The organism is Streptomyces sp. CC228A, from assembly GCF_021390935.1.
Lineage (GTDB): Bacteria > Actinomycetota > Actinomycetes > Streptomycetales > Streptomycetaceae > Streptomyces.
Genome location: NZ_JAJPUI010000008.1, coordinates 228862 through 286301 on the forward strand (window position 1 = coordinate 228862; position 57440 = coordinate 286301).

49 protein-coding genes and 6 pseudogenes (2 of these 55 only partly in view) are annotated in these 57440 nt (G+C 75.3%); 31 read left to right on the forward strand and 24 right to left on the reverse strand.

All coding sequences use genetic code 11. The features are described 5' to 3' along the window. Positions 1-750, reverse strand: partial view of an ATP-dependent DNA ligase gene (locus tag L6E17_RS22985; RefSeq protein ID WP_236242637.1) — the 5' portion only. The gene continues 315 nt to the left of window position 1, outside the view; the window shows 750 of its 1065 coding nt (coding positions 1-750); it begins with the start codon at positions 748-750; its stop codon lies beyond the left edge, outside the window. A 74-nt stretch (positions 751-824) separates the two neighbouring features. Here L6E17_RS22985 and ligD point away from each other — a divergent pair, with 74 nt between their 5' ends. The 3 genes from ligD (at position 825) to L6E17_RS23000 (ending at position 3767) form a co-directional block, all read left to right on the forward strand. Beyond that, positions 825-1934, forward strand: coding sequence for a non-homologous end-joining DNA ligase (ligD, locus tag L6E17_RS22990; protein ID WP_236242638.1), 1110 nt, complete (start codon positions 825-827; stop codon positions 1932-1934). A 376-nt stretch (positions 1935-2310) separates the two neighbouring features. Further along, entirely contained in the window at positions 2311-3117 is an 807-nt protein-coding gene (locus L6E17_RS22995; protein ID WP_236242639.1) for a VOC family protein, read from the forward strand. Positions 3118-3479: 362 nt separating this feature from the next. Beyond that, a complete protein-coding gene (locus L6E17_RS23000; protein WP_236242640.1) occupies positions 3480-3767 on the forward strand; it encodes a WhiB family transcriptional regulator in 288 nt (95 codons plus the stop codon). 183 nt (positions 3768-3950) lie between these two features. Here L6E17_RS23000 and L6E17_RS23005 read toward each other — a convergent pair whose 3' ends face one another. The 3 genes from L6E17_RS23005 to L6E17_RS23015 form a co-directional block, all read right to left on the reverse strand. After that, positions 3951-4931 carry an acyl-ACP desaturase gene (locus tag L6E17_RS23005; RefSeq protein WP_236242641.1) on the reverse strand — a complete coding sequence of 327 codons (981 nt, stop codon included), beginning with the start codon at positions 4929-4931 and terminating at the stop codon, positions 3951-3953. 109 nt (positions 4932-5040) lie between these two features. Then, positions 5041-6660, reverse strand: a complete 1620-nt coding sequence (locus L6E17_RS23010) for an ABC-F family ATP-binding cassette domain-containing protein (protein ID WP_236242642.1) — start codon at positions 6658-6660, stop codon at positions 5041-5043. 324 nt (positions 6661-6984) lie between these two features. Then, entirely contained in the window at positions 6985-7401 is a 417-nt protein-coding gene (locus tag L6E17_RS23015) for an SsgA family sporulation/cell division regulator (protein WP_236242643.1), read from the reverse strand. 135 nt (positions 7402-7536) lie between these two features. Between L6E17_RS23015 and L6E17_RS23020 the strand changes: the two genes are divergently transcribed. The 6 genes from L6E17_RS23020 to L6E17_RS23045 all read left to right on the forward strand — a co-directional run bounded on the left by L6E17_RS23020 (position 7537) and on the right by L6E17_RS23045 (position 14579). After that, positions 7537-8280: an endonuclease V gene (locus L6E17_RS23020; RefSeq protein ID WP_236242644.1), complete on the forward strand. Its 744-nt coding sequence runs from the start codon at positions 7537-7539 to the stop codon at positions 8278-8280. Beyond that, positions 8277-8657, forward strand: a complete 381-nt coding sequence (locus L6E17_RS23025) for a VOC family protein (protein WP_236242645.1) — start codon at positions 8277-8279, stop codon at positions 8655-8657. The genes L6E17_RS23020 and L6E17_RS23025 overlap by 4 nt, the downstream gene beginning before the upstream one ends. A 139-nt stretch (positions 8658-8796) precedes the next feature. Next, positions 8797-9972 (forward strand): CaiB/BaiF CoA-transferase family protein, encoded by a 1176-nt coding sequence (locus L6E17_RS23030; RefSeq protein WP_236242646.1) that lies wholly within the window; start codon positions 8797-8799, stop codon positions 9970-9972. After that, entirely contained in the window at positions 9969-11111 is a 1143-nt protein-coding gene (locus tag L6E17_RS23035; RefSeq protein ID WP_236242647.1) for an acyl-CoA dehydrogenase family protein, read from the forward strand. The genes L6E17_RS23030 and L6E17_RS23035 overlap by 4 nt, the downstream gene beginning before the upstream one ends. 45 nt (positions 11112-11156) lie before the next feature. Next, positions 11157-12371 (forward strand): acetyl-CoA C-acetyltransferase, encoded by a 1215-nt coding sequence (locus L6E17_RS23040; protein ID WP_236242648.1) that lies wholly within the window; start codon positions 11157-11159, stop codon positions 12369-12371. Positions 12372-12407: 36 nt separating this feature from the next. Then, positions 12408-14579, forward strand: a complete 2172-nt coding sequence (locus L6E17_RS23045; RefSeq protein ID WP_236242649.1) for a 3-hydroxyacyl-CoA dehydrogenase NAD-binding domain-containing protein — start codon at positions 12408-12410, stop codon at positions 14577-14579. Here the strand turns inward: L6E17_RS23045 and L6E17_RS23050 are convergent. Together L6E17_RS23050 and L6E17_RS23055 are read right to left on the reverse strand one after the other, a co-directional pair. Then, entirely contained in the window at positions 14569-15333 is a 765-nt protein-coding gene (locus tag L6E17_RS23050; RefSeq protein WP_236242650.1) for a MerR family transcriptional regulator, read from the reverse strand. The two genes, L6E17_RS23045 and L6E17_RS23050, sit on opposite strands and share 11 nt — an antisense overlap. Before the next feature lie 128 nt (positions 15334-15461). Next, positions 15462-16133, reverse strand: coding sequence for a hypothetical protein (locus L6E17_RS23055; protein ID WP_236242651.1), 672 nt, complete (start codon positions 16131-16133; stop codon positions 15462-15464). Positions 16134-16494: 361 nt separating this feature from the next. On the opposite strand from L6E17_RS23055, the gene L6E17_RS23060 reads away from it, so the two are divergent. From L6E17_RS23060 to L6E17_RS23080, 5 genes are all read left to right on the forward strand, one after another. Beyond that, a complete protein-coding gene (locus L6E17_RS23060) occupies positions 16495-17430 on the forward strand; it encodes a hypothetical protein (protein WP_236242652.1) in 936 nt (311 codons plus the stop codon). A 995-nt stretch (positions 17431-18425) separates the two neighbouring features. Then, the gene (locus L6E17_RS23065) at positions 18426-20687 is read left to right on the forward strand and encodes a SpoIIE family protein phosphatase (RefSeq protein ID WP_374109127.1); all 2262 of its coding nucleotides are present in this window, start codon (positions 18426-18428) and stop codon (positions 20685-20687) included. A gap of 567 nt (positions 20688-21254) precedes the next feature. Beyond that, positions 21255-22352, forward strand: a complete 1098-nt coding sequence (locus tag L6E17_RS23070; RefSeq protein ID WP_236242653.1) for a sugar ABC transporter substrate-binding protein — start codon at positions 21255-21257, stop codon at positions 22350-22352. Between the two features lie 6 nt (positions 22353-22358). Then, positions 22359-23147, forward strand: coding sequence for an ATP-binding cassette domain-containing protein (locus L6E17_RS23075; protein WP_236242654.1), 789 nt, complete (start codon positions 22359-22361; stop codon positions 23145-23147). Further along, entirely contained in the window at positions 23144-24370 is a 1227-nt protein-coding gene (locus L6E17_RS23080) for a sugar ABC transporter permease (RefSeq protein ID WP_236242655.1), read from the forward strand. The genes L6E17_RS23075 and L6E17_RS23080 overlap by 4 nt, the downstream gene beginning before the upstream one ends. 48 nt (positions 24371-24418) lie before the next feature. Here the strand turns inward: L6E17_RS23080 and tgmB are convergent. The 6 genes and pseudogenes from tgmB to L6E17_RS23115 form a co-directional block, all read right to left on the reverse strand. Continuing rightward, positions 24419-25341 (reverse strand): annotated as a pseudogene (gene tgmB, locus L6E17_RS23085) (ATP-grasp ribosomal peptide maturase); the annotation flags it as partial. Between the two features lie 8 nt (positions 25342-25349). Further along, entirely contained in the window at positions 25350-25544 is a 195-nt protein-coding gene (gene tgmA / locus L6E17_RS23090) for a putative ATP-grasp-modified RiPP (RefSeq protein ID WP_236242656.1), read from the reverse strand. Positions 25545-25633: 89 nt separating this feature from the next. Further along, positions 25634-26829 (reverse strand): annotated as a pseudogene (locus L6E17_RS23100) (ABC transporter ATP-binding protein). A gap of 39 nt (positions 26830-26868) precedes the next feature. Continuing rightward, the gene (locus tag L6E17_RS23105) at positions 26869-27714 is read right to left on the reverse strand and encodes a carbohydrate ABC transporter permease (RefSeq protein ID WP_308315925.1); all 846 of its coding nucleotides are present in this window, start codon (positions 27712-27714) and stop codon (positions 26869-26871) included. Then, a complete protein-coding gene (locus tag L6E17_RS23110) occupies positions 27714-28595 on the reverse strand; it encodes a carbohydrate ABC transporter permease (protein ID WP_236242744.1) in 882 nt (293 codons plus the stop codon). The genes L6E17_RS23105 and L6E17_RS23110 overlap by 1 nt, the downstream gene beginning before the upstream one ends. Before the next feature lie 89 nt (positions 28596-28684). After that, the gene (locus L6E17_RS23115) at positions 28685-30079 is read right to left on the reverse strand and encodes an ABC transporter substrate-binding protein (protein ID WP_236242659.1); all 1395 of its coding nucleotides are present in this window, start codon (positions 30077-30079) and stop codon (positions 28685-28687) included. A 488-nt stretch (positions 30080-30567) separates the two neighbouring features. Here L6E17_RS23115 and L6E17_RS23120 point away from each other — a divergent pair. The 11 genes and pseudogenes from L6E17_RS23120 to L6E17_RS23165 form a co-directional block, all read left to right on the forward strand. After that, a pseudogene (locus tag L6E17_RS23120) lies at positions 30568-32250 on the forward strand (proton-conducting transporter membrane subunit); the annotation flags it as partial. Between the two features lie 152 nt (positions 32251-32402). Continuing rightward, positions 32403-32528, forward strand: a pseudogene (locus tag L6E17_RS31155) (hypothetical protein); the annotation flags it as partial. Positions 32529-32549: 21 nt separating this feature from the next. Continuing rightward, positions 32550-33161, forward strand: coding sequence for an MnhB domain-containing protein (locus L6E17_RS31160; protein WP_236242661.1), 612 nt, complete (start codon positions 32550-32552; stop codon positions 33159-33161). Then, positions 33158-33613, forward strand: coding sequence for an NADH-quinone oxidoreductase subunit K (locus L6E17_RS23130; protein ID WP_236242662.1), 456 nt, complete (start codon positions 33158-33160; stop codon positions 33611-33613). The genes L6E17_RS31160 and L6E17_RS23130 overlap by 4 nt, the downstream gene beginning before the upstream one ends. A 114-nt stretch (positions 33614-33727) precedes the next feature. Continuing rightward, the gene (locus L6E17_RS23135; protein WP_236242663.1) at positions 33728-35362 is read left to right on the forward strand and encodes a proton-conducting transporter membrane subunit; all 1635 of its coding nucleotides are present in this window, start codon (positions 33728-33730) and stop codon (positions 35360-35362) included. Next, complete coding sequence (locus tag L6E17_RS23140) at positions 35359-35925, forward strand: Na+/H+ antiporter subunit E (protein ID WP_236242664.1); 567 nt, start codon at positions 35359-35361, stop codon at positions 35923-35925. Before L6E17_RS23135 ends, L6E17_RS23140 begins: the two co-directional genes overlap by 4 nt. Beyond that, on the forward strand, positions 35922-36188 hold the full coding sequence (locus L6E17_RS23145) for a monovalent cation/H+ antiporter complex subunit F (RefSeq protein WP_236242665.1): 267 nt from the start codon (positions 35922-35924) through the stop codon (positions 36186-36188). Before L6E17_RS23140 ends, L6E17_RS23145 begins: the two co-directional genes overlap by 4 nt. After that, a complete protein-coding gene (mnhG, locus tag L6E17_RS23150; protein WP_236242666.1) occupies positions 36185-36571 on the forward strand; it encodes a monovalent cation/H(+) antiporter subunit G in 387 nt (128 codons plus the stop codon). Before L6E17_RS23145 ends, mnhG begins: the two co-directional genes overlap by 4 nt. Positions 36572-36577: 6 nt before the next feature. After that, entirely contained in the window at positions 36578-37057 is a 480-nt protein-coding gene (locus L6E17_RS23155; RefSeq protein ID WP_236242667.1) for a hypothetical protein, read from the forward strand. A 175-nt stretch (positions 37058-37232) separates the two neighbouring features. Continuing rightward, a complete protein-coding gene (locus L6E17_RS23160; protein ID WP_236242668.1) occupies positions 37233-38534 on the forward strand; it encodes a glycosyltransferase in 1302 nt (433 codons plus the stop codon). Between the two features lie 4 nt (positions 38535-38538). Beyond that, positions 38539-39390: a DMT family transporter gene (locus tag L6E17_RS23165; RefSeq protein ID WP_236242669.1), complete on the forward strand. Its 852-nt coding sequence runs from the start codon at positions 38539-38541 to the stop codon at positions 39388-39390. Between the two features lie 142 nt (positions 39391-39532). Here the strand turns inward: L6E17_RS23165 and L6E17_RS23170 are convergent, their stop codons facing one another. Next, positions 39533-40369 (reverse strand): LysR substrate-binding domain-containing protein, encoded by an 837-nt coding sequence (locus L6E17_RS23170; protein ID WP_236242670.1) that lies wholly within the window; start codon positions 40367-40369, stop codon positions 39533-39535. Positions 40370-40441: 72 nt separating this feature from the next. On the opposite strand from L6E17_RS23170, the gene L6E17_RS23175 reads away from it, so the two are divergent. After that, entirely contained in the window at positions 40442-40831 is a 390-nt protein-coding gene (locus L6E17_RS23175; RefSeq protein ID WP_236242671.1) for a DUF5997 family protein, read from the forward strand. Between the two features lie 92 nt (positions 40832-40923). On the opposite strand, the gene L6E17_RS23180 is transcribed toward L6E17_RS23175, so the two are convergent. The 4 genes from L6E17_RS23180 to L6E17_RS23195 all read right to left on the reverse strand — a co-directional run bounded on the left by L6E17_RS23180 (position 40924) and on the right by L6E17_RS23195 (position 43819). Then, positions 40924-41598 carry a hypothetical protein gene (locus L6E17_RS23180; protein ID WP_236242672.1) on the reverse strand — a complete coding sequence of 225 codons (675 nt, stop codon included), beginning with the start codon at positions 41596-41598 and terminating at the stop codon, positions 40924-40926. Positions 41599-41725: 127 nt separating this feature from the next. Beyond that, positions 41726-42178 carry a DUF6114 domain-containing protein gene (locus L6E17_RS23185; protein WP_236242673.1) on the reverse strand — a complete coding sequence of 151 codons (453 nt, stop codon included), beginning with the start codon at positions 42176-42178 and terminating at the stop codon, positions 41726-41728. 1 nt (position 42179) lies between these two features. Then, positions 42180-42812 (reverse strand): DUF6230 family protein, encoded by a 633-nt coding sequence (locus L6E17_RS23190; RefSeq protein ID WP_236242674.1) that lies wholly within the window; start codon positions 42810-42812, stop codon positions 42180-42182. 212 nt (positions 42813-43024) lie between these two features. Then, the gene (locus L6E17_RS23195; protein ID WP_236242675.1) at positions 43025-43819 is read right to left on the reverse strand and encodes a MerR family transcriptional regulator; all 795 of its coding nucleotides are present in this window, start codon (positions 43817-43819) and stop codon (positions 43025-43027) included. Between the two features lie 604 nt (positions 43820-44423). On the opposite strand from L6E17_RS23195, the gene L6E17_RS23200 reads away from it, so the two are divergent. Together L6E17_RS23200 and L6E17_RS23205 are read left to right on the forward strand one after the other, a co-directional pair. Next, entirely contained in the window at positions 44424-44828 is a 405-nt protein-coding gene (locus L6E17_RS23200) for a hypothetical protein (RefSeq protein WP_236242676.1), read from the forward strand. A gap of 758 nt (positions 44829-45586) precedes the next feature. Beyond that, on the forward strand, positions 45587-46876 hold the full coding sequence (locus L6E17_RS23205; RefSeq protein ID WP_236242677.1) for a glycoside hydrolase family 71 protein: 1290 nt from the start codon (positions 45587-45589) through the stop codon (positions 46874-46876). Between the two features lie 236 nt (positions 46877-47112). On the opposite strand, the gene L6E17_RS23210 is transcribed toward L6E17_RS23205, so the two are convergent. Together L6E17_RS23210 and L6E17_RS23215 are read right to left on the reverse strand one after the other, a co-directional pair. Further along, the gene (locus L6E17_RS23210; protein WP_236242678.1) at positions 47113-47367 is read right to left on the reverse strand and encodes a response regulator transcription factor; all 255 of its coding nucleotides are present in this window, start codon (positions 47365-47367) and stop codon (positions 47113-47115) included. A gap of 809 nt (positions 47368-48176) precedes the next feature. Continuing rightward, positions 48177-49883, reverse strand: coding sequence for an amidohydrolase (locus L6E17_RS23215; RefSeq protein ID WP_236242679.1), 1707 nt, complete (start codon positions 49881-49883; stop codon positions 48177-48179). A gap of 874 nt (positions 49884-50757) precedes the next feature. Between L6E17_RS23215 and L6E17_RS23220 the strand changes: the two genes are divergently transcribed. Then, entirely contained in the window at positions 50758-52557 is a 1800-nt protein-coding gene (locus L6E17_RS23220) for a serine/threonine-protein kinase (protein ID WP_236242680.1), read from the forward strand. 275 nt (positions 52558-52832) lie between these two features. On the opposite strand, the gene L6E17_RS23225 is transcribed toward L6E17_RS23220, so the two are convergent. From L6E17_RS23225 to L6E17_RS31615, 3 genes and pseudogenes are all read right to left on the reverse strand, one after another. Beyond that, positions 52833-53306, reverse strand: a complete 474-nt coding sequence (locus L6E17_RS23225; protein WP_236242681.1) for a VOC family protein — start codon at positions 53304-53306, stop codon at positions 52833-52835. 84 nt (positions 53307-53390) lie between these two features. After that, positions 53391-53989: pseudogene (locus L6E17_RS23230) on the reverse strand (LysR family transcriptional regulator substrate-binding protein). Between the two features lie 179 nt (positions 53990-54168). Then, positions 54169-54294: pseudogene (locus L6E17_RS31615) on the reverse strand (LysR family transcriptional regulator); the annotation flags it as partial. Positions 54295-54388: 94 nt separating this feature from the next. On the opposite strand from L6E17_RS31615, the gene L6E17_RS23235 reads away from it, so the two are divergent. Together L6E17_RS23235 and L6E17_RS23240 are read left to right on the forward strand one after the other, a co-directional pair. Then, on the forward strand, positions 54389-55282 hold the full coding sequence (locus L6E17_RS23235) for a PhzF family phenazine biosynthesis isomerase (RefSeq protein ID WP_236242682.1): 894 nt from the start codon (positions 54389-54391) through the stop codon (positions 55280-55282). After that, complete coding sequence (locus L6E17_RS23240) at positions 55279-56160, forward strand: alpha/beta fold hydrolase (protein ID WP_236242683.1); 882 nt, start codon at positions 55279-55281, stop codon at positions 56158-56160. The genes L6E17_RS23235 and L6E17_RS23240 overlap by 4 nt, the downstream gene beginning before the upstream one ends. Positions 56161-56174: 14 nt before the next feature. Here L6E17_RS23240 and L6E17_RS23245 read toward each other — a convergent pair whose 3' ends face one another. Both L6E17_RS23245 and L6E17_RS23250 read right to left on the reverse strand, forming a co-directional pair. Continuing rightward, a complete protein-coding gene (locus tag L6E17_RS23245) occupies positions 56175-56585 on the reverse strand; it encodes an ATP-binding protein (RefSeq protein WP_236242684.1) in 411 nt (136 codons plus the stop codon). Between the two features lie 54 nt (positions 56586-56639). Beyond that, a protein-coding gene (locus tag L6E17_RS23250; RefSeq protein ID WP_236242685.1) for an MEDS domain-containing protein crosses the window boundary here: on the reverse strand, positions 56640-57440 show its 3' portion. 93 nt of this gene lie beyond the right edge of the window; only the last 801 of its 894 coding nucleotides appear in the window; its start codon lies beyond the right edge, outside the window — the gene reads right to left on this strand; it ends in the stop codon at positions 56640-56642.

Here is a 57440-nt window from a genome sequence, read left to right on the forward strand (position 1 = left end):
CACCAGCTCCTCGCGGCGGCGTGCGGTGAACGCCGCGCACACCCCCACGTGCTGGAGCGCCCCCTTCGCGTCGTACAGCCCGAGCAGCAGCGAGCCGACCACCGGGCCGCTCTTGTGGAAGCGGTACCCGGCCACCACCACGTCCGCGGTCCGCTCGTGCTTGACCTTGTACATGACCCGGGCGTCCGGGCGGTAGGGCAGGTCGAGCGGCTTGGCGACGATCCCGTCGAGCCCGGCGCCCTCGTACCGCTCGAACCAGTCCCCGGCCACCTCGCGGTCCGTCGTGGCGGGCGCCAGGTGCACCGGGGGGCGCACGCCCGCGAGGACGCGCTCCAGTGCCGCGCGGCGCTCCGCCAGCGGGGCGCCCATGAGCGACACGTCGTCCAGAGCGAGCAGGTCGAAGGCGACGAACCGCGCCGGAGTCCGCTCGGCCAGCGTCCGCACGCGCGAATCCGCGGGATGGATGCGCTCGGTCAGCCGGTCGAAGTCCAGACGCCCTTCGCATGCGATGACGATCTCGCCGTCCACCACGCACCGCTCCGGCAGACGCTCCCGCGCCGCGTCCGCCAGCTCGGGGAAGTAGCGGGTCAGCGGCTTGCCCGTGCGGCTGCCGATCACCACCTCGGCGCCGTCCCGGTGCACGATCGCCCGGAACCCGTCCCACTTGGCCTCGTACTGCATCCCCGGCGGGATCGTCTTCACGCTCTTGGCCAGCATCGGCTTCACGGGCGGCATCACCGGCAGGTCCATGGCGCGATTCTGCCCGAAACGGAAGGAGGTAGCCCGATATGCGCGTCATGTCGGCTCGGCCTACCGTGGCGGCTATGGCAGATGCGGTGGAGTTGGAGGCCGGAGGCCGCAAGGTGCGCCTGAGCAACCCGGACAAGGTCTACTTCCCGGAGCGGGGCTTCACCAAGCTGGACGTCGCCCGCTACTACCTGGCCGTCGGCGACGGCATCACCCGCGCCCTGCGCGACCGGCCGACCACCCTGGAGCGGTTCCCCGACGGCGTCGAGGGCGAGTCCTTCTTCCAGAAGCGGGCCCCCAAGAACCTGCCCGACTGGATCCCCACCGCCCACATCTCCTTCCCCAGCGGCCGTTCGGCCGACGAGATCCGCCCCACCGAGGTCGCCGCCGTCCTGTGGGCCGCCAACCTCGGCACGCTCACCTTCCACCCGTGGCCGGTGCGCGGCGACGCCACCGACCACCCCGACGAACTGCGCATCGACCTGGACCCGCAGCCCGGCACGGGCTTCACCGACGCCGTACGGGCCGCCCACGAGCTGCGCGCCCTGCTCGACGAGTACGGACTGCGGGGCTGGCCCAAGACCTCCGGCGGCCGCGGGCTGCACGTCTACGTGCCGATCGCCCCGCGCTGGACCTTCGCGGGGGTGCGCCGCGCCGCCATCGCGGTCGGCCGCGAGCTGGAGCGCCGGATGCCGGGCCGGGTCACCACGGCCTGGTGGAAGGAGGAGCGGGGGGAGCGGATCTTCGTCGACTACAACCAGACCGCCCGGGACCGGACCATCGCCTCCGCGTACTCCATCCGGCCCAAGCCCCACGCGCCGGTGTCCGCGCCCTTGCGCTGGCAGGAGCTCGACGACGTGGACCCCCGCGACTTCGACCTGGCCACCATGCCCGTGCGGTACCAGGACGAGGGCGACGTCCACGCCGACATGGAGGAGCACGCCTTCGGCCTGGAGGGGCTGCTGGAGCTGGCCGAACGCGACGAGCGCGAGCACGGGCTCGGCGACCTGCCGTATCCGCCGGACCATCCGAAGATGCCGGGCGAACCCACACGGGTGCAGCCCAGCCGTGCGAAGGGGAGCAGCGGGAAGCGCGCCGAGGAGGACCACCCGACAGACGGCGGGAAGCGCGCCGAGGAGGACCCCGGGGCCCGCGAGGAGGCCCGGCGGAGCAGACCGAGCACATAGGCCCCGGGCCCCGAAGCGTCGCAGACCGCGCAGCACGTGCAAGCAGAGGGAGCGGAGGAGGGAGCGGAGGAGGGCGCGGAAGAGGGAGCGGAAGAGGGAGCGGAAGAGGCCCTTCCGCTCGCGGATTTCGCACACGTCGCAGGACCCGCCGGGCGCGGCGCGCCGGGCGGGCAGCGGTGGGAAGGGGTAAACCGGTCACGGGACCCGCACACCGCGCGCCGCACGCCCGGGACCCGTCCGCAGGCGGCCGGGCACGGCACCGGATGGGGTCCGCGGCACCCGCGTGGTGCCGCCCGCCCCGCCGCACCGTCACGTTCGGCCCGCCGCCCCGGCGGCAGCGCCCCCACCACCGGCACCCGAAGGAGCAGCGCACCCCATGCTCACCACCCGCTTCGTCACCGGCGCCCCGAACTGGGTCGACCTCGGCACTCCCGACCTGGACGGCGCCCGGTCCTTCTACCAAGGGCTGTTCGGCTGGACGTTCCAGGACGCCGGACCGGACTCCGGCGGATACGGCATGTTCCAGCGCGGTGGCAGCACCGTCGCAGGCGCCATGGCCATCCCCGCCGAGCACGGCCGTTCCGCGTGGACGGTCTACTTCCAGGCGCCCGACGCCGACGCCGCCGCCGCGGCCGTGCAGCAGGGCGGGGGCGCGGTGGGCCTCGCGCCCATGGACGTGCACGACCTCGGCCGGATGGCGCTGTTCAGCGATCCGACCGGGGCCGGTTTCGGTGTGTGGCAGCCCGGCACGAACAAGGGGCTCGACGCGGTCGGCGAACCGAACGCGCTCTCCTGGACCGAGCTCTACACCCCCGACCCGGTCACCGACCTGTCCTTCTACGACCTGGTCTTCGGCATGGAGGCCCACACGGCCGACCCCGCGGCGGGAGGCTCCGGCTACACCCTCCTTCAGCCGTCCGGGACGGGGCGGTCCTCACTGGAGGACGCCTTCGGCGGTGTCGTCCCGCTGGCGGAGGACCCTTCGGAGGCGGAGAGCGGCCCCTCGTGGACCCCTTACTTCCAGGTGACCGACCTGGACGGGGCCGTCGCGCAGGTCGAGCGGCTGGGCGGCTCCGTGCGGAGGGAGGCGGTGAAGCTCGCGGGTCTCGGCCGCGCGGCGAAGCTCACGGATCCGTACGGCGCCCGCTTCGCGCTGCTGGAACGCGCCGCCCGCACTCCCTGACGGGTCCCCGGAGCCGGGTTCGGCGCGGCTGCCGGAGCGGACGCGTGACTCCGGGCCGGCATGATTCCCGGCTGCGCCGCCGGGCGGCCGTACGCGCAACGAGGCGCCCTACCCCCGTCCGGTGCACCCGCCCGTACCCCCGTCCGGTGCACCCGCCGGGACGCCGTCCGGTACGGCCACCGGGACGCCGTCCGGTACGGCTCCGGGGCCGTGCCGCCCGGAGCCCCGGGTGGCGCCGCGCCGAGTCGGCCGACCCTTTGCGCCGCCGCACCACGCGGGGCCATCCTGGCGGGGCGCGACCGCCGCGTCACCGTTGACCGTTCGTTGACCGGTCGTTTATCGCGTACGGGGAGGGTGGGCCCATGCCGATCAACAGCACCGTGAACAGCGCCGCCCTCCCCGCTCCGCACGACCCCGAGCTCTCCTGGCAGAAGACCGCCCTGTGCGCCCAGACCGGCCCGGAGCTGTTCTTCCCCGAGCCCGGCTCCTCCACCCGGGAGGCGAAGTTCCTCTGCGGGCGCTGCGACGCGCGGGGCGCCTGCCTGGAGTACGCGCTGGCGCACGACGAGCGGTTCGGGGTCTGGGGCGGGCTGTCGGAGCAGGAGCGGCTCGCCCTCAGGCGCGGGCGCCGCGAGCGGCAGGCGGCCTGACGGCGGCGCGCGGGCAGCCTCCGGCGCCGCGCCGCCCACGCTGCCTGCGGCCCGCTGCCGGGTGGCCTGCCGCCTGCGGCCCCCTGCCTGAGGAAGGCTGCCCGCCGGCGTGAAAGGGCCGGCCCGCTGCACGACGAGGCCGGCCCGCTGCGCGGGGCGCCCCGGGGCCCGCGGACGGCCGGGTCAGTCGGTCCGCGCCGCCCGTGCCGCCAGCCGGGCCTGGCGCGTGGCGAGCTTCTCGTCGAACCGCTTCGCCTCCGTGTCCAGCCCGTCCATGTAGAGCCCGAGCTCCTCCTGGGCCTTGCGGCCCTCGGGGCCGAGCCCGTCGATCTCCATGACCTTCAGGAAGCGCAGCACCGGCTGCAGGACGTCGTCGTGGTGGATGCGCAGGTTGTAGATCCCGCCGATCGCCATCTGGGCGGCGGCCCGCTCGAAGCCCGGGATGCCGTGGCCCGGCATCCGGAAGTCGACCACCACGTCCCGCACCGCCTGCATGGTCAGGTCGGGCGCGAGCCCGAACGCCGCCGACAGCAGGTTCCGGTAGAACACCATGTGCAGGTTCTCGTCGGTCGCGATGCGGGACAGCATCCGGTCGCAGACCGGGTCGCCCGAGTGGTGGCCGGTGTTGCGGTGCGAGATGCGCGTCGCCAGCTCCTGGAACGCCACGTACGCCACGGAGTGCAGCATCGAGTGGCGGTTGTCCGACTCGAAGCCCTCGCTCATGTGGGACATGCGGAACTGCTCCAGCTTGTCCGGGTCCACGGCGCGCGACGTCAGCAGGTAGTCGCGCATCACGATGCCGTGCCGCCCCTCCTCGGCGGTCCACCGGTGCACCCAGGTGCCCCAGGCGCCGTCCCGGCCGAAGAGGGTGGCGATCTCGTGGTGGTAGCTCGGCAGGTTGTCCTCCGTCAGCAGGTTCACGATGAGCGCTGTCCTGCCGACGTCGGTGACCTTCGACTGCCCCGGCTCCCACTCCTCGCCGTCCTCGAAGAACCGCGGGAAGTTGCGGCCGTCCGACCACGGGACGTACTCGTGCGGCATCCAGTCCTTGACGACCTTGAGATGACGGTTGAGCTCCGTCTCGACGACCTCTTCCAGTGCGTACAGCAGCCGGGCGTCGGTCCACTCCGCCGAACTGCCGAGGTGGGGAGAGGTGAGGGTCACGGGGCGCTCCTGGAAAAACGGGATCATTACCTACGGGCTCGTAGGTTACGAGACCGTAGGTTAAGCAGGCCGTAAGGGTATGGCCAAGATCTGTCATGAAGTTGTCTGATTACCCGCTGTCACGCTCAGGATTGTTCATGGTCAGTCGTCGAGTGATCCCGATCGATTCCAGGAACGGTTCGTCGTGACTGGCCACGATCAACGCCCCCTCGTACGCCTCCAGCGCCGCCGTCAGACTCCGCACGCTCGCCAGGTCGAGGCTGTTCGTCGGCTCGTCCAGCAGCAGGAGCTGCGGCGCCGGCTCCGCCAGCAGCAGGGCCGCGAGCGCCGCCCGGAAGCGCTCCCCGCCCGACAGCGTCCCGGCCCGCTGGTCCGCCTGCGCGCCGCGGAACAGGAACCGCGCGAGGCGCGCCCTGACGCGGTTCGGCGTCGCCTCCGGGGCGAACCGCGCCACGTTCTCCGCCACCGTCGCCTCGTCGTCCAGCACGTCCAGGCGCTGGGGCAGGAAGCGGAGCGGCACCCGCACCGCGGCCTGCCCCGCCACCGGCTCCACCTCTCCGGCGATCGTCCGCAGCAGTGTCGACTTGCCCGCGCCGTTCCGGCCCACGAGGGCGATGCGCTCCGGTCCGCGCACCGCCGTCTCGCCCTCCAGGCGCGCGCCGTGCCGGAGCGTCAGGTCGCGCAGCAGCAGCACCTCGCGGCCCGGCGGTACGGCGGTGTGGGGCAGCTCGACGCGGATCGCGTCGTCGTCCCGCACCGCCTCCACCGCCTCGCCCAGCCGCTCCCGGGCCTCCGTGAGCCGCTGCGCCTGCAGGGTGCGGTGCTTGCCCGCCGACACCTGGGCGGCGCGCTTGCGCTCCTGCGCGACGATCCGCGGGACGGTGTTGTTGTCGTAGCTCTTCTGCCCGTAGCGCTTGCGCTTGGACAGCTTCTGCTGGGCCTCGGCGAGTTCCCTGCGTTGCCGGCGCACGTCCGCCTCGGCGGTGCGCACCGTGCGCTCGGCCGCCTCCTGCGCGGCGGCGACGATCTCCTCGTACACGGAGTACGGGCCGCCGTACCAGACGATCCCGCCCTCGCGCAGCTCGGCGATGCGGTCCACGCGCTCCAGCAGCTCCCGGTCGTGGCTGACCGCCACGAGGGCGCCCGGCCAGGAGTCCACCGCGGTGTAGAGGCGGCGCCGCGCCTCCAGGTCGAGGTTGTTCGTCGGCTCGTCCAGCAGCAGGATCGCGGGCCGGGCCAGCTGGAGTGCGGCGAGGCGCAGCAGCACGCACTCGCCGCCCGACATCTCGCCGACCGTCCGGTCGAGTCCCAGGTGGCCGAGGCCGAGTCGGTCGAGCGCGGCGCGTGCCCGCTCCTCCACGTCCCAGTCGTCGCCGACCGCGGCGAAGTGCTCCTCGCGTGCGTCGCCCTGCTCGATGGCGTGCAGGGCGGCCCGGGCGGCCGCGACGCCGAGGGCCTCGTCCACGCGCAGCGCGGTGTCGAGGGCGGCGTCCTGCGGGAGGTAGCCGATCTCCCCGGCCGCGCGGACGCTGCCGCCCGACGGGGCGAGTTCGCCGGCGAGCAGGCGCAGCAGCGTCGACTTCCCCGAGCCGTTGCGGCCGACGAGCCCGGTCCTGCCGGGGGACACGGCGAGGTCCAGGCCGTCGAGGACCGCAGAGCCGTCCGGCCAGGCGAAGGACAGCCCGGTGCACGTGAGGGCGGACGGTGTGCGGGAAGAGATGGATGGCATACGGGTCTCCCGGTTGCGTGGGTGCGGCATGGGGGCAACGGGTGGGACACCGGCGCGCGAAGAGGGGCCGCGGTCCGACGGATTCCGGTCGCCTCATACGGCTTCGGGCGCACGGGAGCACAGTGGAAGCCCGCCTGGGACAGCTCGTACGGCGGAGGCCGGACACGGCGGCGGCAGGCGGCGCGGGAAGGCGCGGCTGCGGCACGGCGCGGTGTCTCAGGACCTCAGACGAGCAATGTCCTACTCCGATCAGACCGGCGGCGGGCGAGGGGGTCGAGCACGACGGTAGGCGGCAGCGGCCGCCCGCCGCAAAGGAATTACGGGTCAGCGCGCGTCGCGCAGCAGTTCCGCCAGTTCGTGGTCCAGATCCAGGAACAGGTGCTCGAAGCCCAGCGGCACCACGTGCCGCGTGCGGGTCAGGAAGTGGTGCAGATCCGCGGCGCGCGCCTCCACCATGGCGACGCCCTCGGGGGCGTGGAACTCCAGCACCGCGCGGTCGCGGCCGAAGGGGCGTACGCGCACGTCACCCGTGCCGGCCGGGGCGCCCAGGCCCGCCAGGAGCAGGTCGCGGGAGAACTCCCACACCACCTCCACGCCCTCCAGCGTCGCCTCCGCGGGGAAGGCCATCCGTACGGCGAAGGGGTCGCGGCGGTCGTAGCTCAGCGTGGCGGACACGGCGTCCGTGCGGGGCGCGGACGCGACGAGACGGGCCTCCACGGCCTGCTCGATGACGGTCGACAAGTCCTGCTCCCTCGTAGCTCTCCCTCGTATGGGGGAGGACGAGCATTCCGACCGGCGAGTGACCGCCTGAGACTGTGATGTACATCACATGACAGGCTGTCCCTGCGGTGCGCCCCGCCGTAGGGTGGCGGCACTATGACGATCTTCGAAACACCCGCCGACTGGCCCGCCGACGAGGCGCAGGCGCTGGCCGTGCAGGACGCCCTGCGCGGCCGTGTCGTCCTCGACGAGTCGGGGCCGCCGCCCGGCACCGGGCTCGTGACCGGGGTGGACGTGGCCTACGACGACGACCGCGACCTCGTCGCGGCGGCCGCCGTCGTGCTGGACGCGCGCACCCTGGAGGTCGTGGACCGGGCCACCGCCGTCGGACACGTCTCCTTCCCGTACGTCCCCGGGCTGCTCGCCTTCCGGGAGCTGCCGGCCGTGCTCGCCGCCCTCGGGGCGCTGACCGCCGGACCCGGGCTCGTGGTCTGCGACGGGTACGGCCGGGCCCATCCCCGCCGCTTCGGGCTGGCCAGCCACCTCGGCGTGCTCACCGGACTGCCGGTCATCGGCGTCGCCAAGAACCCGTTCACCTTCACGTACGAGACGCCGGGGGAGCGGCGCGGCGCCTCGTCGCCGCTGCTGGCCGGTGACGAGGAGGTGGGGCGGGCGCTGCGCACCCGGGACGGCGTCAAGCCGGTCTTCGTCTCGGCCGGCCACCGCGTGACCCTCGAAGGCGCCTGCGCCCACACCCTGGCGCTGACGCCGCGCTACCGCCTCCCGGAGACGACGCGGCACGCCGACGCGCTCTGCCGCAGGGCCCTTGGTGCAGCGGCGGCGGTCGCGGCGGAGCCAGGCCCGGCGGCCCCGGGGGTCGCGGAGGGGTCGGCCTCATGATCGGCCGCTTGCAGTGCGCCGTGCTCGACTGCCCGGAGCCGCGCCCCTTGGCCCGCTTCTATCAGGGGCTCCTCGGCGGTGAGGTCGACCGTCCGGACCCGCGGTGGTCGCGGGACGGCGCGTGGGCGACGCTCCACCTGGACGACGGGACGGTGCCGGCCTTCCAGCGCGCCGACCCCTACCGCCCGCCGCGGTGGCCCGGCGACCCCGACCGGCCGCAGCAGTTCCACCTGGACATCGGCGTGGCCGACCTGGAGCAGGCCCGGGCCCAGGCTGTGTCCCTCGGGGCCGCGGTCCTGGACGCGGGGCCGCCGGACCGGGGCTGGATCGTGTGCGCGGACCCGGCGGGCCATCCCTTCTGCCTGGTGCGCGACTGAGCCTGCGCGCCGCCGGTCCGGCGTCCCGGGGGTTTTCCACAGGGGTGCGGCGGGGCTTGTGCGGGCTGCGGGCCCTTCTTAACATCATCACTGTTACAGCAGTACTGTCACAGTGTGGTGGCGGGACGAGGGGAGCCGTATGACAGCGACCAACGGCCGGGACGCCCGAGGCGCCCACGGCCACGGCCCGCTCGCCGGGGTGCGCGTGGTGGAACTGGCCGGCATCGGCCCCGGCCCCTTCGCCGCCATGCTGCTGGCCGACCTCGGCGCCGACGTCGTCCGGGTCGACCGGCCCGGCGGCCCCGGCCTCGGCATCGACCCGGCGTACGACCTCACCAACCGCAACAAGCGCTCCGTCCTCGTCGACCTCAAGGCCGACGGCGGACCGGCCGCGGTCCTCGACCTCGCCGAGCGCGCCGACATCCTCATCGAGGGCTACCGCCCGGGCGTCGCCGAGCGCCTCGGCGTCGGCCCCCGCCCCTGCCTCGCCCGCAACCCCCGGCTCGTCTACGGCCGGATGACCGGCTGGGGCCAGGAAGGACCGCTCGCCGACCGGGCCGGACACGACATCACGTACCTCGCGGTCACCGGCGGCCTCTCCCTGACCGGAGGCGCCCCCGGCGCCCCGCCCCCCGTGCCGGCGAACCTGCTGGGCGACTACGCGGGCGGCGCGCTGTACCTCGTCACCGGTGTCCTCGCCGCCCTGCACCACGCCCGGGGACCGGGCGGCACCGGGCAGGTCGTGGACGCCGCCATCACCGACGGCGCCGCCCACCTCACCACCATGATCCACGGCATGCTCGCCGCCGGCACCTGGCGCGACGGCCTCCGCGGCGGCAACCTGCTGGACGGCGGCTGCCCCTTCTACGGCACCTACGAGACGGCCGACGGCCGCCACATGGCGGTGGGCGCCCTGGAGGAGCGCTTCTACGACCGGTTCGCCCACCTCCTCGGCCTCACCCCCGACGAGGCGGCACTCCGCGGCGACCCCGCACGGTGGGACGACCTGAAGGAGGCCGTCGCCGCACGGTTCCGCACCCGCACCCGCGCCGCGTGGACGGCCCTCTTCGAGGGTACGGACGCCTGTGTGGCGCCCGTCCTGTCCCTGAGGGAGGCGCCCGCGCACCCGCACCTCGCGGCCCGCGGCACGTTCACCCGCCACGGCGGGCTCACCCAGCCCGCGCCCGCACCCCGGTTCTCCGCGACCCCCGGCACCGTCCGCCGCCCGCCCGCGCAGCCGGGCGCCGACGCCGCCGACATCGCCCGCGACTGGGACGTCCCGGCCATCCGCCCCACCGAAGGAGGTCCCCGGTGAAGCGCCGGATCTTCAGCGCCGAGCACGAGGCGTTCCGCGACACCGTCCGCACCTTCCTCGCCAAGGAGGTCCTGCCGCACTACGCGCAGTGGGAGAAGGACGGCATCGTCGCCCGCGACGCCTGGCGCGCCGCCGGGCGCCAGGGCCTCCTCGGCCTCGCCGTCCCCGAGGAGTACGGCGGCGGAGGCACCGCCGACTTCCGCTACAGCGCCGTCCTCGCCGAGGAGTTCACCCGGGCCGGCGCCCCGGGCCTCGCCATCGGGCTGCACAACGACATCATCGGCCCCTACCTCACCTCCCTCGCCACCGGCGAGCAGAAGCGGCGCTGGCTCCCGGGCTTCTGCAGCGGCGACACCATCACCGCCATCGCCATGACCGAACCCGGAGCCGGCTCCGACCTCCAGGGCATCCGCACCACCGCCGAGGACAAGGGCGACCACTGGCTGCTCAACGGCTCCAAGACGTTCATCTCCAACGGCATCCTCGCCGACCTCGTCATCGTCGTCGCGAAGACCACCCCGGAAGGCGGCGCGCACGGCCTCTCCCTCCTCGTCGTGGAGCGCGGAGCGGAAGGCTTCACCCGCGGCCGCAACCTCGACAAGATCGGCCAGAAGGCCCAGGACACCGCCGAACTGTTCTTCCACGACGTCCGCGTCCCCAAGGAGAACCTGCTCGGCCACCGCGACGGCGCCTTCGTCCACCTCATGACCCACCTGGCGCAGGAGCGCCTCGCCATCGCCGTCGCCGCCGCGGCCGGCGCCGAACACCTGCTGGAGACCACCACCGCCTACGTCAAGGAGCGCGAGGCGTTCGGCCGCCCGCTCGCCCGGCTCCAGCACATCCGCTTCGAGATCGCCGAGCTGGCCACCGAGTGCGCCGTCACCCGCGCCTTCGTCGACCGCTGCATCGAGGAGCACACGGACGGCGCACTCGACGCGGTCCACGCCTCCATGGCCAAGTGGTGGGCCACCGAACTGCAGAAGCGCACAGCCGACCGCTGCCTGCAACTCCACGGAGGCTACGGCTACATGGCCGAACACCCCGTCGCCCGGGCGTTCACCGACGGCCGGATCCAGACCATCTACGGCGGCACCACCGAGATCATGAAGGAGATCATCGGCCGCTCCCTGCTCGGCTGACGCCTCCGCGCACTCCCGCCGACCGACCTCGCGAAAGGCCCACCAGTGACCACCGAAGCGTACGTGTACGACGCCATCCGCACCCCGCGCGGCCGCGGCAAGGCCAACGGCGCCCTCCACGGGACCAAGCCCATCGACCTCGTCGTGGGACTCATCCACGAGCTCCGCGACCGCTTCCCCGGACTCGACCCGGCAGCCGTCGACGACATCGTCCTCGGCGTCGTCGGCCCCGTCGGCGACCAGGGCTCCGACATCGCCCGCATCGCGGCCATCGCCGCCGGACTGCCCGACACGGTCGCCGGGGTCCAGGAGAACCGCTTCTGCGCCTCCGGCCTCGAAGCCGTGAACACGGCCGCCGCCAAGATCCGCTCCGGCTGGGACGACCTCATCCTCGCCGGCGGCGTCGAGTCGATGTCCCGCGTCCCCATGGCGTCGGACGGCGGCGCCTGGTTCGCCGACCCCATGACGAACCTCGCCACCAACTTCGTCCCCCAGGGCATCGGCGCCGACCTCATCGCCACCATCGAGGGCTTCTCCCGCCGCGACGTCGACGAGTACGCCGCCCTGTCCCAGGACCGCGCCGCCGAAGCGTGGAAGGACGGCAGGTTCGACCGGTCCGTCGTCCCGGTCAAGGACCGCGCGGGACTCGTCGTCCTCGACCACGACGAGCACATGCGCCCCGGCACCACCGCCGACTCCCTCGCCGCCCTCAAGCCGTCGTTCGCGGACATCGGCGAGCTCGGCGGCTTCGACGCCGTGGCGCTCCAGGAGTACCACTGGGTCGAGGCGATCGACCACGTCCACCACGCCGGCAACTCCTCCGGCATCGTCGACGGCGCCGCACTCGTCGCCATCGGCTCCCAGGAGGTCGGCGAGCGGTACGGGCTGACGCCCCGCGCCCGCATCGTCTCCGCCGCCGTCTCCGGCTCCGAGCCCACCATCATGCTCACCGGGCCCGCCCCCGCCGCCCGCAAGGCCCTCGCCAAGGCCGGGCTGACCATCGGCGACATCGACCTCGTCGAGATCAACGAAGCCTTCGCCGCCGTCGTCCTGCGCTTCGTCAAGGACATGGGCCTCTCCCTCGACAAGGTGAACGTCAACGGCGGAGCCATCGCCATGGGCCACCCCCTGGGCGCCACCGGGGCGATGATCCTCGGCACGCTCGTCGACGAACTCGAGCGCCAGGACAAGCGCTACGGACTCGCCACGCTCTGCGTCGGCGGCGGCATGGGCATCGGCACCGTCGTCGAGCGCCTCTGACCCGTCCCGCCCCACCCCCTCACGGAGAGACCACGAATGAGCGAGAGCACCACCATCCGCTGGGAGCAGGACGAGACCGGCGTGGTCACCCTCGTCCTCGACGACCCCCGCCAGGCCGCCAACACCATGAACCAGGCCTTCCGCACGTCGATCACCGCGATCGCGGACCGCGCCGAGGCCGAGAAGGACTCCATCCGCGGCATCATCTACACCTCCGCCAAGAAGTCCTTCTTCGCCGGCGGCGACCTCAAGGACATGATCAAGGCAGGCCCCGCCGAGGCCCGCCTCGTCTTCGACACCGCCGCCGAGATCAAGAGCGCGCTGCGCCGCATCGAGACCCTCGGCAAACCCGTCGTCGCCGCGGTCAACGGCACCGCCCTCGGCGGCGGCTACGAAATCGCCCTCGCCGCCCACCACCGCGTCGCCCTCGACACCCCCGGCTCCAAGATCGGCCTCCCCGAGGTCACCCTCGGCCTGCTCCCCGGAGGCGGCGGCGTCACCCGCACCGTCCGCCTCATGGGCATCGCGGACGCCCTGCTGAAGGTGCTCCTCCAGGGCACCCAGTACACCCCGCGCCGCGCCCTCGACAACGGCCTCGTGCACGAACTGGCAGCCACGCCGGAGGAGATGCTCGCCAAGGCCCGCGCGTTCATCGACGCCCACCCCGAGTCCCGCCAGCCGTGGGACGTCCCCGGCTACCGCATCCCGGGCGGCACGCCGTCGAACCCGAAGTTCGCCGCGAATCTCCCCGCCTTCCCCGCCAACCTGCGCAAGCAGCTGAACGGCGCCCCCTACCCGGCGCCCCGCGCCATCCTCGCGGCCGCCGTCGAGGGCTCACAGGTCGACTTCGCGACCGCGCTGACCATCGAGGGCCGCTACTTCACGGAGCTCGTGACCGGCCAGACCGCGAAGAACATGATCCAGGCGTTCTTCTTCGACCTCCAGGCCGTCAACGCCGGCCGCAGCCGCCCCGACGGCGTCGCACCGCGCCCGGTCCGCAGGGCCGCGGTCCTCGGCGCCGGCATGATGGGCGCCGGCATCGCGTACGCCTGCGCCAAGGCCGGTATCGACGTCGTCCTCAAGGACGTGTCGCAGGAGGCCGCGCAGAGGGGCAAGGCCCATGCGGAGAAGCTCTGCGCGAAGGCCGTCCAGCGGGGCCGCACGACGCAGGAGAAGGCGGACGCCCTGCTCGCCCGCATCCGGCCCATCGCAGGGACGGCGGACCTGGCGGGCTGCGACGCCGTCATCGAGGCGGTCTTCGAGGACACCGCGCTCAAGCACAAGGTGTTCCAGGAAGTCCAGGGCGTCGTCGCACCGGACGCGCTGCTGTGCTCGAACACCTCCACGCTCCCCATCACCTCGCTCGCCGAGGGCGTGGACCGGCCCGCCGACTTCATCGGGCTGCACTTCTTCTCCCCCGTCGACAAGATGCCCCTCGTCGAGATCATCAAGGGCGAGGCCACCGGGGACGAGGCCCTCGCCCGCGCCTTCGACCTGGTACGCCAGATCGGCAAGACGCCCATCGTCGTCAACGACAGCCGGGGCTTCTTCACCTCCCGCGTCATCGGCCAGTTCATCAACGAGGGCGTCGCCATGATCGGCGAGGGCGTCGAACCCGCCTCCGTCGAGCAGGCCGCGGGCCAGGCCGGCTACCCGGCGAAGGTGCTGTCCCTGATGGACGAACTGACCCTCACCCTGCCCCGGAAGATCCGCAACGAGACGCGGCGCGCGGTGGAGGAGGCGGGCGGCACCTGGCGGACCCACCCTGCGGAGGCCGTCATCGACCGCATGGTCGACGACTTCGGCCGCACGGGCCGCAGCGGCGGCGCCGGCTTCTACGACTACGACGAGGACGGCAGGCGCACCCGCCTGTGGCCGGGCCTGCGCGAGCACTTCACGAAGGCGGACGCCCGCGTCCCCTTCGAGGACATGAAGGAGCGCATGCTCTTCTCCGAGGCCCTCGACTCGGTGCGCTGCATGGAGGAAGGCGTGCTGACGTCCGTCGCCGACGCCAACATCGGCTCCGTCCTGGGGATCGGCTTCCCCGCCTGGACCGGCGGCGTCCTGCAGTACATCAACGGCTACGAGGGAGGGCTGCCCGGCTTCGTGGCCCGCGCCCGGGAGCTCGCGGAGCGGTACGGGGAGCGCTTCGAGCCGCCGGCGCTGCTGCTGGAGAAGGCCGAGCGGGGGGAGACGTTCACGGACTGAGCGCCCCGTCCTCCCCGGGGGCGCGGAAGGCGGCCCGCAGCTCGTCCCTCAGCGACCGCTGGAAAGCGGTGACGAGGGCCTGCACCACCAGCGGCTGCATGTGCGCGGACAGCGACTTCATCGCCTTGACGTGCTGCGGATCCTGGGGGTCCGCCTCCCGCTCCCGGTAGGGGTTCCACACCTCCTCGCGGAACAGCCGTGCCAGTTCCTGGGCCGCCTCGCGCGTGTGCTCCACCAGCACCGCGCGGGCGGCCAGGATGGTTTCGTGCGGGATCGGCACGTCCAGCATCTGGAGGCCCAGCCGCAGCAGCCCGAGGTCTACCCGCAGCACGCCCTCGGCGCCCGTCTCGCCCAGCACGTCCATCCCGGCGAGCAGGTCGAGGTCGGCGTCGCTGAGGGCCCGCCCCGCCCGCCGTTCGAGTTCGGGGCGCGTCAGCTCCTCCGAGGCGTCGGGGGCCCAGGTGGCGACCAGCGCCCGGTGCATCGCCAGGTCCTGCGCGCTGGCGTCGGGCGGCAGCTGCTCCAGGTAGCGTTCGATCGCGGCCAGCGTCATGCCCTGCCGCTGCAGTTCCTCGATCAGCGCGAGGCGCGCCAGATGGCCGGGCCCGTACCGGCCGACCCGGCGCGGCCCGATGTCCGGCGGCGGCAGCAGCCCCCGCGTGCCGTAGAAGCGGATCGTCCGCACGGTGACCCCGGCACGGGCGGCGAGTTCGTCCACCGTGTACGTCTGCTGCGGCTCGGTGTGGGTCGCCATGGGCCTCGCATCTCCCTGTGGTGTCGCACTGGTGCAACAGTATTGCTGTCTCACCGGTGGTGCGAAACTCCTGAGCCCGACCCGGCACCCGCTGCCCCGCGTACCCGGGCCCTGCACGACGGGGCAGGTCACTGCGGGGACGTCGCGGCGGTGCCGGTCCCGCCGTCCGCCGGCGCGGACCCGTCCTCGGGGGTCACCAGGCTGTCCAGGAGATCGCGCAGCGCCCCCACGGGCGTGGGGGAGGGGGCGGGTGCCGGGGCGTCCGGTTGCGGAGGGACGGGCGGCACCGACGTGTCGGGGCCCGGCACGGGCACTCCGGCGCCGTCCGCCGAGGCGCCGTCCGCCGATGCGCCGTCCGCCGACGTGCCGTCGGCTGCTGCGCCGGTCGGCCCCGGGCCCGGCCCGCTCGCGGGCGCCGGAGGGAAGGACGGCACTGCCGGTACGGCGGTCGCCGATCCGGCGGACGCGGGCGACGCGGCAGGGCCGGTGGGTTCCGTCGGCTGCCGCCCGGGTGGTGCGGCCGCCGTGCCGGAGGCGCCGGGCACCGGGTGGCCGGAGGGCACGCCGCCGGGCCCGCTGCCGGGATGACCGCTCCCCGCCTCGTCGTACGGGCTGCCCGCACCGGAACCGGGCTCCGGACGAGCGCTGCGCGGGTGGTCGGGACCGGCCTGCGCGACCGGTGTGTCACGGGCCTGCTGCAGTGCGATGGCCAAGGCCCCGGCCACCCCCATGGCGGTGGTGACCCGCACCACCGCGTGGCGGGCCCCGCCCGTCCGATGCAGCCGCCTGTGCCTGCCCATGAAACGCCTCCCGCGCGTGGGTACGTGATCCGACGGTCGGACAATGGGCCGAGCGGCCGAAAGGACACGGCCGGTGCGCGCCTGTGACGAGCCGTGGCCGAATCGCGACAGGCCCCACACTGAGGAGTGCGGTCATGACCGCGTCGTCGTGGCGGCGGTGCGGCCTCACGCGGCCGGCACCGTCTGGTGCCCGCTGCCCGGCACGGCCATGGCGCGGTGTCCTGGCGGCGGTCGCGCGGGCACGGCCGCGCCACGTCTCCTGCGGCGGGTTGCGCTGCGCCGGGTACGGCCGGGGTGGTGCCGTCGGGCCTTGCCCGGGACGCTCCGCAGGCGGCGGGCGCGGCGGCCCACTGTCAGAGGGGTGTGCCAGAGTCTGCGCAGGTTGGAGATCGGGGTGCAGACGGAGGACGGGGAGCGGCACGTCCGGGTGTCCGCCGAGGAGCTTGCCGGGTTGGCCCGGCGCATCGGCGGGGAGGGCGACCGGTTCCTGGTGGTGCAGCGGATACCCGACCGGCCTGACGTCTTCGCCCAGGTCTGGCACGAGTCCGGTGGAGGCTACACCCTGGAGCACCGCGACGGCGCCGCCGACCGGCACTTCCAGGTCGCGGTGGACAGCCCCGAGGCGGTGAGCGCGGCGATGACCGGCTGGGCCCGCCAGGAGGCGGGCTGGGACGAGGGACTCGCCTGGGAGCTTCTGGACATGGGCCCTCTCCGCGAGGTGCCGCCCCTCGACCTCGACGAGGGCGAGCGCGAGGTGCTGGAACGGCGCGTCCGCGAGGCGCTGGTCGGCGGCTATGCCACTCGGGCCGAACTGGCGGAGCTCGCCGAGGAGTGCCTGGTCACCGCGGACCGTCGGCCCGTGTCACGGGAGCAGGCGGAGGCGCTGGCCGACCGGCTGTGGCTGGAACGTGTCGGGGAGCAGGCCGCATGGCAGGGCGAGACCGACCCCGAGCGGCTCACCCGCGCGTTCAGGGCCCTGCAGGAAGCCGGCATCACCGCCCGCGAGAACTTCACCTGCTGCCGTACCTGCAGCCAGGCCGAGATCGGTGACGAGGGCGGGCCGGACGACCGCGGCTTCGTCTACTTCCACACCCAGTGCACGGACTCCGCCGCCGCCGGAAACGGACTGATGCTGCTCTACGGCGGCTTCGACGGCTCGTCCGAGACCACCGCTGCCGTCGGCCGGGAGGTCGTGGCCGCCCTCGAAGCGGTCGGCCTCGGCGTCGAGTGGGACGGCGACCCGGGCCAGGCCGTCACCGTCACGCCCCTGGACTGGCGCCGCCGCCTGATCCGGTGACGCACGTCCGGGAGGGAGCCGGTCGGGCTGTGCGGTAGGGCAGTCCCATAGCCCCGGCAGCTGCCGAGGCCGGCGCACAGGCAGTGCACCGTCGCGCGCGGTCACGGCGAGCGGTCGACGGCTTGCGCTATGTCCCCGTAGGGGGGATGTGTGTGGATGTCGGCCCTTTTAGCTGGCTTGTACCGCCTGCCGCGTAGCAGCATGGAGGGAAGGCGGTGCACGGTACAACATGCGTGCGGCATGCCGCGTACGGAGGCGGTGCAGGCTTTGACCCGGCAGATGTTTGCTTCCGGCGGTGTGGGGATGGCCGCGGTGTACGTGCTGGCCGACAGCGGGAGCGAGCTGCGGCTCGCGGAGACGGTCGACTACGGCGGACCGTTCCTTCCTGCCCCGGCGTACACCCTGACCGGTCGTTCCTCGGTCGCGGAGGCGTGCCGGGCCGGGCGGCCGCTGTGGCTGGGCACCGAAGCGCTCGCTGCCGACGCGGAGCACGAGCCGGAGCGGGCCGAGCCTCCGACGGACGGGGACCGTGAACCGCCGCTGCGCGACGGCGCGACCGGACACGGCGGCCTCGGGGCGCACGCGGCCGCCGGCAGCCCCCGGACGGAGGCGGCGGACGCGCCCGGTGCCGGCGGGAGCGGCGACACCCCGCACCGGCCCGGCGGGGAGAGCGGCGGCACCCCGCACAGGCCCGGCGGGGAGAGCGGCGGCACCCCGCACCGGCCCGGCGGGGAGAGCGGCGGCACCCCGCACAAGCCCGGCGGGGAGAGCCGCGGCGGGGTGGCACACGGTCTGCGAGGCGGCGCGCGGCACCTTCCGCACGCCTCCCGGGAGGACGCGTCCGCCGGCGCACCCGTCGGGAACGGGGCCCGGGTCGAGGCGGCGCACGCGTCGAGGACGGTGCCGGGGGTGAGGGCGATGCCGGGAGTGAGGGCGGTGCCCGGGGCGGTGCCGGCACCCGCGACCGGGTCCGGCGGGACGGTGACGTGTCCGCCTTGCGGGATGTGCCCGAGTGGTCCGGCGGCGCCCGTGCGGGTCCCACCGCCGGCCACGCCGACCCGGACGGTGCGGACCCCGGCCCCCGATCCGGAGAACCGCCGGGCGGCGGGCCCGTGGTGCTGGGGGCGCTGCCGCTGGGCGGCGAGTCCAGGCTGCTCGGGTGCCTGCTCGTCGCCGCCCGGCCCGGTGCGGGCTTCGACGCCGACCAGCGCGCCCTGCTGGAGCTGTACGCCGACCAGACGGCCGCCGGCCTCGAAGCCGCGGCCGCCCGGACGCTGCCGGCGCGCACCGAACCCAGCCCCCGCACCGGGCCGGGCCTGCTGCCCCGGCGCGGCGGCGCCTTCGTCATGACCGTGCACACCGGCCGCATGGCGGCGGACGACTCCGTACTCGACCTGCTCGGCATCGCGCCGGACGCGTTCGACGGCAACGTGTCGACCCTGCTGGAGCACACCGTCCCCGACGACCTCCCGGCCCTCATGGCGATCGTCGAACCGGGCCGGGTGGTCGGCGACCAGCAGCTGGCCTTCCGTATCCGCAGGCCCGGAGGCGAGCTGCGCTGGCTGGGGCTGCGCTGCCGGGTGCAGACGGACGCCCGCGGCGCCCCCGCCCGGGTGCTCGGGGTCGTCGGCGACGCCTCCTACCTGCGGCCCAGCGTCGACGACGTGTCCCTCGTACAGCGGCTGTCGGCCGCGCTCGCCGGGGCGACCACCATCCGGGAGGTCAGCCGCGTCGTCGTCGACGCCCTGCGTGAACCGCTGCGCGCCGACCGGGTCGCCGTCGCCGAACTGGAGGGCGACCGGCTCGTGGTCACCCTGCTCGACCCGCCGCAGCCCGACGCCTGGCCCGAGTCGTGGCGCTCCGAGTGGCGCTCCGAGTGGCCCGACGCCTCCTGCCACACCCTGCCCACGCTGGAAGGCGCGCTCCGCGAGGGCCATGTCAGCCTGTGGCCCGCCGACACCGGACTCGAACCGGGCCTGGCGGGCATCGGCCCTGGCGGCCTCGCGGTGCTGCCGCTGCCCGCGGAGGGCAGGACGGTCGGCGTGTGCCTGGTCGGCTGGGACCGCGAGCACCGCTTCGGCGCGGAGGAACGCTCGCTGCTCACCGCGACCGCCGGCATGGTCGGTCAGGCCCTTACGCGTGCCCACGCCCTGGACGCGGGACACGAACTGGCCACGATGCTCCAGCGCAGCCTGCTGCCCCGCAAACTCCCCGACCTCGGCGGAGGCACCGCTGTGGCCCGCTACCTTCCCGCGACCCGCGGGCTGGAGGTCGGCGGCGACTGGTACGACGTGATCCCGCTCGCCGACGGGCACGTGGCGCTGGTCATCGGCGACGTGCAGGGCCACAGCGCAGGAGCCGCGACCATCATGGGCCAGATGCGCACCGCCATCCGCGCCTACGCGGTGGAGGGCCACCCGCCCGACGTCGTCGTCGCGCACGCCAACCGGCTGCTCGTCGGCATGGAGACCGACCTGTTCGCCACGTGCTGCTACGTCGACCTCGACATGGAGGAGGGCATCGCCTGGGTCGTCCGCGCCGGGCACCTGCCGCCGCTGCTGCGCCTGCCCGACGGCACCACGCTGGAGACCGCCGCCGAAGGCGGCCCGCCGCTCGGTGTCCTGGCGGACGCCGAGTACCCCATGACGGAGTGGGGACTGGCCCCCGGCACCCTGCTCGCCCTCGTCACCGACGGGCTGGTCGAGTCCTCCAGCCTGCCGATGGAGGAGGGCATGCGGGCGGTGCGCGGCCTGCTCGCCGCCGCGGACCCGGCCGACCCCGGACGCGTCGCGGACGAGCTCCTCGCGCACCACCACCGCCGCGACGACGACGTGGCCGTCCTGCTGCTGCGCTACGACGGCATGCGGGTACGGCCCATCCGCGCCCGCTGGGCGGTGTGGCGGCTGCCGGACGCCGTGATGCACGCGCGCCGCTTCACCGCGCGCACCCTGCGCTCCTGGTCCGCGGACGGGGCGCTCGACATGGCGCTGCTGGTGGTCTCCGAGCTGGTCACCAACGCCGTCGCCCACACGCGGGGGGAAGTGCGGTTGGACCTCACGCTCGCCGGGGACCGGCTGCGCATCGCCGTCAACGACACCTCTCCCCGCGCCCCCGTCAGGGCCGCCAGCACCGACTGGGAGGCGACCGGAGGCCGGGGGCTCCTGCTCGTCGAGGCCGTGTCGACGTCCTGGGGCTCCCTGCCGCTCGGCGGCGGCAAGCAGGTCTGGGCCGAACTCACCGTGGAGCGGACGCCATGAACCCCCGCAGCACACCCCCGCACACCCCCGGCCGGCAGGCCCCGCCCCCGCCGGAGGCCGGTCGATTGGCTCCGCCCCTGCCCGACGCCCGGCGGCTTCAGCCCCCGCAGACGACTGCGCAGGTTGCGTCCGTCCGCCCCGCCGGGGAGGCGCCGCGCCCGCACAGCCCCGGCGGGCAGGCCCCGCCCCGGACGGGCGCCGATCGGCAGGCCCCGCCCCGGACGGGCGCCGATCGGCAGGCCCCGCCGCCACCCGACACCGACCGGCAGCCCCGGCCCCCGCACACCGACGACCGGTCGGCGCCCCCGCAGTTCACAGCCACAGCCACAGCCACAGCCACAGCCACAGCCACCGCTGCCGCCGCCAGCGCTACCGCCACCGCCGCCGTGCCCCAGTCGCCGCCCGTGCCCCCGGTGGCTCTCGACCCCGCCCCCGCGCAGCCCTCCGGCGGCACGGCGCGGCGCCGCCCCCGTACCACCGCCCCCAAACCACCGCCCCCGTACCGCCGCCCCCGCAGCGCGGCGGCGCCGGCGGGGTCGGCGGCGTGCCGGGGCCCTCGCGCTCGCCGTGCTGCTCCTCGGCGGCGGGCTCGCCGCCTGCGGCAAGGCCGCCGAGGTGCGCGACGGCGGGGCCGGACAGGCCGTCGCCCGGGACAGCAACGCCATCGGCCTGCTGCTGCCGGGCAGCACCGACCGCTGGGAGAAGTACGACAGGCCCCTTCTGGAGCAGCGCATCCGCGAGCTGTGCCCCGAGTGCACCGTGCGGTCCGCCAGCGCCCAGCAGGAAGTGGCCATCCAGCGGCAGCAGATCGACGCCATGATCACCCAGGGGGTGCGGGTGCTGGTCCTCAGCGCCGTCGACGGCCGGTCCGTCGCCTCCTCCGTCGAGAAGGCGCGCGACGCCGGAATCGATGTCGTCGCCTACGACCGGCTCGCCGAGGGGCCGATCTCCGGCTACGTGTCCTTCGACGGCGAGGAGGTCGGCCGCCTCCAGGCGCGGGCCCTGCTGGACGCCCTCGGTGAGGAGGCCGGCAGCAGCCGGATCGTCATGATGAACGGCGACCCGGCGGACCCGAACTCCGGGTGGTTCAAGGAAGGTGCGCTGTCCGTCCTCGACGGCAGGGTGCACATCGCCAAGTCGTACGACACCGTCGAGTGGCGGCCCACGAACGCGCACCTGAACATGGCCGGCGCCATCGCAGCCCTCGGCGCGGACGGCATCGACGGCGTCTACTCGGCCAACGACGGTCTCGCCTCCGGCGTCATCGCCGCCCTCAAGTCCGCCAGGATCCGCCCGCTGCCGCCCGTGACCGGCCAGGACGCCGAGCTCGCCGGCATCCAGCGGATCGTGGCCGGCGAGCAGTACATGACCGTCTACAAGCCGTTCCGGCAGGAAGCGGACGCCGCGGCCCGGATGGCCGTCGCCCTGGTCCGCGGGCAGACCCTCGACGGCATCGCCGAGTCCACGGTGACCAGCGGCGACGACGACGGCGGCCCCGGCACCCGCACCCACGGCATCCCGGCCGTCCTGCTCACGCCCGTGCCCGTCACCGCCGGCACCATACGGGACACCGTCGTCGCGGACGGCCTCCACACCGTCGACCAGATCTGCACCCCCGAGTACGCCTCCGCCTGCGAGAAGGCCGGACTGACCGACACGGAGTGAAAGCCCATGGCCCACCAGTCAGCGGCGCCCCTGCTCGCCCTGCGGGGCATCCGCAAGCGGTACGGCGCCGTACAGGCCCTCGCCGACGTCGATCTGGACATCCACGCCGGCGAGGTCGTCGCGCTGGTCGGCGACAACGGCGCCGGGAAGTCCACCCTCGTCAAGGTCATCGCCGGGGTCGACCCCGCCGACCGCGGCACGATCGCATGGGAGGGCAGGACCGTGCACCTGACCCGCCCCCACGACGCCCAGGGCCTCGGCATCGCGACCGTGTACCAGGACCTGGCGCTCTGCGACAACCTCGACGTCGTCGGCAACCTCTTCCTCGGCCGCGAACTGCGCCGCTTCGGCCTCCTCGACGAGGTCGAGATGGAGCGCCGCACCCTCGGCCTGCTGCACTCCTTCGCGATCCGCATGCCGAGCGTTCGGCTCCCCGTGGCCTCCCTCTCCGGGGGCCAGCGGCAGACCATCGCCATCTCCCGCTCCCTCATCGGGGAACCCCGGCTCGTCCTCCTCGACGAGCCCACCGCCGCACTCGGCATCGAGCAGACCGCACAGGTCCTCAACGTCGTCGACCGGCTGCGCGAACGCGGCCTCGGCGTCCTCCTCATCAGCCACAACCTGGGCGACGTCAAAGCGGTCGCGGACTCCGTGGCCGTGCTGCGGCTCGGCCGGAACAACGGCTTCTTCGACGTGACCACCACCTCCTACGAGCAGATCGTCTCCTCGATCACCGGAGCGACGGACAACGCCGTGACCCGCAGGACCTCACCCGAGTGGGAGGCGGACCGGTGAGGGCCGCGCCGACCGCAGGGGACAGTCGGACGACGCGGGCCCGCCTCGCGCACTCCGGCGAGGCGCTCACCCGCCGGCTGCGCGTCGGCGAGCTCGGCTCACTGCCCGTCCTGATCAGCCTCGCCGCCATCTGGATCATCTTCGCCGGCCTCGACGAGGCGTTCCTCTCCCCCCGCAACCTGTCCAACCTCAGCATCGACATCGTCGGCACCGGACTCATCGCCGTGGGCATCGTCTTCGTGCTGCTGCTCGGCGAGATCGACCTCTCCGTCGGCTCCGTCAGCGGACTCTCGGCGGCTGTGTTCGCGGTGCTGAACGTCCACCACGGCATGCCCGAGGCCCCCGCGGTGGCGCTGGCCGTCGCCCTGGGCACGGCCATCGGCCTCTTCCAGGGCCTCGTGTTCACGAAGGTCGGCGTACCCGCCTTCGTGGTCACCCTCGCCGGGCTGCTCGGCTGGAACGGCCTCATGCTGTACATCCTCGGCGCGAGCGGCACCGTCAACCTCGACGACGACGGCCTCGTCGCCCAGCTGACGGACTACTACTTCTCGTACGTGGCCGTCGCCTACGGCGTGGCAGCCGTCGGGGTCGCCGGCTACTTCCTCGCCGCCGTGACCGACGCGCGCCGCCGCCGCTCCGCGGGTGTGCCGTCCCGCGGCACCCGCGAGATCGCCGTCCGCACCGCGGCCCTCGCCGCGGTCGCCTTCGCGACTGCGGTCGTGCTCAACCGGTTCCAGGGGCTGCCCCTGGCCCTGCTGATCTTCCTCGTCCTGCTCGTCGTCCTCGACCAGGTACTGCGCCGCACACGGTACGGGCGGACCGTGTTCGCGCTCGGCGGCCGGCTGGAGGCCGCCCGGCGGGCCGGGATCAGCGTCGACCGGGTCCGGATCTCCGTCTTCATGGTCTCCGGGACCATGGCCGCGCTCGGCGGGCTGTTCCTCGCCTCCCGCGTCACCTCCGCCAGCCAGTCCTCCGGCGGCGGCAACCTGCTCATGAACGCCATCGCCGCCGCCGTCATCGGCGGCACCAGCCTCTTCGGCGGCCGCGGCACGGTCTGGTCCGCGCTGTTCGGCGTCCTGGTCATCCAGTCGATCGCGTCCGGAGTCGCCCTCCTCGGCATCCGCGGCGCCGTCCAGTTCATGATCACCGGAGGGGTGCTGCTGCTCGCCGTCGTCATCGACTCGCTGTCGCGGCGCGCCCAGAAAGCCCACGGCCGGGTGTGACGGGCGCACCGCCGCACCCACCGCAGCCGCGCCCCCGGCGGGCCGACCCGCCAGCCACACGGCGACCGCCCGCGCGATCGGCTGCCCTGTGGCGAGCTCCACGAAGCCGAACTGGCCGCCCTGGTTGCACTCCAGGAACCACCACACCCCCGCCGCGTCCTCCGCGAAGTCGAACGCCCCGTACGCCAGCGACGCCGACTCCAGATAGGCCCGTACGGCCCGCCCCACGTGCTCGGGCACCCCCACCGGGCGCCACGCGCGGCCGGTGTCGCCGTACCGCCCGTCGACCTGGCCGGGCACGGCGTCCTTCCGCGCGGCGAACAGCCGCCGCCGACGGCCGTCAGCCGCACGTCGGCCCGCTTCGCGACGTACCGCTGGAGCAGCGTGGGACCCGCCGCCACGGCGGCGAAGTCCGCCCCCGGCCCGACCAGCGACGTCGGCATCGCCAGCGGCCCCTCCCCGCCGGTGTCCCGCGGCGGACCCGACAGGGTCTTGACCACGACCTGCCGGTGCAGCGCCGCGAACTCCTGCGCGGCCCTCGGGAACGTGGTGACGACCGCGGGCGGCACGGGAAAGCCGCTGCGGTGCGCCAGCCGCAGCTGCCACGGCTTGTACCGGGCCCGCTGCGCCGCACCCGGGTGGTTCATCCACCGCGCGCCCGTGCACAGCAGCATCCCGTACAGCGCCTGCCGGGTCTCCTCGGTGAGCCACGGCGACGCCCCCGGCGCCCGCGCCGCCGGCTCTCCGGGCCTGCGGACCCAGATGCCGCGCAGCGCGGCGGTGCTCACCATGCGGCCGTCCACGGACAGGTAGCCGTGGACCTCGCCCCGTACGTACTCCGCCGACAGCGCTGCCCTGCCGGGCAGGTCGGCCGGGTCCAGCCGCACCACCGGGACGGACCGCTCCAGCAGCCGGGCCACCACCAGATCCGCCGTCACGTCCTGCTCGCACGTCAGGACCAGCACGCTCATCGCGCGGCTCAGTCGTCGAAGTGCGTCTGGGAGCCGGCCGTCGACGTCGTGGTGCCCGTCGCGCGCAGCACCTCCCGGTCCGTGATCGCCGGCCGGCCGTCGGGCAGCACGTTCAGCTGGAGCGCCGGGTCGTAGACGTACGGTACGGGGACGTCCACGGGATCGGCCGGCACGGCGTACTGGAACGCGAACGGTCGTCTCATCGGCGTGGCTCTCCCTCGGTCCCTCGGTGACTGCCGCCTGGCTCACCGAGCAGTACGCACGGCGCCCGCGGTGTGCTCATCACCCTCCGTCACCGGCGGGGGCCCCGGTCCTCGCGGTACGTCAGGTTCACCCCGCTCGCCGGGTCGAACAGGTGCATGGCCGACGTGTCGGCGTACAGCTCCGCCGGGGCGCCCTCGCGGACCCGGGTCGCCGTGCTCAGCCGCGTCACGATCCGCCCGCCCGGCGCCGCTCCCGCCTCCGCCGCGAGCTCCGCCAACTCGGCGGGCCGGGCGGCGGCCGCGGGCACCTCGTCCTCCTCCGCCTCCACATGGGCGTACACGTCCGACCCCAGCGACTCCACGACCTCCACGCCCGCCGTGAACCGCGCCCCCGGCCGCCCGGGTCCACCAGCGCCGCGTCCTCGAACGCCTCGGGACGCAGCCCCACGACCAGCTCGCGCGGCGCGCCCGCGGCCTCCAGCCGCACGCGCACCCCGTCCTCCAGCGGCAGGTCGCCCAGCGCCGTGCGCAGCAGCCCGCCCTCCACCGCGCCCCGCAGGAAGTTCATGGCGGGCGAGCCGATGAAACCCGCCACGAACAGGTTGCGCGGCTCGTCGTACAGGTGCTGCGGCGTGCCCACCTGCTGCACGACGCCGCCCCGCATCACCACGACCCGGTCGCCGAGCGTCATCGCCTCCGTCTGGTCGTGCGTCACGTAGACGGTGGTGGTGCCCAGCCGCTGCTGGAGCCGGGAGATCTGGGTGCGCATCTGCACCCGCAGCTTCGCGTCCAGGTTCGACAGCGGCTCGTCCATCAGGAAGACCTTGGGGTCGCGGACGATGGCCCGGCCCATCGCGACGCGCTGCCGCTGCCCGCCCGACAACTGCGCCGGCTTGCGGTCCAGGTGCTCCGTCAGGCCCAGGATGCGGGCGGCCTCCTCCACCTTCTCCCTGACGACCGCCTTGTCCGTCTTCGCCAGCCGCAGCGCGAACCCCATGTTGTCGCGCACGCTCATGTGCGGGTACAGGGCGTAGCTCTGGAACACCATGGCGATGTCCCGGTCCTTCGGCGCCTTGTCGTTGACGACGCGCCCCCCGATGCGCAGGGTGCCCTCGGTGATGTCCTCCAGCCCCGCGATCATGTTCAGCGTCGTCGACTTCCCGCACCCCGAGGGCCCCACCAGGATGACGAACTCCCCGTCCGCCACCTCCAGGTCGACGTCGCGCACCGCCACGGACCCGTCGGGGAACCGCTTGGTGACGCCCTCAAGAACGATCTCGGCCACGGTACGTGCTCCTTGGTGCTCCTTGAAGGGGTGCGCCGGTCAGCCCTTGACCGCGCCGGAGGTCAGCCCGGCGACGATGCGCCGCTGGAACAGCAGGACGAACACGACGACGGGCACCGTGATGACCACCGCGGCCGCCGCGATCGACCCCGTCGGCTGCTGGAACTGGCTGCTGCCCGTGAAGAACGCGATCGCCGCGGGCACCGTCCGCGCCGACTGCGTCGACGTCAACGAGATCGCGAACAGGAAGTCGTTCCAGCAGAAGATGAACACCAGGATCGCCGTGGTGAACACCCCCGGAGCCGCCAGCGGCGCGATCACCAGCCGGAACGCCTGCGCCGGTGTCGCCCCGTCGACCTTCGCCGCCTTCTCCAGGTCCCAGGGGATCTCCCGGAAGAACGCCGACAGGGTGTAGATCGCCAGCGGCAGGGAGAACGTCATGTACGGCAGGACCAGCCCCGCCCACGTGTCGAAGAGGCCCAGCGCCCGCTCGATCGCGAACAGCGGCGACACCAGCGAGATCGGCGGGAACATCGCGATCAGCAGCGACACCCCGATCAGCAGCCGCTTCCCCGGGAACCGCAGCCGCGCCACCGCGTAGGCGGCCATCGTCCCCAGCGCGACCGCGATTGCGGTCGCGATCAGCGCGATCCCGATCGAGTTGACCAGCGCCCTCGTGAACTCCGCCGTCTCGAAGATGCCCCGGTAGTTGTCCCACGTCCACCGCGCGGGGATGAACCGGCCGTCGCCCAGCGTCGACGGATCCTTGAAGGACAGCGCCGCGATCCAGCACACCGGCAGCAGCGCGTACACCACGACCACCGTGTTGGCGGCGGTCCACCCCGCCATCCGGCGCCGCCCGCCGGCACCCGCTCCCGCCGCCATCAGCGGCCCACCTCCCCGGCCCCGGGCGCGGCCGCCCCGAACAGCTTGACGAACGCGAACGCGATCAGCGCCACGCAGAGGAAGATCAGCACCGAGATCGCCGACCCGATGCCCAGGTTGAGCGCGGTGAACAGGTTGTCGTAGCCGAGGATCGACAGCGACCCGGTGCCGTGGGCTCCCCGCGTCAGCACGTAGATGCTGTCGAAGACACGGAACGCGTCCAGGGTGCGGAACAGCAGCGCCACCAGGATCGCCGGCTTCATCAGCGGCAGGACGACCCTCGTGAACCGCTGCCACGGCCCCGCCCCGTCCACCATCGCCGCCCGCAGCGTCTCCTCGGGCACCAGCGCCAGCCCGGCGAGCAGCAGCAGCGCCATGAACGGCGTGGTCTTCCACACCTCCGCCAGGATGATGATGCCCAGCGCCGGCCACTGCTCCGTCAGTGGGGCCTCCCCGGCCGGCAGCAGCTCCGCCAGGTAGCCGGTGCCGGGCGTCCACGCGTACTGCCAGGAGTAGGCCGCCACGACGGTGACGATCCCGTACGGCACGAGGACCGCCGTCCGCACCGTGCCCCGCCCCAGCAGGGTGCGGTGCATCACCAGCGCCAGCGCCAGGCCGAGCACCAGCTCGACGGCGACCGACACGGCGGTGATGAGGACCGTCACCCAGAACGCCTCCCACCAGAACGGCGACGACAGCACGGCCGCGTAGTTGGCCAGCCCCACGAACTCCGCCCGCTCGGGGAAGCGGAGGTCGTACCGCTGGAGGGACAGGTACACCGCGTACCCGATCGGATAGGCCGTCACGGCCACCATCACGAGGACGGCCGGAGCGCACAGCAGCCACCCCAGCCGCCGCTCCTGCCGCGCCCCCTCCGACAGCCCTACCGCCGCCCGCCCTCGCGGCGCGGCGCCACCGGCCGCGGACCGCGCGGGCGGTGGCGCGGGCGCCGGCTTCTCGGAGGCCCGGCTCACGGGATCAGCCCCTTCGACGCCAGGGCGTCCCGGATCTGCTCCCGGATGGTCCGCACGTCCTCCCGCGGACGGATCGCGGAAGGAGGGGACAGGGTGTGGGCGATGACGATCGACACGTTCTGGTAGGCCGGGGTCTTCGGGCGGACGCTCGCCTGCTCCAGCGCCTGCAGGATCGCCTCGGCGAAGGGGTAGCTCTTCACGAACTCCTCGTCGGTGTACAGGTCCCGCAGGGTGGGCGGCAGGCCGCCGCGCACCGCCGCGGTGAACTGGTTCTCGCGGTTGCGCAGGCACAGCGCCGCCTCGAACGCCAGGTCCGGGTGGGGGGAGAACGCGCCGACCGCCAGGTCGATCCCGCCGATGGTGGGCCGGGCGGGCGTGTCCGGGTCCACCCGCGGGTACGGCGCCCACCGGAAGTGCCGGAACAACTCCGGGTTGTTCGCCTGCATCGACGGATACACGAACGGGTAGTTCAGCTCGAACGCGGCCCGCCCGGACTCCATCGCCAGCCGGTTCTGGTCCTCCATCTGGTTCGGCAGCGACGGGTCGGCCGCCACCGAGCGCGCCAGCTCGCGCATGATCCCCGCCGCCCGCACGGCCGGAGCCCCCAGGGCGGGTGCATCGGCGTCCGGGGTGAGGATCGCACCGCCCGCACTGGCGACCAGCGTGTTGAACCAGACCGTCAGCCCCTCGTACTGCGCGCCCTGCACCTCCACGTAGTGCGGCCGGCCCTGCTCCGCGAGCCGGCGGGCCGCGTCAAGCATCTCGTCCCAGGTGCGCGGCGGCCGGTCGACCAGGTCGGCGCGGTACCACAGCAGCTGCGTGTTGGCGTTGTACGGGACGGCGTACAGGCGGCCCTTCCACGTCGCCGTCTCCAGCGGCACCCGGAGCGTGCCCTCCTCCGCCCGCTGCCGCAGCCGGCCCGTCCACGGCAGGATCCAGCCGGCCTCCGCGAACTCCGCCGCCCACGTCACGTCGAGCCCCATGACGTCGATCGCGTCGTCGCGCGCCGCCAACCGCCGCACCAGCTGCTGCCGCTGCCCGTCGGCGGTACGCGGCAGCTTGTGGTACTCCACGCGGTAGCGGCCGGCCGAGGCCCGGCTGCACCGGTCGGCGGCCTCGGCGAGCGCCCCCGAGTCGTCCGGGAAGTTGTACCAGTGCACCGTCGGCGGGCCGGCTCCGCCGCCCCCGCACGCCGACAGCAGGGCCGCGAGCAGCGGCAGCACCACCAGCACCCGCACCGCCCGGGACGCAACCCCGCCCCGCCCCCGGCGCGCTGCCGCCACCGCCGCCTCCGCACACCGGCCGGCGCCGCCCGGGCGCAGCCCCGCAGCGCGGCGGCCGCCCCCGACGAGCGGCCGCCGGTCGAGGTCCTCCCGGCCCGCACCAGACATGCAGCCGACCGTAGGCGGCTGCCGCCGCCCTGCACGGCGCACCGCCGCGAGCCGGCCGCGCTCCCACCCGACCGGCCGACCCGAGCCCTCCCCGGCGCGGCGGCCGGCCACCCGATCGGACCGCACACCCGCGTGGTGGCGCGGCCCCACCGCCGTCCGCGGACATGATGGCCCTGCCGTCGCCACCGGGCAGCAAGCCCACGGGGACGGCACCGGACCCGACCGCGGCGAGGGGGACGAGGGGAAGACGCGCTGTGCTGCTCCTGCTCGCCCTGCACGCCGTCACCGCACCGCTGCTGCTCCCGGCCGCGCGGCGCCTCGGCGGCCGCGTCTGGTACGCAGCCGCCCTCGTGCCCCTGCTCACCCTCGCCTGGTCGGCGTACCGCGCGCAGGGCGTGCTGGACGGGCGGCCGCTGGAGGAGGAGCTGCCGTGGGCGGGGAGCCTCGGGCTTGTCGTGGACCTGCGCCTCGACGCCCTGTCCCTGCTCATGCTGTGGATCGTCGCCGGCGTCGGCGTCGCCGTCCTGCTCTACGCCCGCCACTACACCCCGCGCGACCACGGGCGGGAGGCCGCGCTGATGCTGGCCTTCGCCGGTGCGATGACGGGCCTGGTCCTCGCCGACAACCTGTTCCTCCTCTACGTCTTCTGGGAGGCGACCACCGTCGTCTCCTTCCTCCTCATCGCCGGCCGCGGCGCACGCGGCGAACGGCGCGCGGCCGCCTTCCGGGCCCTCCTCGTCACGACCGCCGGCGGACTGGCCATGCTGCTCGGCCTCGTGCTGCTCGGCCGCGCCGCCGGCACGTACCGGATCTCCGCGCTCGTCGCCGACCCGCCCTCCGGCGGGACCACCGCCGCCGCCGTGGTGCTGGTCCTCGTCGGCGTGCTCGCCAAGTCCGCGCAGATGCCCCTGCACGGCTGGCTGCCCGCCGCCATGGTGGCGCCCACCCCCGTCAGCGCCTACCTGCACGCCGCCGCCATGGTGAAGGCCGGCGTGTACCTCGTCGCCCGGCTCGCGCCCGGCCTCGCCGACACCCCGCCCTGGCGGCCCCTCCTCCTCACCGCCGCCCTCGTGTCGCTGGTCCTCGCCGCGTGGCGCGCCCTGCGCGAGACCGACCTGAAACGGCTCCTCGCCTACGGCACCATCAGCGAACTGGGCCTCCTCCTCGCCCTCTTCGGCACGGGCGACCGCACCGCAGCCCTGGCCGGAGCGGCTTTCCTGGCCGCCCACGCCGCCTTCAAGTCCGCCCTCTTCCTCACCGTCGGCGTCATCGACCACCAGACCGGCACCCGCACCATCGGCGAACTGTCCGGGCTCGCCCGGCGCATGCCGCTGCTCTTCGCCACCGCCCTGCTCGCCGCGGCCTCCATGGCCGGCCTGCCGCCCCTCGCCGGGTACGTCGCGAAGGAAGCCGCCCTGGAAGCGTTCCTGCCCGGCAGCCACGGCACCACCTGGCCGCTGCCCGCCGTCGCCGCGGGCGCCGCGCTCACCGCGGCGTACACGGCGCGCTTCCTGCGCGGCGCCTTCGGCGGCCGGGGCACCGGCGCCACCGGACGGCACGCGGACCGCCCGGCGCCCGGCTTCGTCGCGCCCGCCGCCGCGCTGGCCGCCGCGGGACTCGCCCTCGGCATCGGGTACGCCGGACTGGGGGCCGTCGCCCGCGTCTACGCGGACGAACTGCCGGAGCACCGCCCCCACCCGTACGAACTCGCCCTGTGGCACGGCTGGACGCCCGCCCTCGGCCTGTCGGCGCTCACCCTGGCCGCCGGCCTCGCGCTGTACGCGGCCCTCACCGCGCACCGCGGGACCACCGAGCCCGGCACCCCGTACGCCGACCGCGTCCACGCGCGGCTCCGCGGCGGACTCGACGCCGCCGCCCTCCGGTTCACCGGCCGCACCCAGGTCGGCTCCCTGCCCGTCTACCTCACCGTCCTGCTGCTGACGGTCGCCGCCGTGACGGGAACCGCCGCCGCCGTGCTGCCGCAGCCCCTCGGCCCGCTCCACTGGACCTCGTCTGCCGTCGAGGTCCCCGTCGCGGCAGGGGCGCTCGCCGCCACCGCCGCCGTGCTGCGCACCCGCCACCGGCTCACCGGCACCCTCCTGGTCGGCGCCGTCGGCTACGCGGTGGCGGTGCTGTTCCTGCTGCGCGGAGCCCCGGACCTGGCGCTCACCCAGTTCCTGGTGGAGACCATGACGCTCGTCGTGATCGTGCTCGTCCTGCGCCGTATGCCGCCGCGCTTCACCCCGGCCCGCTCCGCGCGGCGGCGCGCGTCGCGCGGGCCGCGGCCGCCGGCTCCCTCGGCTGCGTCTTCGCCGCTCTCGCCCTGGTCACCACGTCCGTACCGCACGCGCCCGCCGCGGGCCGCGCGTACGCCGAACTCGCGCCCGAGGCAGCCGCGAAGAACCTCGTCAACGCGATCGTCGTCGACTTCCGCGCCCTCGACACCCTGGGGGAGAGCGCCGTCCTGCTGGTGACCGCCATCGGCGTCGTCAGCCTGATCCGCGTCTGGACGCGCGGCGAGCCCGACGCACCCGAGCACGCACCGCGCCCGCGTGCCGCGTCTCCGGTCGCCCACTGGGACGAACCGACCGACCAGTGGCTCCCCGGCGCGGACGAGCGGCCGGGCGAGGAGCGCTCCGTCCTCCTGGAGGTCGTCACCCGGCTGCTGTTCCCGTCCGCCCTCGTGCTCTCCCTCTTCCTGCTGTTCTCCGGCCACTCGCGGCCGGGCGGCGGCTTCTCCGGCGGCCTCGTCGCGAGCCAGGCGTTCGTGCTGCGCTACCTGGTGGGCGGCCGGGCCGGTCTCGGCGCGGCGCTGCCCACCGGGTCCGGCGCCGTCGCCGGCACCGGCTTCGCCCTCTGCTCGGGCAGCGCCCTCCTGCCCGTCCTGGCCGGGGCGCCGCCGCTCACCAGCGTGAAGGTCAGCACGCACCTGCCGGTGCTGGGCACGGTCGAGTTCGCCACCAGCCTGTTCTTCGACCTCGGGGTCTACGTCCTCGTCGTCGGCGTCACCCTGAAACTGCTCTCCGCCGTCGGCGCAGCCCTCGGACGGTCCCCCGCCGAGCAGAGCGGAGCACGCCCGTGACCCCCGTCGACCTCACCCTGGCCGCCCTCGTCGGCGCCCTCTACGCCGCCGGCTTCCACCTGATGCTCCAACGCTCCCTGATGCGCGCGGTGCTGGGTTTCGTCCTGCTCGGCCACGGCACGAACCTGCTCCTCCTCGCCTCCGGAGGAGCCCCGGGTGCACCGCCGGTCGCCGACGGCGGCGCCGCCCCGCCGGGCACGGCGTCCGACCCGCTGCCGCAGGCGATGGCCCTCACCTCCATCGTCATCACCTTCGGTCTGACGACGTTCCTCGTGGCCCTGGCATACCGGTCCTGGCTGCTGTCGGGCCACGACGAGGTACGCGACGACGTCGAGGACCGCCGCATCGGCAGCGCCGCCGAACGGGCCCCGTCCGCCGTGCACCGCGCCGAGACCTCGCCCCCGCACGGCACCGCCGGGGACGGCGGCCGGCCGGGAGGGGAGTGGCCGTGACCGCGCTCCTCTCCCTGCCCGTGCTGCTGCCGCTGCTCGCGGCCGCGGTGTCGCTGCGCCCTGCCCCGCACCGCCAAGCGGCTGCTGAGCACCGGCACGCTGGCCGCGGTCCTCGTGGACGCCCTGGGCCTCCTCGTCCGCGCCGACGCCGAAGGCCCGCTGGTGCTGGAGGCCGGCGGCTGGCCCGCGCCGCTCGGCATCGTCCTGGTCGCCGACCGGCTGTCGGCCCTGCTGCTCACGGTGTCGGTGCTGGTCGCCCTCGCCGTCCTCCTGTACGCCATCGGCCAGGGCACCGCCGAGCGGCGGGGTCCGGCCGCCGCCGTCCTGCACCCCGCCTACCTCCTGCTGGTCGCCGGAGTCGCCCTGGCCTACCTGACCGGCGACCTGTTCAACCTGTTCGTCGCCTTCGAGACGATGCTCGCGTCGTCGTACGTGCTGATCACCCTGGACGCCGGCGAGGAACGGGCCCGCGCCGGCATGACGTACACCCTGACCGGGCTCGCGTCCTCGCTGCTGCTGCTCACCGTCGTCGCCCTCGTCTACGCCGCGACCGGCACCGTCAACCTCGCCGACCTCGCCCAGCGCACGGCGGACCTGCCCGACGGGCCGCGGACCGTGCTGGGCCTGCTCGTCCTCGTCGTCTTCGGCATCAAGGCGGCGCTCGTACCGCTCCACTTCTGGCTGCCCGACAGCTATCCCACGGCGCCCGCGCCCATCACCGCCGTCTTCGCGGCGCTCCTGACGAAGGTCGCGTTCTACGCCCTGCTGCGCGTCCGGACCCTGCTGTTCCCGCAGGACGGCGTGGACACCCCGGCCGCGGTCGCCGCCGTCGCCACCATGCTCGTCGGCGTCATCGGCGCCCTCGCCCAGGACGACGTCAACCGCCTGCTGTCCTTCCTGCTGGTCGGCCACATCGGTTTCATGATGTTCGGCCTCGCCCTGTCCGACCAGGCGGGTCTGGCCGGCACCGTCCTGTACATGGTCCACCACATCGTCGTGCAGGCAGCGCTGTTCCTCGCCGCCGGACTCGTCGTCCGCGAGGCCGGCACGCCCGCCCTGCACCGCATGCGCGGGGCCCGCGCACCGTCCGCCGTGCTCTCCCTCCTCTTCGCCGTATCCGCCCTGAGCCTGGCGGGGACGCCGCCGTTGTCCGGCTTCGTCGCGAAGGTGGCGCTGCTCGGCGCCGGCGCCGACGCGGGGGGCGCCGCCGCGTACACGCTGGCCGCCGTCGCCCTCCTCGCCAGCCTGCTCACGCTGTACGCCCTGGCGAAGGCGTGGGCCGCGGCGTTCTGGCGGGAGCGGCCCGCGGAGGACGACGAGGCGCCCGGCACCGCGGACCGCGAAGCGGCCGCCGAGCCCGGCGGCGCCGGGCGGCGCCGAGACGAGGCCGCCGGGCACGGCGAAGGCGCGGGGGAGCGGGGCGGGGGCGCCGGGCGCGGCGGGGCAGGGGAGGAGCGGGACGAGGCCGGGCATGGCGGGGCCGCCGGGCACGGCGGTGGCACCCCGTCCCAGGGAGGGGGCGCCGGGCGCGGCGGGGCAGGGGAGGAGCGGGACGAGGAGCAGGACGAGGCCGCCGGCGGCCGCCGCGGTGTGCTGCTCATGACCGGGACAGCCGCGGCGATGGCCGCGACGGCCGTGGCGGTCGCCGCCTGCGCCGGACTGCTCGCCCCGCTCGCCCAGCGCGCCGCGGGCGACCTGCTCCGCTCCGGTCCGTACACGGCGGCCGTCCTCGGCGGGGAGGCGCGATGAGCCTGCGCGGCCGGACCCGCGGCCTCGCCCGCCACGCCCCCGCCCTCGGCTGGCTGTGGCTGCTGTGGCCGGTGCTCTGGGGGTCCCTCAGCGTGCCCGTGGTGCTGAGCGGCCTCGCCGTCGCCTGCGCGGTGACACTCGCCTTCCCCCTGCCCGCGGTCGGCCCCCGCGCCGCCTGGCGGCCGCTGCGGTTCCTCGGACTCGCCGCCCACCTCCTCGCCGACGTGCTGGTCTCCGCCGCGGTGGTCGGCTGGGAGGCCGTCCGCCGCGGCGGACGCGTCTCGGCCGCGATCGTCGAGGTGCCCGTACGGGCCGACACCGACCTGCTCGTGACGGCCGTGGCCCAGCTCACCACGCTCACCCCCGGCACCCTCGTGCTGGAGATCGACCGCCGCGGCGGCCTCCTCTACGTGCACGCCCTCGGCGTACGCGACCAGGACGGCGCGGACAGCCGCCGCGACGACACCCGTGCCGTGGACCGCCGCGTCATGGCCGCCCTCGCCGCCCGCACCGGCCCCGGCCGGCCCGCGGCGACCGCACCGCAGCCCCGGGAGGACCGTTGACCGTCGCCTTGAACCTGGCCCTCGGCATCCTCGTGGCCTCCGGCCTGATCATCCTCGTACGGATGCTGCGCGGCCCCGCCGCCCTGGACCGCATCGTCGCCCTGGACGTCCTCGCCTCCGTGATCATCGCCGGGACCACCGTGCACATGGCCCTGTGGCGCGACCCCACCCCGCTGCCGGTGCTCGTCGTGCTGGCCCTCCTCGCCTTCATCGGCTCCGTCACCGCCGCCCACCTCGTGGAACGCAGGGAGGGCATGCGGTGACCCTGCTCCGGGACGCCCTGTCCGCCGTCCTCATCCTCGCCGGCTCCGCGTTCTGCCTGCTGGCCGCGCTGGGGCTGCTCCGCTTCCCCGACACCCTCACCCGGCTGCACGCCGCCACCAAGGCCCAGTCGGCGGGACTGCTGCTGACCCTCGCCGGCGGCGCCCTGCGCACCCCCGCGGGAGCCTCCGCGGCGCTGCTCCTCATCGCCGTGTTCCTCGTGCTGACCGCACCCGTCACCGCGCAGATCGTCGGCCGCGTCGCCTACCGGACCGGTGCCGTCCGCCGTACCGCCCTCGTCTGCGACGACCTGCGCGATCGCCTCGCCCGTGAGGGTGACGCCCCCGCCCCGCAGGCACCGGGCGACCACGACGAGGGGAAGTGACCCGCCGTGAACGTCCGCCACGTCAAGAAGGGCCTGCGGGCCTCCCTGCGCAACAACGGGCAGGCCTACGGCTTCTCGGTCTCCATCACCGCGTCCATGGCCCTGCTGAACAGCCACACCCGCGTGGACGGCGCCGCCCCGGTCGTGTACTTCGCCCTCGCCTCCGCCGCCGCCAGCGTGCTGGAGGCCCTCGCCTCCCACGGCTTCCGCAAGCCCATGGACGAGGAGCCGAGTGCCACGACCGCCCTGGGCATCTCGCTCAGCCTCGCCTCCGTCGGCATGTCGACCTGCCTGGCGTGGCTCGTGGCCGACGCCGTCGGCGGGGTCCCCGCCTGGCCGCTCACCGGGTTCCTCGTCTCCACCGCCTACCCCCTGGCCGCGGGGATCGAGCTGGCCGTGGCGGAGCGGGCCCGGGAGAAGTCCGGGCAGGAGCCGGAGGACCGGCAGGAGGGCGGACAGGGCGGGGGGAACGGGGGCGACGGGTAGAGGCGTTCACCCGCCCGGCCCCGCGGCGGGCCCCGACCGCGCCGCTCGACGGCGTGTCCGGGCCCCGCGGGGCACCGGGCCGTGAGGGGATGGCCGGGCAGCCGCGCCGCCTCACCGCGCGGCGTCCCCCCGGGACGTCCGACCACACACGCGATTCCTGCGCGAGGAGGGTTCTGTGCCGGTACAGCCGACGGCCCCGGGCGGGCCGCTGTCCGTGGCGGTGCTCATCGAGCTGGTCAGGACGCCCCTGGCCGGCGGGCAGGTCAAGTGCTGGGAGCACTTCGCCGACGCCGCGGCCGGCACCGACCCGGACCGGCTGGGCGTCGACCTGACCCTGTATGTCCTCGGCGACCGGCCCCGCGTCGAGGAGCTGTCGCGCGCCGTGCGGTTCGTCGCGCTGCGCCCCGTCCTCAGTACCGCACCCCTCAACCGGGGCGACGGGGACGTGTCCGACCTCGCGCCCCACCACCCGGCGCTCGCCCGGCTGCTGCCCCGCCACGACGTGTGGCACGTGACCCACACCCTCGCCTTCGCGTCGACGGCCGCCCGGCTCCGCCGCCGCGAGCGCCGCGCCGGACGGCCCCGCCCCACCGGCCTGGTCGGCTCCGTGCACACCGACATGCCGGCGCTCACCGAGGCGTACGTCCGGCGCATGCTGGGCGCCCGCCTGGACCGGCACCCCGCCCTGCGCGCCCTCGACCCGGCCGCCCGCTGCGCCGCCCTCATGCGGCGCCGCCGCGACCGCGTCCTCGCCGCCTGCGACCACGTGCTGGTGGCGACACCGTCCCAGGAGCCCGAGATGGCCGCGCTCGTCGGCGGGGAGCGGGTCAGCAGGCTCGGCAGGGGACTGGACCTCGGCCTCTTCCGGCCGGACCCGGACGCGCGTGCCGAACTGGCTGCCCTCGGCGTGCCGCCGGGCCCGACCGCCGTCGTGTTCGCCGGACGCGTCGACGCCTCGAAGAACGTGCTGCTGCTCGCCGCCGCCGTCCGGCGGCTGCGTGCGCGGGGCGGCGACGCGCACCTCGTGGTCGCCGGCGCCGGCCCCGACACGGAGCGGATCGCCGCGCTCCTCGGTCCTGGCGCCACCCTCCTGGGCGCCCTGCCGCAGGAGCGGCTGGCACGGGTCCTCGCCGGCGGGGACATCTTCGCGCTGCCGTCCCGGACGGAGACCATCGGCAACGTCGTCGGCGAGGCCATGGCCTGCGGCCTGCCCGTCGTCCTGCCGGCCGGCACCCCGACCAACCACTGGCTGGCCGAGCCGGGCGGCGACGGCCTGCTGGTGCCCGACGACACGGAGGAGGCGTGGGCCGCCGCGCTGGGCCTGCTCGTGGACCGCCCGGACCTGCGCGCCGCCATGGGGGAGCGGGCCGCCGCGACCGTACGGGCCCGCCACCGCACCTGGGGCCGGGTGCTGACCGACGACCTGCTGCCGGTGTGGCGCGGCGCCGCCGCCCGCACGCCGGTGACCGGAGGCTGACCGCGTGGTGGTCGCCGTCGTCGCCGCGCTGGCCGCCGGGGCTGCCTTCGCCGTGGCCGGCGTGCTGCAGCAGCGCGCCGCCGCCCGCCGGCCCGACGGCGACACGCTGTCCCTCCGGCTGGTCCGCGCGCTCGCCCGCGACCGGATGTGGCTCACCGGCATCGGCCTGGCCGTCGTGGCCTACGCCTTCCAGTCCGTCGCGCTCGCCTTCGGCCCGCTCAGCCTCGTGCAGCCGCTCATCATCAGCGAGTTGCTGTTCGCGATCCCGCTGTCCGCGCGGCTGCGGCACCGGTCCCTGGGGGCCCGGGAATGGGCGGGCACCCTGGCGGTGACCGCGGGCCTGACCACCGCGCTCGCGGCGGCCAGGCCCGGCGCGGGCGACCCCGCGGTGCCGCTGAGGTCCTGGCTGCTCGTCCTCGCGGCCGTCGGCGGGCTCGTCGCCCTGACCCTGGCCCTCGGCCGCCGTACCGCCGGAGCGCCGAAGGCGTCGCTGCTCGGGCTCGCGGGCGGCCTGGTGATGGGCACCCAGTCCGTGCTGCTGGACGCGACCGTCGAACGGCTGGGCGACGGACTCGGCGCGGTGCTGTCCTCGTGGCAGACGTACGTCCTGGTGGCGGCGAGCGTGGCCGGACTCGTACTGATCCAGAGCGCCTTCCAGGCGGGCCCGCTGGCGGCGAGCATGCCGGTGATCGACGCGACGGAACCGGCCGTCGCCGTCACGGTCGGCGTCGCCGTCTTCGGTGAGACCGTCCGCACCGGGACGCTCTCCCTCGCCTTGGCGGCCGTCGGCGTGGCCGTCCTGCTCGCGGGCATCGTGCTGCTGGACACCTCGCCCCTCTTCCGCCGGCTCGACTGACCCGCCGGCGGGTCACCGGTGCCGGCCGCCCGCCGGCCGCGCGGGGCCGCGTCCGGTACGGCCGGACCCGCCCGCCCCGCGCCGATCCGCCGTGCCCGCGGCACAGGGCGGCTCGCCGGGCCGGGCGGCCGAGGATCCGCGCTCAGGACCGGCGGCCCCGGCGGCCGGTTCCCTTGGGGCCCCCGGAGCCCTTGCGCGCGCTGCCGCGACCGGCCTGTCCGCCGGAGCTGCCGCGCCGCTGCGCGCCGCCCTGGGACCGGGTGCCGCCTGCGGCCCGGCCGGCGCCCCCGCTGCCGGGGGACCGCTGCCCGGGCGACCGGTCCCCGGACCGGTCGCCGCCGGGCTTGCCGCCCGCGGCCTCGGCGGCCCTGCGGCCGCGGGTGCTGTTGACCGTCCGCCCCCGCACGATCCCGATGAAGTCGTCCACCAGGTCCGTGGTCCTCGCCTCCGGCCACGACAGGGCGACCTGCGACTGCGGCACCCCCGTGACCGGCCGGTAGGTGAGGTCGCGGCGGTGGTGCAGGCGGGCCAGCGACATCGGGACGACCAGGACGCCCACCCCGGCCGCCACCAGCTCCACGGCGTCGGCCGTCGTCGCGGGCCGCTCGAAGGCGGGCCGGCCGGGCGGCCGCTCCCAGTCCAGGGTGTCGTCGAGGGGATGGAAGACGATCTCGTCGGCCAGGTCCTGTGCGCCGACCTCGTCGGCCGCCGTGAAGACGTGGTCCTTGGGCACGACCACCACGGTCGTCTCCGTGTAGAGGGGGATCGCGCTCAGCACGGTGCGGTCCACCGGCAGCCGCACGAGGCCCGCGTCGCACGCGTGGTCCCGCAGCACGCCGACCGCGTCGGCCGCGGGCACCGGCACCAGTTCCAGCGGGACGCCGGGCAGCCGCTCCTGCCAGATCCGCACCCACTTCGCGGGCATCACACCCGGGACGTACGCGAGCCTGAACGAGGGGGGAGCATCCGTGCCTGTCACCGGGCCAGGTTACCCGGCGCCCGGTCACCGGGCGTGGTCGGAGCCCGTGCGAATGCTCGATATCCTGGACGTATGACGTCGCACCGAACCTCCCAGACCATGAAGCCCGCGACCGCGGCCAAGAAGCTGGGGGTCTACCTTGAGGCCACCCCCGACGAGTTCCGTGAGGGTGCCGTCTCCCGCGACGAGCTGAACGCCCTGCAGGCGGACCCGCCGGAGTGGCTCCGGGAGCTGCGCCGCAACGGCCCGCACCCGCGTCCGGTGGTCGCCGCACGGCTCGGTGTGTCCATCTCGGGCCTCGCACGCGGCGGGATCACCGAGCCGCTCACGACGGCGCAGATCGAGGCCCTCCGCGAGGAGGAGCCGGAGTGGCTGCAGCGCGAGCGGGCCGTCCAGGCGGAGGCCCGCAAGGAGAGCGCCCGCATCAAGGAGAAGCGCGCCGCCGAAGCCGCCGGCGCCTGACCCGAGGGACCGCCGTGCGGCCCCGGCCCGCACCACCGGGGCGGCGGGGCCGGCGGGTGGCCGCACGGCGGGGTTCCTGATCCCTCCGGACGTCAGCCGGAGACGGTGATCTGCTGGGCCGGGTCGGTCGTGTCGGTCACGACGTACGTCGCGGTGAACGACGAGCTCGTCGCGCTCGTCGGGCAGCCGAAGCCGCCCACGACCTTGATGGGCACCGAGGCGCCCGTGAACGCCAGCTTGGACGGCGCGCCGTTCGTCCAGGTGCCGCTGGTGTCCGCGGGCCCGTTCGGTGCGGCGGTGACCGTGCAGCTCGCGAGCCCGGACGTCTTGACGACCAGTCCGCCGGTCGGCACGGTGAACGACGCCACGATCGGGGACCCGTACTGCATCGACACGGTCCACGAGCCGCTCGTGGTGACCGTGGCGCTCACGCCCGGCATGCTCGTGGTGCAGGAGCTGAAGGTCGGCGGGGTGAGGGCGCTGACGACCGGCCCGGCCGGGTTGTGGTTGGCGGGGGCGGCCGGGACGGTACCGCTGGACGTGGAGACCGAGCAGGTGACGGTCACGGAACCGGACTTGAGGGTGGCCTTGCCCGACAGCGTGGCGGCGAAGCCGTGACCGGCGGGGGTGACCGTGGTGGCGCCCGCCGCGGCGGAGCCGGGCTGCGCCACCGCGGGGGTGGTGCCGGTGAGCGCCAGGGCGCCGGCCGCGGCCAGGCCGGTCAGTAAGGCGACGGACTTGCGGGGGGACGGGGTACGGGGTGCCATGTGGGGTTCTCCTTCGGGGATGGTGTGGCCGATCGCCACGGAACTCGGTGTGGGGGGCCCGAAAGGTGCTGCGGTACGACCGGGCGGGGACCGCCCGGAAGCAGGAGTGGAGCGGGCGGGGCGGCGGTCAGCCCTTCCTGGCGGCGACCGGCTGCCAGGCGAACATCATGGCGCCGCCCGCGATGCCGAGGAGCGTGCCGACCAGGAAGCCGCCCAGGTTCGACATGACGAGCGCGGCGGCGGCCAGCAGGGTGGTCACCAGGCCGGCCATGGAGCGGTACTGGGGGGCGGCCCACGCCGAGCCGCCTAGCATGATCATGACAATCCCGAGCAGGACGGAAGGGACGCCCGCGATGCCCTGATGGAGCATTATTTCGACGGGTGCGAGCGGGATGGCGCAGATCTCCGCGCCGGCCAGGATCGTCACGAGACCGCCCCAGAAGGGCCTGCTCCGCCGCCAGCGCCGCCACGCCCGGCGGGCGCGGCCGGCGCGGCCGTTCCGGTCGGAGCCCGCAGGCGCGCCGGGGGGCGGGTCGGGGCGTGCCGGGGGTGCGGCGCCCTCCGTCACCGGGGCCGCCATGTCAGAAGCATTCCTTCTTGCCCTTGGTGATCTTCATGTTCAGGCCGGACAGCTTGAACGTGCCGGCGTTGGTGGCCCACGCGGTCTGTTCCAGGTCGCTGATCCGCACGGTGTCGGCCTGCTGGCCGAACAGGTCCTGCATGCCCTGCGCGCCGTCGGGACCCTTGTCCATCGTGGAGGCGTCCCGGCCGATCTCGATGTTCGTGAAGTCCGCGCTGCCGGAGAGCTGGGTGGCGTCCACGAAGAGGTCCGTGGCCACGACCGGCGACTTCTTGCCCGCGGTGAGGTTGAGCGAGATGTCGCCGACGATCGGCAGGGAGGTGACGACGGACTGGCACAGGTTGGCCAGTTCGGCGTGGCGGATCGCGGTGACGGCGACGGGCAGCAGCTCCTCGCGGGCGTTGGTGTCGAAGCTGCCGTACTGGACGAACCCCTGACCGGTGAGGCTGTCCGCCGACACCTTGAACTGCTGCCCCGAGACGGCGAAGGAGGCCGCGAGCGCGCCGCTCGACAGCGCGACGCCCAGGGCGGCGGTCAGGCCCACGGCCGGCACGGTCAGGGCGGCGAACCGCCTCCACCGGATACGGCCGACGACCTCGTCGTGCTCGGGCTCCGCGTCGGTTCTCTTTAACATGACATATCCCTCTCTCGGCGGCCGGCGCCGGGGACGGGGGAAAGAGTGGGGTGTGCTGTGCGGGACGGCCGTGCGGGCGGGGGAGTGCCGCCCGGCGGCCGCGCGTCGGGCGCGCCGTGGGGCGTGCGGCCGTACTCGCCGGTGTTACCGACGGGTTGAATGTAAGAGTGCCAGTGGCCATTGGCAAGGTCGGTGGAGGGGCGCTTTTCGGTCTACCCGTCGCCCCGCCCCTCCGCCCTCTTCAGCCACACCCCCAGCTCCGCCTCCACCCGCTCCGCCATGGCCCGCGCGAACTCGGAGGCGACCACCTCCCAGGCGACCGGGCGCAGCGCCGACACCGCGTCCACGATCCGCTGGACGTCGTGCGGCGTCAGCTCCTCCAGCTCCCGCCCGGCGACCACATGACGGCGGAACAGGCCGACGAACCGGTCTGCGACCGCCGCCGCCTGGCTCTGCACGAACGCCCCCGCGTCCAGGATGTCCGCCACCGGGACACCCTGGTCGACCAGCACTGCCGTCGCCTCCAGCAGACGGCGGCTGGCATGCGTCACCGTGTCGCCCTCCACCCGCAGATAGCCCAGCTCCTCGGCCCGCCGGGTGTCCTCCGCGGTCGCCGCGTGCCCGAACCGGGCGACGAGCTCCGCCAGCGGCAACCGCACCGGCTCCTCCCGCACCCAGTCCCGGGTCATCACCCGCTCCAGGCCCAGCAGTCCGGCGATCCCGCTGCCCTGCTCCCAGGCGCGCAGCAGCTCCGCGATGCCGTTCACCGTGTAGCCGCGCCCCAGCAGGTCGTCGATCAGGCGCAGCCGGGTCAGGTGGTCCTCCGAGTACCACGCGATCCGCCCCTCCCGGACGGGGGGCGGCAGCAGCCCGCGCTCCTGGTAATACCGGAGGTTGCGCACCTTCACCCCCGCGGCCTGCGCCAACTCCTCACGCCGGTACCGCTTCACGCCGCCGCACGCCCCCTCGCCGGACTGCCCGCACCGCCCGCTGTCTCCCCCGCTCATCCCGGCGAGTGTAGGCCGTGCCGCCCGGCCGATCGATCATCCGCCGCGGATCACCGGGGCACCGCCACACCCCACCGCCTCGGGCGCTGCTGCCTCGCGCCCGCCGCCCCATGCCCCGGCCACCCCCCGGCTGGTGCTGCTGGCCCTGCGGCCTCGGGGCCTGTCATCCCCCGGCAGGTGCTGCTGGCCCTGCGGCCTCGGGCTGTCGCCTCGGGGCCTGTCGCCCTCCGGCTGGTGCTGCTGCCTTCCGCTGCCTCGGGGGCTGCTGCCTCGTGCCCCTGCCACCCTCAAGTTCCCGCCCCCCGCCCCGTGCCACCGCACCCAGCCCCTCGGGCCCGGGCGCTGTGGCGTCCGGCGGGCTGCTGACCGAAACCCGCGCTCGTAGCACTGCTGTCGGCGCGCCTCCGCCCAGGTGGCGCGATCCTGGGGCCCGGTCGGGCCCCAGGATCCACCGCCGCCGCCACCCGGCAGACACGGCCCACCAATCCCCTGTGACTGCTTGGCAGTTCACCCAAGCGTCGCTCCGCGGCTCCCTCGGGCGGGGCGAGCCGCCTTACGATGCGGCAGCGGGGCGAGCACGCGCGCCGGGGACACGGGGGGCCGGATGTCCGGGACAGTGCGGGGTGCGACCATCGGCGCCACGGAGCGGCTGCTGCCGCCCGGAGTGCTGCTGTACCGGCTGCTGCCGGACGGCGGCATCGTCCTCGCCGACCGCGAAGGCAGCCGTGAACTCGCCCCGGAAGGACAGGACTTCCTCCGCTTCATCGACGAGGGCCAGTTCGCCCACTACCTGGTGGGGGACGCGGCGGCGTCCCCCGAGCGGCCCTCCAACGCCACCGTCAAACTCGGCGTCGTCGCGCCGCGCAGCGCGTTCACCCCGCACGCCCACGGCGGGGAGCACCACGTCCTCAGCCTCGGCCACGCCGCCTGCGGTCTGTACGACACCGCACGCGGCCGCGTCGTCGACGTGCCGCTCACCCCCGGCATGCTCAGCGGTCGAAGACCGTGACGGTGCGGCGGGGCCGCGGCTGAGCCGAAGGCCGCCTGCCGTGTTGCCGGGTGCCTTGTGCGGGGGACGCAGGGCCGTGCGGCGGCCGCCGTCCGAGACGTCCGAGGCGGGCCAGGCCCTGCACACCAGGTGCTTTCCAGGACCGGGCACAAAGGCGGGTGGCGGGGCGTCACCGGCGCCACACCCGCACCCCGCCCTCCACTTGTGGAGATAAGTTGTCCGGATGGCGGTCATCCGCTCTACTGCTGTACGACATGCGTACACAGGCGGGGGGCTGACAGGGAGGCGGACATGGGGACGCGGTCGGGAAGCGGCAGGGCGTCAGGGCACGGCGGGCGCAGGGGAGCGCGCCGGGGGACGCGGCGCGGCCACCGCCGGGCAGCGCGCCGCGGCAGGACGCCCCTCACCCTGACGGCCGTGGGCTTACTGCTGGCCGCGGTGTGCACGACGCTGGTCACCGCCTGGGCCTGGCGCGACACCGCGCCCCCGCCCGCAGCGGCCGCCCAGCCGCGCACCGCCCCGTCCCCGGTGCCGCTCGGCGGCTCCGACGGCGAGGCTCCCGGAGGCGAGGCGTCCGCGGCACCCGGCGCGGCGCCCGAGGCCCGGGCCGTCCAGCGGGGAGCGCGCCCGGCGCCGCACGCAAACCGGAGGGGACGCGCACGAAGGGCCCCGCCTCCGCGCCCGCGGCGAGCGCGGCCTCCGGCCCGCTGCCCTTCGACCTCCCCGACCGGGCCGCGCTGCGGGCCAAGGGCAAGCTGGTGTTCGCCCACTACTTCACCCCGTACCCGCTGTCCCTGGACAACGCGGACCCGCGCAGCGACTACTACGCGCGCAACTACCTCAACCCGACCGGCGAGCGCGGCAAGCACAGCGAGTACGGCGGGCTGCTGCGTGACCGCCCGCTGCCGGTCGAGCCGAAGGAGGGCGACTGGGAGCTGGCCAACCTCCGCCAGGAGGTGCGGACCGCGCGCGACGCGGGCCTCGACGGCTTCACCCTGGACATCCTCTCCCTCTCCGGCCCCAACTGGGAGCGGTCTCAGAAGCTCCTTGAGGCGGCCCGCTCGGTCGACTCCCGCTTCACCGTCATGTTGATGCCCGACATGTCGTCCCTGCGCAGCGTCGACGCGGCCACCCTCGCCGACGCCGTCGCCGAGCTGGCCGAGAGCCCCGCGGCGCACCGCCTCGGCGACGGCCGGCTCGTCGTCTCCCCGTTCAAGGCGGAGGCCAGGAGCGTCGCCTGGTGGTCCGACGTCCTCGACCGGCTGCGCGACCGCCACGGCATCCGCACCGCGTTCGTACCGCTCTTCATCGACTTCGGCTCCCAGGGCGAGGCGTTCGCGCCCATCAGCTACGGCTTCTCCGACTGGGGCAGCCGCAGCTACACCGGGCAGGACGGCCCTTCCGGGGACGCCCGGCGGGCCCACGCCCTGGGCAAGATCTGGATGCAGCCGGTGTCCGTCCAGGACGCCCGCCCCAACCAGGGCGTCTACGACGAGGCGGGCAACACCGCGGCCCTGCGCGCCACCTGGGACCGCGCCATCGACAGCGGAGCCGACTGGGTGCAGCTCACCACCTGGAACGACTACTCGGAGGGCACCCACTTCGCTCCGTCCGTGAACAACGGACACACCTACCTGGACCTGACGTCGTACTACCTCACCCGCTTCAAGACGGGGAGCTGGCCGAAGATCGTGCGGGACACGCTGTACCTCACCTCGCGGACGCAGTTCGCGGACGCGGACCCGACCGGCGACCAGTCCAAGGTGATGAAGCTGCGGGAGAGCAGCGCGGAGGCGCGGGACCAGGTCGAGGTGCTCGCCTTCCTGACGGCGCCCGCCACCGTCCGCACCACGGTCGGCTCCACCACGACCTCACGGGACCTCAAGGCCGGGGTGCACCCGGCGCTCAGCCCCCTGCGGGTCGGAGCCGTCTCCGCGGAGGCAGTGCGCGACGGTCGGCGCATCGCCTCGGCGCAGCTGCGGGAACCCGTCCGCGGCTCCGTGGAGGTCCAGGACCTGCAGTACCACGCGGCGACCAGCGGCCGGTAGCGGCGGGAGCCCGGCCCCCCGCCCCCTCCCGCAGCCCGGCGGCCGGCCGGGAGCGCCGGGGCCCTGCTCCATGCCCGCGGCCCGCCGAGCCCACCGGCGGTCCCGCTCCCGGCCCGTACCCCCGCCAGAAGGCCGCCGGGCCCCGCTCGCAGCCCTGTCCCGCCGGGAGGGCCGCCGGGGGCGGCGCCGGGGCCCGCAGGGCACGGCGGGGAGTCGCCGCGGGCCCCGGCGCCGCGTCACGGCGCCGGTTCCAGCCCCCACGCGGTGGCACGGGCGGCGGCGGCCGCGCGGTTGGGCACGCCGAGCTTGGCGAGGATGTGCTCGACGTGCGTGGCGACGGTGCGGCGGGCGACGCAGAGCCGCTCCGCGATCTCCGGGTTGGTGCGGCCTTCCGCCAGCTCCGCCAGCACCTCCAGCTCCCGCACGGTCAGCGACGAGGGCCGGTCCACGGCACGGCACACCACGGCGGTCCCCGCCGGGCCCCGGGCCAACCGCAGTTCGTACAGCCGCCCCCGTACGGGACGAGCAGCCGGGCGGGCACCGGCCGGCGCCGTGCCGCCCGGCGCACCGCGACCGCCAGGGGCGAGTCCGCCGCGGCGAACCCGGCAGGCCGGTGCCCGTCCGGCGGCACGGGCACCGCCTCCGGCGCGTCCGGCACCACCACCGTGCCGGGCACACCGGCGCCCCGCCCGGCCGCCCCCGTCCCCGTGCCGCCGGCCGGCCGGGGCGCAGCGGGTCCACGGCCGCCGCGAGGCAGTCGCCGAGCAGCGCCACGGCGGCCCGCGCCGGACCGTGGTCGCCCCGAGCGCCCCGCGTCGCGCTCACGTTCAGCATGCCGACGTACCGGCCGTCCGCGGCGAACAGGCACTGGGCGACACCGTCCCGCACGCCCAGCGGCTCCAGCGTGTCCCGCCATCCCGGCGACAGCCTCCGCTCGGGATCCGGTACGTCGTGCCACCAGCGGGCCCCGCCGGGGGAGCGGAGGACGGACGCGAAGCCCGGGTCCTCGTGCAGGCGCCGCTCGATGTACGCGTTCGCCCCGTCCGGGTACGTGCTGGCCAGGGTGGTGTGGCGGCGCCGCAGCGGGTCCCACTGGGCCAGCGAGGCGTGGTCGTGCGCCACCACCCCGGACAGCTCCGCCAGCAGAGTCCCGGCGCCACCGCCGCCGCGCGCGGTGCGCAGCGCCGCCTCCCGCACCCGCAGGGCCCCGCCCCACACGTCGCCGCCCCCACCGGAACCGTCCCACCCCGTCACCCGGCCAGCATGATCACGCAGCGCGGGCGCGTCAAACGGGCACGGTTCACCCGCCCAGCTCGTCGTGCACCACCTGACCGCCCACCGCCGTGAACACGACCGGCATCCCGGGGATGCCGTGCGGGTCCGCCGACAGCAGGTCGCCCGCGACCACGCACAGGTCGGCCGCCTTGCCCACCTCCAGCGTGCCCTTCCAGTCCTCCGCGAAGTCCTGCCAGGCCGCGTCCGCCGTGTACGTCCGCAGCGCCTCCCGCAGGGAGATGCACTGGTCGGCGCCGCTGACCCGGCCGCTGCCGCGGGCCTCGCGCAGCATCATCGTCGAGACCCCCTGCCGCCAGTCGGGGAAGGTGACCGGCGCGTCCGAACCGCTGGTCACCCGCACGCCCGCGTCGAGGGCGTCCCGGTACGGCCACTCGTAGGCCGCCCGCTCCGGCCCCACGAAGTGCTCCTCGATGTCGGCGACGGCCCACTTGACGGTCGGGTTCATGTTGACCCCGAACCCGTGCCGCGCCAGCGTCCGCATGCTGCGGGCCGTCAGGAAGTCCCCGTGGATGGCGTAGTGGCGCGGATCCGCCCGGGGATGCCGCTCCGCGGCGGCCGCGAACGCGTCGACGACGGTGTCGATGGCCCGGTCCCCGGTCACGTGCACCCCCAGCTGGTGCCCGGCCGCGTGCCCGTACCGCACCATCTCGGCGACCGCCGCGCTGCGCTCGTCGTCGCTGTCGCCGCCGACGCACAGGCAGCCGAACCCGCCCCCCACGTACTCCTCGTGCATCCACGACGTCCGGTTCAGCGGGATCCCGTCGGCGAAGACCTTCACGCCGTGCACGGCCAGCCGCCGCGGATCGGGCGAGCGGAACCCCGCCACCGCGCCCAGCCCGCGGACGAACTCCTCCACCGTCCCCGCCATCCCGGCCGGCAGCCACAGCACGCCCACCCGCGCGGTCAGCTCGCCGTCCGCCAGCAGCCGCCCGTACACGTCCAGCGTGTCGGCCGCGAGGGCGCCCCGCATCAGCGCGTCACCGCCCGGCCCGAGGCCCGGCTCGGTGTAGCTGGTGACACCGAGCCGCGCCAGCGTGCGCAGCGCGGCCCTCAGCGCCTCGGCACGGACCCGCCCCGACAGCGGGGGCAGCGCACGGTGCACCAGCTCCTGCGCGCCCTCCTGGAACAGCCCCGTCGGCACACCCCGCGCGTCCGTGACCAGTCCCGGCACGGCGCCGCCACCGGGTCCGCCCGGCACTCCGGCGGCGGCCAGCGCGGCCGAGTTCACCCACGTCGCGTGGCCCGACGCCGCGTACAGCAGCACGGGCCGGTCGGGACTGACCGCGTCCAGGTCGTGCCGGTCCGGCAGCCGCTCCGGGTCCGCCGCGCACTCCCGCAGCACCCCCGGGTCCCAGCCGTGCCCGAACACCCACTCCCCGGGCGGGGTCCGCTCGGCGGCGGCGCGCACCGCCTCCGCCACGTCCGCGATGCTCCGCACGCCGGGTGCCGCCAGATCCACGGAGAGCGGCGGCCGGGTCATGCCGAAGGCGCAGCCGTGCAGGTGGGCGTCGTTGATCCCGGGCAGGAGCGTGCCGCCCGCCAGGTCGACGACCCGCGTGCCCGGGCCCACCGCCGCCATCACCTCCCGGCGGTCGCCCACCGCGCTGACGGTGCCACCGGTCACCGCGAGCGCGGAGGCGACCGTGAACCGCGCGTCCACGGTGAGGACGCGGCCGTTGACGAAGACCAGATCCGGGTACGGGGCTGCCACGACGGGCTCCTTTCCCCGCGCCCGGAGCCGGGTGCGGCAGCGGGCGCGACGGTGCGAACTGAACGCCCCGACTCTCCGCCGGCGGGCCCGCACCGCGCATCGGTCATCCGACCGACCCGCCACCGGGATGCGCCGCTCACCGCCCGCCTCACGCCAGTCCCGGCCGGTCGCCCCGGTCCGGGAGCACGGCCCTGCCCCGCCGCACCGGCAGCAGCGCGTGCCCCGCCGGCGCACCCGCGGACGGGCACCGGCTCCCCGCGGGTCGCCGCGGTCCCGGCCGGTCGAGCGGCAGCGGGAAGCAGCCCGCGGCCAGGGCCGCCGCCACGAGGAGGCTGCGGCCCCCGCTCTGCGCCGCACCGGACGCACGTGCGGCTCACCGCACCCGCCACCGCACCCCGTTCGACCGCGCCGGTCCACCCTCACACCGCGCACACCGCGCCCGCTGCGCCTGCCGCACCCACCGCGCCCGCTGCGCCTGCCGCGCACTTCGCGGCACTGCGCCTGCCGCGGAACCGCGCCTGCCGCACCCGCCACGGCCACACGCCTGCCGCGGCACCACTCGCACCACCTACACCGCGCCTGCCGCGCTCGCCGTGGCACCACGTGCACCACCCGCACCGCGCCTGCCGCGGCCCCACGCCTGCCGCGCCCGCCGCGGCACCACTCGCACCACCTGCACCACGCCTGCCGTGCTCGCCGCGCACATCGCGGCACTGCGCTTGCCGCGGCACCACCCGCACCACCCGCACCGCGCTCGCCGCGCACACCGCGTCGGCCACCCTTCGCCCACGGCCGCCCGCCGCCGGGAAGGCGGGCCGCGATGCCGCCGACCGGCGGCGCGCGCTGTCACCCGTACGCCCTACGATGACCGGCCATGAGCATGAGCGAGTCCGGCAGACCGGTGGTCGACGGGCGTTTCGAACTGGTCTCCCGCCTCGGCAGCGGAGGCATGGGCACCGTGTGGCGGGCCCGCGACCTGGCCCTCGACCGGGAGGTCGCCCTCAAGGAGGTACGCCCGCCGGACCCCGCCGCGGAGCAGGCCACCCCGGGCCTCACCGCCCAGCTGCGGGAACGCGCGGTCCGCGAGGCCCGCGCCCTGGCACGCCTGTCGAACCGGCACGTGGTGACGATCCACCACATCGTGGAACCCGCCGACGGCGCGCACCCGTGGATCGTGATGGAACTGGTCGAGGGCCGCTCCGTCTACGACCGGCTCACCGACGGCCCCATGCCCGTCGACGAGGTCGTCCGCCTGGGCCTCCAGGTGCTGTCCGCGCTGCGCGCCGCCCACGCCGCCGGCATCCAGCACCGGGACGTCAAGCCCGCGAACGTCCTGCTGCGGCCCGACGGCAGCGCCGTCCTCACCGACTTCGGCATCGCCGCGATGCAGGACGCCACCACGAGGCTCACCTCGACCGGCGACCTGATCGGCTCACCGGAGTTCATCGCCCCCGAACGCATCCGGGGCGAGGAGGGCAACCCGGCGTCCGACCTGTGGTCCCTCGGCATGCTCCTGTACGTGGCGGCCGAAGGCCACCACCCGCTGCGCCGCGCCACGAACCTCGCCACCCTCGTCGCCGTCCTCGACGACCCGCTGCCCGCCCCGGTGCGCTCCGGGGTGCTCGCCCCCGTCCTCACCCGCGTCCTCCAGCGGGACCCGGCGCTGCGACCCGACGGCGCGGAGCTGGAACGGCTGCTGCGGGCCGCGGCGGGACAGGCAGAAGCCGCGCCCGCCGCACCCGCGCCCACCGCGCCCCTGCCCGCCGGGCAGGCCCGGCCGCCGCGCCCACCGGAACGCCGCCGCAGAGCTCCGTCCCGCCGGGCGGGGCCGGGTGGCCGCACCCCCACGCCGCCTACACGCCCACGGCCCCCGTACCGCAGCCGTCCGCGGGGACCGCGGGCACGGGCCCGTACGCCCCCACCGTGCACGACGGCGCCGCCAAGGGCTCCTTCGGCCCGCCGGTCCCGCCGCGGGACGAGCGCCGCCGCGCCGCCGCGCCGCGGCCGTGCTCGCCTCGGCGGCCGTCGTGGCGCTGGCCGTCGCCGGCGCGGTGTACGGGCTGCCCGGAGGCGGCACGGGCGACGGCGCACAGGGGGCTCCCGGCCCGGTGCGACCGCCGCCACCGAAGGCGGCGCCGGCAAGGCCGGCGCCGGGCCCGCCGCCGCGGACACCGGCTCCACCCCGGCCGCCGCGGCCGCCGGAGCACCCGCCGTCCGGGGCAGCCTGCTCACCACGGCGAACGTCCGCGCCGTCCTGGCCGCGTTCCGCGAGGCGAGCGGCTCCGCGCAGGTCACCGAACTCACCGTGTACGAGGACTACGCGCTGGCCTCCATCCCCACCGCGCCCGGCGCCCGTACCTACGACGCGTACGAGTTCCGGGGCGGGGCCGCCCGGCGTACCGGCCCCGGCGGCACGATCAGCAGCGACAGCGCCGACGAGCAGCCGTTCGACGTGGCCGCCCTCGCCTGGGACCGGCTCCCGGACCTCATGAAGCAGGCGGAGCGGGACCTGGGCGTGGACGATCCGACGATGCGCTACGTCATCGTCGACCGGTGGACGTTCAACGGCGACGAGCCGACGATGCGCTTCTACCTCACCAACGAGTACCGCGCCAGCGGCTACCTCGCCGCGGACCGCACCGGGAAGGTCGTGGCCACCCACCCCTCGTCCTGACCCCGCTCCGCGCCCCGCCCGGGCGACCACGGAGCCATCCGGGGCGCGGCCGTCCACGCGGCCGGCAGGCTGAGGCCCGGCCCCGCATCTGCCGGCCGGGGCCGGGGAGCCCGCCCGGCACCTCCCCACTCCCCTTCCTGCCGCGCTCCCGTACCGCCGGGCCGCGCGGGCAGGCCGTACCTGCCCCGAGGGCCGTATCTGCCCCGAGAGCGAGCCGACCGGGCTCCCGCGGGGCAGGGCGCCCGCCGGGCACGGGAAGCTCGTCCCCGGACAAGTCAGTCGCCGCCCTCCGACCGCATCATCTCCTCGGCGCGCCGGTCCATCTCCTCGGGGGACACGTCCTCGACGTGGCTGGCGACGTTCCAGTGGTGGCCGAAGGGGTCCTCGAACCGGCCGCTCCGGTCCCCGTAGAACTGGTCGCGCACCGGATCGAGCTCCGTGGCGCCCCGCGCGAGGGCCGCTGCGAACACCGCGTCGACGTCCTCCACGTACACGTACAGGCTCACCGGCGTGCCGCCGACGGTCCGCGGACTGCGGAAGTTCATCTCGGGGGACTCGTCGGACAGCATGACGACCGAGTCGCCGAGCACCAGCTCGGCGTGAGCGATCCGGCCGTCCGGGGCCTCCATGCGCATCCGCTCGCGCGCACCCAGCACGGAGGTGTAGAAGTCGATGGCGGCCGCTGCGCCGTCGAGGCACAGGTAGGGGGTGACGCGCGGATGGTCTTCGGGGACGGGCTTGACGCTCACCGGATTCCTGCCTTTCGCACGGGGTGAGGAGCACCGACCAGCCTGGCACGGTCCCCGGCAGGCCGCAGCCCGGGCGGGTCCGCGTCAGCGGGGGCCGAAGTGCCGCCCGAGCTCCTCCATGACGGCGCCGACCGCCGGCGACCGCCACCGCCGGCGCAGCCGTACCAACTGCACCGGCACGTCAGGGAAGCGGGGACCCGCCACCTCCGCCAGGGTTCCGTTGCGCAGGGCGCCCGCCACGGTGACGCGCGGCAGCAGCGTCAGCCCCAGCCCGGCCGCCACGCAGGAGCGGGCGGCCTCGATGCTGCCGAACCGGGTCAGCCGCGGCCGGGCGTTCGGTACGGCGAGCAGTTCGCGGGCCAGCCGGTCGCTGTAGGAGCAGCCCTGCTCGTGCAGGAAGACATGCTCCCGGGCAAGGTCCGCCCAGCCCGCCGCGGCGCCGGGCCGCCGCCCCGCGGCCAGCGGATGCCCCGGGGCCGCGACGAGCACGAGGGCTCCTCGGCGACCCGTTCGGCGTCGAGGTCGGGGTACGCGGCCCGCTCCTCCAGCAGCAGCGCCAGGTCCAGCCGCCCCGCCCGGAGCCCGTCGACCGCGTCGGCGGTACCGGACGGCTGCAGGTGGATGTCGACGCCCGGGTGCGTGCGGCGCAGCGCGGCCACCACCCCGGCAGCCGGGCCGAGCACAGCGTCTCCCCGGCGCCGATCACCACCTCGCCGGACACGGGGCCTGCGTCGGCCGCCGAGGCGGCGGCCCGCAGCCGCGCCTCGGCGTCCAGGACGGCCTCGGCCTCGGCGAGCAGCCGCCGCCCCGCGTCGGTGAGGACGGCGCCGCGCGGCAGCCGGTCGAAGAGCCGCGCCCGCAGGTCCTGTTCCAGAGTTCTGACGTGCACGGTCACCGTGGACTGGGCGAGATGCAGTTCGGCGGCGGTGGCCGTGAAGTTCCCGGTGCGGGCGAGCGAGCTGAAGGTGCGCAGGAGGCGGGTGTCCACACCCCGAGCCTAACCGTAGCGATCGGCATATCCGATCGGAGGGACCGCATATCATCATTTCCCTGCATGGCAGGAGGCGTGGCACCGTGAAGCCATGAGCAGCGCAACGAGCCCCGAGGTCCTGCGGTACGCCGCCTTCACCCCCGCATGCACCCCCGCCTCCGCCGCCTCGGCGGCCGCCGGCAACCCGGCCGGGGTCGTCCTCGACGCCTCCGACCTCGACGACGCGGCCATGCAGGCCGTCGCCGCCGAGGTCGGCTACTCCGAGACCGCCTTCGTCACCGGCGGGGACGACGACCGGCGCCACGTCCGCGTCCGCTACTTCAGCCCGCTGGCCGAGGTCCCGTTCTGCGGCCACGCCACGGTCGCGGCGGCCGTGGCGCTGGCCGAGAGGGCCGGCACGGGCGCGTTCGTGTTCGACACACCGGTGGGGCCGATCCCGGTGTCCACCGACGCCGCCCCCGACGGCACGGTGCGGGCCGCGCTCACCAGCGTCCCCACCCGCTCGCGCCCGGCAGGCCCGGAGGAGCTCGGCGCCGCCCTGGCCGCGCTGGGCTGGGCGGCCGACGACCTCGACCCCGCCCTGCCGCCGCACGTCGCCTTCGGCGGCAACGAGCACCTCGTGCTCGCCGCGGCCACCCGAGAGCGACTGGCCGGCCTCTCCTACGACTTCGACGGCCTCGCGGACACCATGCGCCGGTACGGCTGGACCACCCTCCAGCTGGTGTGGCGCGAGAGCGCGGACGTGTTCCACGTCCGCGGCCCCTTCCCGGTGGGCGGCGTCGTGGAGGACCCCGCGACAGGCGCGGCCGCGGCCGCCTTCGGCGGCTACCTCCGGGCGCTCGGCCTCGTCGACCGGCCTGCCACGCTCACCCTGAGGCAGGGCGAGGACATGGGCCGCCCGAGCGAGCTGCTCGTGGACGTCGACCCGGCCGACCCGCGGATCCGCGTCACGGGCCGCGCACGGCAGATCGGCGGCGCCCGGTGACCACCGGCGCGGACGCCGCGGTCCACGTCGACACGGGCGACGGGGTGCGCCTCGCCGTGCACGACACGGGCGGCGAGGGGCGACCGGTGGTCGTCCTCCTGCACGGCTGGCCGGTCACCTCCCACCACTGGCGCTTCACGGTGCCCGCACTGGCCGCCGCGGGCTTCCGGGCGGTCACCGCGGACCTGCGGGGACTCGGCGGCTCCACGGCGGGCGGCGGGCGCTTCGACAAGGAGGCGCTGGCCGGCGACGTCATCGCCCTCGCGGACCGGCTGGGCGCCGGCCGCTTCGCCGTGGTGGGACACGACTGGGGCGGCACGGTCGGCTACCTCGCCGCGGCCGCCCACCCCTCGCGGATCCGCGCCCTCGTCGTGGAGGAGGAGGTCCTGCCGGGTGTCGACGCGCCGCTCCCGCCGCCCGGACGCGACCACTACCCGGACTGGCACGGCCCCTTCAACCGCCACCCCGGTCTCGCCGAGACCCTGCTCCCAGGACGTGAGGACGCCTACCACGGCGCGTTCCTCCGCCAGAGCGCGGGCCCCGAACCGCTCGCCGACGAGGCGGTACGGGTCTACCTGGACGCCTACCGGCGCCCCGGCGCCCTCGCGGCGGGCCTCGGCTACTACCGCACGGGCCGGGCGGACGCCGCGGCGGTGCGCGCCCGTGCGGGGAAGCCGCTGCGGACCCCGGTCCTGGCGATCGGCGGGCGGTACGGCATGGGCACGGCCGTGGCGCACAGCCTCCGCACGGTGGCCGCGCACGTCGAGGACCTCCAGGTCCCGAGCGCGGGACACTACCCGGCCGAGCAGCATCCGCAGACCGTCAACCCGCGGCTCGCCGCCTTCCTGCGGCGGCACAGCGGCGCCCGGCAGACGTGACCCCCTCGGACGGGTCACCCGGGGCAGCCCTCACCGGGAGCCCCCGGCGCGGGCGCCGCGGACAGCCGCATCGCGAAGGTCACCGCGGCCCCCGACGGGCCGCACACGACGGTCAGCCGGTCGCTGACCGTCCGGGCCACCCACAGGCCGCAGCCCCCGCCGGGCCCCGCGCCGGGCGCCTGCGGGATGGCGTCCTCGGTGAATCCGGGGCCGCGGTCGGTGACCCGGCACTCCAGCTCCGCCGCCGTCCGGCTCAGCACCAGCACGCCCCGGCCGCCGCCGTGCCGTACGGCGTTGCCCGCCACGGCGTCCACCGCCACCACGAAGTCCCCGCGCCGCGGGCCCTCCAGGCCCGCCAGGGCGGCGCAGCCGTCGGCCAGCAGACGCAGCCCCGGCAGGTCACCGCCGCCGAACTCCCGGCGCACGAGGACCCGTCGGCGGCATCCGGCACACCACCGGTCCGATCCAGCACCATGCGGCTACCTCACCACATCGAGTACGGCCGGATCCGCGCCGAGCCGCCGCAGCAGCAGCGCGTGCCCCGCCGAGCACCGGACCCGCAGCGCGCGGCGCAGCGCCGGCGCCCGGTCCAGCACCCGGGCGAGCTCCCCGGCGCAGCCCGCTCCCAGGAAGCCGGTCCGCAGCAGGTCCACCGTGGCGGCCGCCCCCGGCTCCCCGCCCCGGCCCGCCGTGAGCAGGTCCTCCAACGCGGCCGTGAACCGCTCCTGCGTCGCGGTGTCGGCCTCACCGATGACGTACAGCGTGGCGCCGTCCCGCCGGCACCTCAGCTCGCCCAGCGCGGGCAGCAGGTGCTGCGGGTGCGCCCGGCACATGGCCTCCAGCACCGGCCGGTCGAACCGCCGGCGGTCGTAGGCGCAGATCTCGCTGTAGAAGCCGCTGTCGAAGAGGTGCCCGGCCCGCCGCTCGCGGTCCATCATCGCCTCCACGTCCGCCCCCAGGTCCGCGACCCACCCCATGTCGATGTACGTACGCAGCCCCGCGTACCCCTCGGCCCGGGCCGCCTCCGTCTCCTCGGCGATGCGCTCCCACTGCCGGTCCGCGGTGAACCGCCGCGCCGGCAGGATGAGTTCCCGCATGCTGCTCGACCGCAGCTGCTCCCGCGCGTACGCGCCCGCGACGAGCGGGCCCGGAGCCTGCTGCAGCCGGGCCCGCAGCTGCGCGGGCGTCAGGTCGGGAGGGCCGAACACGATGACCTTCTCACCGCGGGTGAGACCGGCCCACACGAACGCCGCCAGGACGTCCCAGCCCGGGGTGCCGCC

Coding starts and splice junctions, on each gene's coding strand:
- L6E17_RS23010 (WP_236242642.1), bottom strand. CDS start 6,660: ATGCCATCCATCTCTTCCCGCACACCGTCCGCCCTCACGTGCACCGGG.
- tgmA (WP_236242656.1), bottom strand. CDS start 25,544: ATGAGACGACCGTTCGCGTTCCAGTACGCCGTGCCGGCCGATCCCGTG.
- L6E17_RS23140 (WP_236242664.1), top strand. CDS start 35,359: ATGAGCCTGCGCGGCCGGACCCGCGGCCTCGCCCGCCACGCCCCCGCC.
- L6E17_RS23175 (WP_236242671.1), top strand. CDS start 40,442: ATGACGTCGCACCGAACCTCCCAGACCATGAAGCCCGCGACCGCGGCC.
- L6E17_RS23025 (WP_236242645.1), top strand. CDS start 8,277: ATGATCGGCCGCTTGCAGTGCGCCGTGCTCGACTGCCCGGAGCCGCGC.
- L6E17_RS23105 (WP_308315925.1), bottom strand. CDS start 27,714: ATGGCGGCGGGAGCGGGTGCCGGCGGGCGGCGCCGGATGGCGGGGTGG.
- L6E17_RS23185 (WP_236242673.1), bottom strand. CDS start 42,178: ATGGCGGCCCCGGTGACGGAGGGCGCCGCACCCCCGGCACGCCCCGAC.
- L6E17_RS22995 (WP_236242639.1), top strand. CDS start 2,311: ATGCTCACCACCCGCTTCGTCACCGGCGCCCCGAACTGGGTCGACCTC.
- L6E17_RS23195 (WP_236242675.1), bottom strand. CDS start 43,819: ATGAGCGGGGGAGACAGCGGGCGGTGCGGGCAGTCCGGCGAGGGGGCG.
- L6E17_RS23045 (WP_236242649.1), top strand. CDS start 12,408: ATGAGCGAGAGCACCACCATCCGCTGGGAGCAGGACGAGACCGGCGTG.
- L6E17_RS23055 (WP_236242651.1), bottom strand. CDS start 16,133: ATGGGCAGGCACAGGCGGCTGCATCGGACGGGCGGGGCCCGCCACGCG.
- L6E17_RS23050 (WP_236242650.1), bottom strand. CDS start 15,333: ATGGCGACCCACACCGAGCCGCAGCAGACGTACACGGTGGACGAACTC.
- L6E17_RS23075 (WP_236242654.1), top strand. CDS start 22,359: ATGGCCCACCAGTCAGCGGCGCCCCTGCTCGCCCTGCGGGGCATCCGC.
- L6E17_RS23220 (WP_236242680.1), top strand. CDS start 50,758: ATGAGCATGAGCGAGTCCGGCAGACCGGTGGTCGACGGGCGTTTCGAA.
- L6E17_RS23030 (WP_236242646.1), top strand. CDS start 8,797: ATGACAGCGACCAACGGCCGGGACGCCCGAGGCGCCCACGGCCACGGC.
- L6E17_RS23200 (WP_236242676.1), top strand. CDS start 44,424: ATGTCCGGGACAGTGCGGGGTGCGACCATCGGCGCCACGGAGCGGCTG.
- L6E17_RS23000 (WP_236242640.1), top strand. CDS start 3,480: ATGCCGATCAACAGCACCGTGAACAGCGCCGCCCTCCCCGCTCCGCAC.
- L6E17_RS23020 (WP_236242644.1), top strand. CDS start 7,537: ATGACGATCTTCGAAACACCCGCCGACTGGCCCGCCGACGAGGCGCAG.
- L6E17_RS23115 (WP_236242659.1), bottom strand. CDS start 30,079: ATGTCTGGTGCGGGCCGGGAGGACCTCGACCGGCGGCCGCTCGTCGGG.
- L6E17_RS23235 (WP_236242682.1), top strand. CDS start 54,389: ATGAGCAGCGCAACGAGCCCCGAGGTCCTGCGGTACGCCGCCTTCACC.
- L6E17_RS23190 (WP_236242674.1), bottom strand. CDS start 42,812: ATGTTAAAGAGAACCGACGCGGAGCCCGAGCACGACGAGGTCGTCGGC.
- ligD (WP_236242638.1), top strand. CDS start 825: ATGGCAGATGCGGTGGAGTTGGAGGCCGGAGGCCGCAAGGTGCGCCTG.
- L6E17_RS23180 (WP_236242672.1), bottom strand. CDS start 41,598: ATGGCACCCCGTACCCCGTCCCCCCGCAAGTCCGTCGCCTTACTGACC.